At 67.8% G+C, this 56073-nt stretch carries 56 protein-coding genes (2 of these 56 running past the window's edge); 12 read left to right on the plus strand and 44 right to left on the minus strand.

All coding sequences use genetic code 11. The annotated features are described in order from the left end of the window. The 29 genes from G8346_RS12430 to G8346_RS12570 all read right to left on the minus strand — a co-directional run. On the minus strand, positions 1–868 hold the 5' portion of the coding sequence (locus G8346_RS12430) for an adenylate/guanylate cyclase domain-containing protein (RefSeq protein ID WP_166051691.1). The gene continues 1274 nt to the left of window position 1, outside the view; only the first 868 of its 2142 coding nucleotides appear in the window; it begins with the start codon at positions 866–868; its stop codon lies off the left edge, out of view. Between the two features lie 129 nt (positions 869–997). Further along, positions 998–1714 carry a DUF4386 domain-containing protein gene (locus G8346_RS12435; RefSeq protein WP_206202719.1) on the minus strand — a complete coding sequence of 239 codons (717 nt, stop codon included), beginning with the start codon at positions 1712–1714 and terminating at the stop codon, positions 998–1000. Continuing rightward, positions 1711–2391, minus strand: a complete 681-nt coding sequence (locus G8346_RS12440) for a hypothetical protein (protein WP_166051693.1) — start codon at positions 2389–2391, stop codon at positions 1711–1713. Before G8346_RS12440 ends, G8346_RS12435 begins: the two co-directional genes overlap by 4 nt. A gap of 3 nt (positions 2392–2394) precedes the next feature. Then, a complete protein-coding gene (locus G8346_RS12445) occupies positions 2395–2967 on the minus strand; it encodes a GNAT family N-acetyltransferase (RefSeq protein ID WP_240901444.1) in 573 nt (190 codons plus the stop codon). A 13-nt stretch (positions 2968–2980) separates the two neighbouring features. Next, a complete protein-coding gene (locus G8346_RS12450; RefSeq protein ID WP_166051697.1) occupies positions 2981–4444 on the minus strand; it encodes a S41 family peptidase in 1464 nt (487 codons plus the stop codon). Positions 4445–4529: 85 nt separating this feature from the next. After that, entirely contained in the window at positions 4530–5522 is a 993-nt protein-coding gene (gene rsgA, locus G8346_RS12455) for a ribosome small subunit-dependent GTPase A (RefSeq protein WP_166051699.1), read from the minus strand. Positions 5523–5525: 3 nt separating this feature from the next. Further along, complete coding sequence (locus G8346_RS12460) at positions 5526–6278, minus strand: class I SAM-dependent methyltransferase (RefSeq protein WP_166051701.1); 753 nt, start codon at positions 6276–6278, stop codon at positions 5526–5528. 8 nt (positions 6279–6286) lie between these two features. Beyond that, positions 6287–7069 (minus strand): bifunctional 2-polyprenyl-6-hydroxyphenol methylase/3-demethylubiquinol 3-O-methyltransferase UbiG, encoded by a 783-nt coding sequence (locus tag G8346_RS12465; protein WP_166051703.1) that lies wholly within the window; start codon positions 7067–7069, stop codon positions 6287–6289. Between the two features lie 16 nt (positions 7070–7085). Continuing rightward, entirely contained in the window at positions 7086–7913 is an 828-nt protein-coding gene (locus tag G8346_RS12470) for an SDR family oxidoreductase (RefSeq protein ID WP_166051705.1), read from the minus strand. Positions 7914–7925: 12 nt separating this feature from the next. Next, positions 7926–9281, minus strand: a complete 1356-nt coding sequence (locus G8346_RS12475) for a DUF2254 domain-containing protein (protein WP_166051707.1) — start codon at positions 9279–9281, stop codon at positions 7926–7928. 42 nt (positions 9282–9323) lie between these two features. Further along, positions 9324–10040, minus strand: a complete 717-nt coding sequence (locus G8346_RS12480) for a triacylglycerol lipase (RefSeq protein WP_166051709.1) — start codon at positions 10038–10040, stop codon at positions 9324–9326. A 147-nt stretch (positions 10041–10187) separates the two neighbouring features. Further along, the gene (locus tag G8346_RS12485) at positions 10188–10613 is read right to left on the minus strand and encodes a F0F1 ATP synthase subunit epsilon (RefSeq protein ID WP_166051711.1); all 426 of its coding nucleotides are present in this window, start codon (positions 10611–10613) and stop codon (positions 10188–10190) included. A 28-nt stretch (positions 10614–10641) separates the two neighbouring features. After that, entirely contained in the window at positions 10642–12021 is a 1380-nt protein-coding gene (gene atpD / locus G8346_RS12490) for a F0F1 ATP synthase subunit beta (protein ID WP_166051713.1), read from the minus strand. A gap of 38 nt (positions 12022–12059) precedes the next feature. Then, on the minus strand, positions 12060–12920 hold the full coding sequence (atpG, locus tag G8346_RS12495; protein ID WP_166051716.1) for a F0F1 ATP synthase subunit gamma: 861 nt from the start codon (positions 12918–12920) through the stop codon (positions 12060–12062). A gap of 15 nt (positions 12921–12935) precedes the next feature. Next, entirely contained in the window at positions 12936–14477 is a 1542-nt protein-coding gene (gene atpA, locus G8346_RS12500) for a F0F1 ATP synthase subunit alpha (RefSeq protein WP_166051718.1), read from the minus strand. A 13-nt stretch (positions 14478–14490) separates the two neighbouring features. Further along, on the minus strand, positions 14491–15027 hold the full coding sequence (locus G8346_RS12505; protein ID WP_166051719.1) for a F0F1 ATP synthase subunit delta: 537 nt from the start codon (positions 15025–15027) through the stop codon (positions 14491–14493). A 24-nt stretch (positions 15028–15051) separates the two neighbouring features. Further along, positions 15052–15522, minus strand: a complete 471-nt coding sequence (locus tag G8346_RS12510) for a F0F1 ATP synthase subunit B (protein WP_166051721.1) — start codon at positions 15520–15522, stop codon at positions 15052–15054. A 53-nt stretch (positions 15523–15575) separates the two neighbouring features. Then, positions 15576–15833, minus strand: coding sequence for a F0F1 ATP synthase subunit C (gene atpE, locus G8346_RS12515; RefSeq protein WP_370520649.1), 258 nt, complete (start codon positions 15831–15833; stop codon positions 15576–15578). A 48-nt stretch (positions 15834–15881) separates the two neighbouring features. Further along, the gene (gene atpB / locus G8346_RS12520; protein ID WP_166051727.1) at positions 15882–16646 is read right to left on the minus strand and encodes a F0F1 ATP synthase subunit A; all 765 of its coding nucleotides are present in this window, start codon (positions 16644–16646) and stop codon (positions 15882–15884) included. Between the two features lie 5 nt (positions 16647–16651). Next, positions 16652–17041 carry an ATP synthase subunit I gene (locus tag G8346_RS12525; protein ID WP_166051729.1) on the minus strand — a complete coding sequence of 130 codons (390 nt, stop codon included), beginning with the start codon at positions 17039–17041 and terminating at the stop codon, positions 16652–16654. Positions 17042–17150: 109 nt separating this feature from the next. After that, positions 17151–18029, minus strand: coding sequence for a ParB/RepB/Spo0J family partition protein (locus tag G8346_RS12530; RefSeq protein WP_166051731.1), 879 nt, complete (start codon positions 18027–18029; stop codon positions 17151–17153). A 61-nt stretch (positions 18030–18090) separates the two neighbouring features. Beyond that, complete coding sequence (locus G8346_RS12535) at positions 18091–18873, minus strand: ParA family protein (RefSeq protein ID WP_166051733.1); 783 nt, start codon at positions 18871–18873, stop codon at positions 18091–18093. After that, positions 18870–19514 carry a 16S rRNA (guanine(527)-N(7))-methyltransferase RsmG gene (gene rsmG / locus G8346_RS12540; RefSeq protein ID WP_166051735.1) on the minus strand — a complete coding sequence of 215 codons (645 nt, stop codon included), beginning with the start codon at positions 19512–19514 and terminating at the stop codon, positions 18870–18872. The genes G8346_RS12535 and rsmG overlap by 4 nt, the downstream gene beginning before the upstream one ends. 98 nt (positions 19515–19612) lie before the next feature. After that, complete coding sequence (locus G8346_RS12545) at positions 19613–19957, minus strand: hypothetical protein (RefSeq protein ID WP_166051737.1); 345 nt, start codon at positions 19955–19957, stop codon at positions 19613–19615. A 107-nt stretch (positions 19958–20064) separates the two neighbouring features. Further along, on the minus strand, positions 20065–21516 hold the full coding sequence (locus G8346_RS12550) for a bifunctional 2-methylcitrate dehydratase/aconitate hydratase (protein ID WP_166051739.1): 1452 nt from the start codon (positions 21514–21516) through the stop codon (positions 20065–20067). Positions 21517–21545: 29 nt separating this feature from the next. Beyond that, positions 21546–22670: a 2-methylcitrate synthase gene (gene prpC, locus G8346_RS12555; RefSeq protein WP_166051741.1), complete on the minus strand. Its 1125-nt coding sequence runs from the start codon at positions 22668–22670 to the stop codon at positions 21546–21548. A gap of 2 nt (positions 22671–22672) precedes the next feature. Further along, positions 22673–23581: a methylisocitrate lyase gene (gene prpB / locus G8346_RS12560; RefSeq protein WP_166051743.1), complete on the minus strand. Its 909-nt coding sequence runs from the start codon at positions 23579–23581 to the stop codon at positions 22673–22675. 74 nt (positions 23582–23655) lie between these two features. Then, entirely contained in the window at positions 23656–24648 is a 993-nt protein-coding gene (locus tag G8346_RS12565) for an oxidoreductase (protein WP_166051745.1), read from the minus strand. Beyond that, positions 24645–25598 carry an MBL fold metallo-hydrolase gene (locus G8346_RS12570; protein WP_370520632.1) on the minus strand — a complete coding sequence of 318 codons (954 nt, stop codon included), beginning with the start codon at positions 25596–25598 and terminating at the stop codon, positions 24645–24647. Before G8346_RS12570 ends, G8346_RS12565 begins: the two co-directional genes overlap by 4 nt. Before the next feature lie 88 nt (positions 25599–25686). On the opposite strand from G8346_RS12570, the gene G8346_RS12575 reads away from it, so the two are divergent. Then, the gene (locus G8346_RS12575) at positions 25687–27219 is read left to right on the plus strand and encodes a cryptochrome/photolyase family protein (protein ID WP_166051750.1); all 1533 of its coding nucleotides are present in this window, start codon (positions 25687–25689) and stop codon (positions 27217–27219) included. A 38-nt stretch (positions 27220–27257) separates the two neighbouring features. Here the strand turns inward: G8346_RS12575 and G8346_RS12580 are convergent, their stop codons facing one another. Further along, on the minus strand, positions 27258–27593 hold the full coding sequence (locus G8346_RS12580) for a cytochrome c (RefSeq protein ID WP_206202720.1): 336 nt from the start codon (positions 27591–27593) through the stop codon (positions 27258–27260). Then, the gene (locus G8346_RS12585) at positions 27590–27901 is read right to left on the minus strand and encodes a c-type cytochrome (RefSeq protein ID WP_166051752.1); all 312 of its coding nucleotides are present in this window, start codon (positions 27899–27901) and stop codon (positions 27590–27592) included. Before G8346_RS12585 ends, G8346_RS12580 begins: the two co-directional genes overlap by 4 nt. 102 nt (positions 27902–28003) lie before the next feature. On the opposite strand from G8346_RS12585, the gene G8346_RS12590 reads away from it, so the two are divergent. Next, positions 28004–28723 carry an SIMPL domain-containing protein gene (locus G8346_RS12590; protein ID WP_166051754.1) on the plus strand — a complete coding sequence of 240 codons (720 nt, stop codon included), beginning with the start codon at positions 28004–28006 and terminating at the stop codon, positions 28721–28723. Positions 28724–28735: 12 nt separating this feature from the next. On the opposite strand, the gene G8346_RS12595 is transcribed toward G8346_RS12590, so the two are convergent. From G8346_RS12595 to mnmG, 3 genes are read right to left on the minus strand one after another with little or no spacing between them, the layout of a single operon-like run. Continuing rightward, the gene (locus G8346_RS12595) at positions 28736–30316 is read right to left on the minus strand and encodes a peptide ABC transporter substrate-binding protein (protein ID WP_166051756.1); all 1581 of its coding nucleotides are present in this window, start codon (positions 30314–30316) and stop codon (positions 28736–28738) included. A gap of 1 nt (position 30317) precedes the next feature. Beyond that, positions 30318–31967, minus strand: a complete 1650-nt coding sequence (locus G8346_RS12600; protein WP_166051758.1) for a peptide ABC transporter substrate-binding protein — start codon at positions 31965–31967, stop codon at positions 30318–30320. Beyond that, entirely contained in the window at positions 31964–33856 is a 1893-nt protein-coding gene (gene mnmG, locus G8346_RS12605; protein WP_240901447.1) for a tRNA uridine-5-carboxymethylaminomethyl(34) synthesis enzyme MnmG, read from the minus strand. The genes G8346_RS12600 and mnmG overlap by 4 nt, the downstream gene beginning before the upstream one ends. Positions 33857–34048: 192 nt before the next feature. Here mnmG and G8346_RS12610 point away from each other — a divergent pair, with 192 nt between their 5' ends. Beyond that, positions 34049–35233 (plus strand): diguanylate cyclase, encoded by a 1185-nt coding sequence (locus G8346_RS12610; RefSeq protein ID WP_166051762.1) that lies wholly within the window; start codon positions 34049–34051, stop codon positions 35231–35233. 30 nt (positions 35234–35263) lie between these two features. Here G8346_RS12610 and mnmE read toward each other — a convergent pair whose 3' ends face one another. The 5 genes from mnmE to rpmH are packed head-to-tail and all read right to left on the minus strand — an operon-like array spanning position 35264 to position 39105. Continuing rightward, positions 35264–36613: a tRNA uridine-5-carboxymethylaminomethyl(34) synthesis GTPase MnmE gene (gene mnmE, locus G8346_RS12615; RefSeq protein WP_370520635.1), complete on the minus strand. Its 1350-nt coding sequence runs from the start codon at positions 36611–36613 to the stop codon at positions 35264–35266. A 31-nt stretch (positions 36614–36644) separates the two neighbouring features. After that, positions 36645–38339: a membrane protein insertase YidC gene (yidC, locus tag G8346_RS12620; RefSeq protein ID WP_166051764.1), complete on the minus strand. Its 1695-nt coding sequence runs from the start codon at positions 38337–38339 to the stop codon at positions 36645–36647. 16 nt (positions 38340–38355) lie between these two features. Next, a complete protein-coding gene (gene yidD, locus G8346_RS12625) occupies positions 38356–38583 on the minus strand; it encodes a membrane protein insertion efficiency factor YidD (protein WP_206202721.1) in 228 nt (75 codons plus the stop codon). After that, positions 38559–38978 (minus strand): ribonuclease P protein component, encoded by a 420-nt coding sequence (gene rnpA / locus G8346_RS12630; RefSeq protein WP_370520650.1) that lies wholly within the window; start codon positions 38976–38978, stop codon positions 38559–38561. The genes yidD and rnpA overlap by 25 nt, the downstream gene beginning before the upstream one ends. After that, positions 38971–39105: a 50S ribosomal protein L34 gene (gene rpmH, locus G8346_RS12635; protein WP_166051768.1), complete on the minus strand. Its 135-nt coding sequence runs from the start codon at positions 39103–39105 to the stop codon at positions 38971–38973. Before rpmH ends, rnpA begins: the two co-directional genes overlap by 8 nt. Before the next feature lie 205 nt (positions 39106–39310). Between rpmH and dnaA the strand changes: the two genes are divergently transcribed. From dnaA to gyrB, 4 genes are all read left to right on the plus strand, one after another. Continuing rightward, on the plus strand, positions 39311–40657 hold the full coding sequence (gene dnaA, locus G8346_RS12640; RefSeq protein ID WP_166051770.1) for a chromosomal replication initiator protein DnaA: 1347 nt from the start codon (positions 39311–39313) through the stop codon (positions 40655–40657). 218 nt (positions 40658–40875) lie between these two features. Then, positions 40876–41976, plus strand: coding sequence for a DNA polymerase III subunit beta (dnaN, locus tag G8346_RS12645; protein WP_166051772.1), 1101 nt, complete (start codon positions 40876–40878; stop codon positions 41974–41976). Between the two features lie 7 nt (positions 41977–41983). Beyond that, a complete protein-coding gene (gene recF / locus G8346_RS12650) occupies positions 41984–43042 on the plus strand; it encodes a DNA replication/repair protein RecF (protein WP_166051774.1) in 1059 nt (352 codons plus the stop codon). A 30-nt stretch (positions 43043–43072) separates the two neighbouring features. After that, the gene (gene gyrB, locus G8346_RS12655) at positions 43073–45487 is read left to right on the plus strand and encodes a DNA topoisomerase (ATP-hydrolyzing) subunit B (RefSeq protein ID WP_166051777.1); all 2415 of its coding nucleotides are present in this window, start codon (positions 43073–43075) and stop codon (positions 45485–45487) included. Positions 45488–45653: 166 nt separating this feature from the next. Here the strand turns inward: gyrB and G8346_RS12660 are convergent, their stop codons facing one another. From G8346_RS12660 to glyQ, 3 genes are read right to left on the minus strand one after another with little or no spacing between them, the layout of a single operon-like run. Further along, positions 45654–46406, minus strand: coding sequence for a 1-acyl-sn-glycerol-3-phosphate acyltransferase (locus G8346_RS12660; protein ID WP_166051779.1), 753 nt, complete (start codon positions 46404–46406; stop codon positions 45654–45656). Positions 46407–46420: 14 nt separating this feature from the next. Continuing rightward, positions 46421–48511, minus strand: a complete 2091-nt coding sequence (gene glyS, locus G8346_RS12665; RefSeq protein WP_166051781.1) for a glycine--tRNA ligase subunit beta — start codon at positions 48509–48511, stop codon at positions 46421–46423. Next, entirely contained in the window at positions 48504–49436 is a 933-nt protein-coding gene (gene glyQ / locus G8346_RS12670; RefSeq protein ID WP_166051783.1) for a glycine--tRNA ligase subunit alpha, read from the minus strand. Before glyQ ends, glyS begins: the two co-directional genes overlap by 8 nt. A gap of 294 nt (positions 49437–49730) precedes the next feature. Here glyQ and glnA point away from each other — a divergent pair, with 294 nt between their 5' ends. The 4 genes from glnA (at position 49731) to ntrC (ending at position 54296) form a co-directional block, all read left to right on the plus strand. Next, positions 49731–51140, plus strand: coding sequence for a glutamate--ammonia ligase (gene glnA / locus G8346_RS12675; RefSeq protein WP_166051785.1), 1410 nt, complete (start codon positions 49731–49733; stop codon positions 51138–51140). A gap of 114 nt (positions 51141–51254) precedes the next feature. Continuing rightward, on the plus strand, positions 51255–51791 hold the full coding sequence (locus G8346_RS12680) for a DUF4124 domain-containing protein (RefSeq protein WP_240901507.1): 537 nt from the start codon (positions 51255–51257) through the stop codon (positions 51789–51791). Positions 51792–51801: 10 nt separating this feature from the next. Further along, entirely contained in the window at positions 51802–52902 is a 1101-nt protein-coding gene (gene glnL, locus G8346_RS12685; protein ID WP_166051790.1) for a nitrogen regulation protein NR(II), read from the plus strand. Then, complete coding sequence (gene ntrC, locus G8346_RS12690; protein WP_166051791.1) at positions 52899–54296, plus strand: nitrogen regulation protein NR(I); 1398 nt, start codon at positions 52899–52901, stop codon at positions 54294–54296. Before glnL ends, ntrC begins: the two co-directional genes overlap by 4 nt. Positions 54297–54302: 6 nt before the next feature. Here ntrC and G8346_RS12695 read toward each other — a convergent pair whose 3' ends face one another. Continuing rightward, positions 54303–55277, minus strand: a complete 975-nt coding sequence (locus tag G8346_RS12695) for a dihydroorotate dehydrogenase (RefSeq protein WP_166051793.1) — start codon at positions 55275–55277, stop codon at positions 54303–54305. A 20-nt stretch (positions 55278–55297) separates the two neighbouring features. Here G8346_RS12695 and G8346_RS12700 point away from each other — a divergent pair, with 20 nt between their 5' ends. Beyond that, the gene (locus tag G8346_RS12700; RefSeq protein WP_166051795.1) at positions 55298–55765 is read left to right on the plus strand and encodes a tRNA (cytidine(34)-2'-O)-methyltransferase; all 468 of its coding nucleotides are present in this window, start codon (positions 55298–55300) and stop codon (positions 55763–55765) included. Positions 55766–55808: 43 nt separating this feature from the next. Here the strand turns inward: G8346_RS12700 and G8346_RS12705 are convergent, their stop codons facing one another. Beyond that, positions 55809–56073 carry the end of an NAD(P)H-dependent glycerol-3-phosphate dehydrogenase gene (locus G8346_RS12705; RefSeq protein ID WP_166051798.1) on the minus strand. The gene runs 761 nt beyond the window's last position, so only the last 265 of its 1026 coding nucleotides appear in the window; its start codon lies off the right edge, out of view; it ends in the stop codon at positions 55809–55811.

The raw sequence follows: 56073 nt of genomic DNA on the forward strand, positions 1-56073 counted from the left end.
TGGAGCCATCGAGCACATGCGTGCAGCGCAGCACGCCGGCAGCCTCGGCCTTGCGCTCACCGCGGAACTGGAAACTCGTGGCGGGTGCGATCACCTTGAGCCGGGCTCCGCGCGTGAGCCGCTGGATGATGTCTTCGCTGACGCCGTCGGAGAAGAAGCCCATCTCCGGATCAGCGGAGAGGTTCTCGAAGGCCAGCACCGCCAGCAGGGGCTCGGTGCAGGCTGCGTCCGACGCCGCCGTCTCCTGCTCGCGTCGTGCTTTCTTGGAACTCTCCGGCCGCGTGAGCGCGGTGTCGCCGGGGGCGGCAACCTCGCACACGTCCATTGGCTCCTCGATGCCGGCGAGGCGATAGGGTCCGTGCTCGGCCCAGCGCAACCCGGCGCACTCTTCGATACCCACGGCGGCTCGGCGGGCAAGATCGTAGGCGGAGCGCGTGAGCAGGATGCGACCGTCCCCCGCCAGCGACATGACGCGTGCTGCGGCGGCCTTGGCGAGCCCCTCCACCTCGAGCGGCTTGGCGCCCCGCGCGACGTCCTCCGGCGCGTTCTGGCGCAACACCACCTCGCCGACGTGAATGCCGACGCGGGCGACGACATGAGCGCCGTAGCCCGCCCCCAGTTCACGGAGCTTGTCCTGGTACGCAATGGCGAAGCGCACCGCTTCGATGGGCCGCTCGAACAGCAGCAGGAAGCCGTCGCTCTTGTCGATCTCGCGGCCATCGAATCCGGCCAGCAGGTCGCGGGCGGCGCGGTCGTGGCGGGACAAGAGTTCCGCCGCCCTGGCATCACCGAGGCGTTCTACGAGCTGCGTGCTGGCAACGAGGTCACACAGCAGCAGCGTGCGGATCACCGGGGTGGAGGCGGCCAAGCGAAGGCTCCTGCAAGCTGGACAGGCATACTCTGCACGACACACTGTACACCAGCGGCATCAGGCTTCATGTCGCCTCATCTGCCGCAGCAAAGCTTCATTCTGTTGCGCACGCCGGCCGGGTCGCCCTCATGCCCGCCTTTGCCACTCTGCCACGTCCACCCCCCTGAACAGCAGCCACAGGCACATGGCGCTCTCCGCCACGATGGCGACCAGGTAGATCGGCATCACGGCCTCGACGTGCGCCGGAAACAGGAAGCGCGTGTAGCTGCCGACGAGGTAAACGATTCCCGCCGCCCCGAGGAAGACGCCGAGCAGGCGCGGCAGGAATCCGGAACGATAGACCAGGTAACCAAGCAGGAGGCAGCTGAGGCCGAAGGGCAGCAGGCCGAGATCGTAGCCGTGGCTGTGAAGGTCGAGGAACAGGGCGGCGACGGCGCTGAGCTGCTCAGCACCAAAGAGCGCAGCGTACTCGGGACTGCCGAGCGCGATGATGGCCGCATGGTAGTGCAGCAGGTTGCCGCCGATGATCGCCGCCTGCACCAGCCGGAAGCACATGGCCATGAGTGCGAGCGTCTTGCTGACCGGGCGCAACAGGACGTACAGCAGCACCGCCAGCGCGATGTCGCACAACAACATCAGCGAATCTGCGAGAAAACCCAGCCTGAACAGGCTGGCGGACGCCTGGATGTTGGCCGCCGTGGCCGCCGCGTCACCACTCGCGATGATCCCGGCACGGACAACCAGCTCGCCCGTCAGCCCGAGCACGATGATCACCAGGTAGAGCAGGCCGGCCGTCCTTGCCAGGCGTTGCGGCGACATCCCCGCCTGCATATTCGGGATCATTGCGCGCTCCTTTGGGCCCGCGCCACCAGCGCTGTCGCGACGGGGAACAACACCACGTAGCCGATGATGCCGATATTGCGGACGCTCATGTTCTCCAACGGGACGCCGGCGAGCCCGATAAGGGCGAGGATAGCCGCGGCAAACAGGAACCGGCGGGCGATTTCATGGCCTGTCTCATTCCTCAGCGCCAGCGCAGCAAACAACGCTGCCAGCGCGAAGAAGAAATCCCACGCCAGGATGTCCAGGGCGTATGCGAGCGACGGCCAGGTGAAACTGAACACCAGTGGGGCCCACTCGGCCGCAGCAATTTCCGGCTGCCGGCTGAGAACCAGGATGGAAAAGTGCACGCTGCACGTGACGACGGCGCACAGGCTCATGAAGATGACGCAAAGTAATGCGGCGTGCCTGTTCTCTGCAGCCACGCAACCGTGCAGGGCCACCCCGAACAAGACCATGGCCGGTGCAATGGCCAGGATGAGCAGCTCCATGAGCGTGAACCAAGGATCGTGGATGGGATGCGCGGGCGTCGGCAGGGTGGCGAGCCCCACGACAAGGACGAGTGCATAGGCCAGTGACAGCAGCGGCACCAGCGCACCTGCGACCGCCATGAGCCAGCTCGACGAAGTTTCCGCGTCAGCGTGCGGGGCGGCAGCGGGATGCGAAGCGCGCGGCGTCATGCGCTAACCCTCTTCCCCGTCAGGCCCGCGCACACGGTCGTCGGCAAGCAGGCCATAAACATTCACGCCGTAAGTCTCGCCTTTTGCGACCCAACGCTCGCGCAGGAACCCTTCATGCGTAAACCCGAGCTTTCGCAACAAGGCGTTCGAGGCCGCGTTCTCCGGATTCACCTCAGCCTCGACCCGGCGTATCCCCATGGCGCCGAACAGGTAATCCAGCAGTGCGCCCAGCGCCTCGGCGGCATAGCCCCGGCGCCAGTGCCTGCGGCCGATGACATACCCGAGTTCCACGCGATTGCTGCCCTCGTCGTACTTGAACAAAAGGACCGTGCCGATGACCTTGTCGTCTTCGTTCCTGGCGATCACCAACTGCCTGGCGTTGCCGCTCATGCCGAGCGCCTGCATCCGCTCGAGCCACGCGGTCGCGTCTGAATCAGACGCCCAGGTCGCGTAGGGCAGGTACCGTGTGACCTCGGGGTCGCCGTTGATTTCGAGCAGGTCCGGCAGGTCCGCGCCGCTCACCTCGCGGAGGGTCGTTCGGGGCGTGGAGACCTGGGAAAATCGGGGTAGCGGCATCGCGACTCTCGGCTCAATCCTGCCCGCCACGCTGCGACACGATGAACTCCAGCGCTTCACGCAGCACCTTGTCCCCTTCCACAGGGACGGTCGGGAACCGCAGCGCGTGGTCCGGCCGGACCCCCTGCAACGCCTCGTCCCCATTCGGCCGCACGAAGTACGCCTTCGGGTAGGTTACGACGATTCCGGTCGACGGCAGGGTGAATTGTGCGGACGAGGCATGACTCGTGGGTACGTCGGCGGTTTCCTCGCCGAGGATTGTGCCGAAGCCGTAGTCCTGGATGATGGCCGCGACGGTGGTTGCATTCGAGTAGCTGCGGCGGTTGACCAGCGCCCAGACCCGGCCGGAAAAGCCGGGGTCCCGGCGCTCCGCCTTGGGAATCTCGAAAGAGAACCTCGCGCCGTCCTCGTGCTGCGTCATCGCCCTGAGCATCTGCGCCGAGATGCCGCCGGGATATTCCTCCGCCAGCCCCTCCAGGACCTCCCGGGTCCGCGCGCTGGCTTTCACAATAAATTCCGACGCGAAGCTGAACGGCTCGTCCGCGAACCAGGCAATCATCGGATCACTGAAGCTGTTGTCGCCGCCCGGATTGTTGCGCAGGTCGATCACCAGGTCCGTGGCGCCGGCGGCGTCGAATCGCTGGAAAGCCTCGTCGACAAAGGCCTTGAACGTCTCGAGCGACTCGCTCTCCCCGGTGGCATAGAAAGGACCGGGACGCAGGTAGGCGATGCCGTCCGGGAGCATGTGCGCTTTGCGGCTGTGCTGCTGCCTCTCGCGCGCGCCCTTGTGCTCTTCGAGCTCCATCGCCGGCACTGCGTCCACCATGAACGTCGCCTCGTCCCCGGCGCGGGAGCGCACGACGATCTCGAAAGCATCGACCTCGCCCATGTCGAGCCAGGCGAGGCGCGGAAACATGCTCTCCAGCTGGGCATGCGCCATGTACGGACGCTCCGCAGACACCAGCCGGCCGATGCGCTCGAGCCAGTCGGTCGCAGGGCGCCCGTTGAGCGCGAGCAGTTCCGTCCCGGGAGCGAGCGCGGCCACGCCGGAGTAATTGTGGGCGACCAGGACGCGTCCGTCCTCGACGCGAATATCGAGCGGCAGGAGCGTGCCGCCGGACAGGACGTACGCAATGTAGTCCTGCACGGGAAAATCGATTCTCGCATGCCCGACTTTGCCGAAAGTCACGAATGGCGTGAACAGGCGTACCGCTTCGAGACGGCTCATCGGTCCATCGATGGCGGCCGACAACTCCTCGTAGTAGCGATCGTAGGCGTCACGCGACTGGTAGGCGTAGAGATCGTAGTGAGCTGCGGCGAGCGTCTCGTAGAGGTACTTGAAGTCGGCACGGACTGCGTCCTGCGGGTAAACCTTGCCTGCTGGCGCCTGGGCCGGTTGGGCCAGGGCCCGCGGCATCGCCGTGGCGAGACAGAAGATGAAGAAAGCGGCCAGAAACCGTTTGTGCGTTGCAGTCATATCGAAGAGGCCTGCCTGGTCGGAAACAAAGCGGAGCAAACTAAGTTGCCGGGCGCGTCTTGTCCACGGGGATGTCGGCTATTCGTCACCGCTTGTGGTGTTTCATGACCGACTTCACGAGGCGACCGAAGTCCTTGTCCTTCTTGCGTCTCTCGACATACGACGCGTCATGGTACTCGGTCTCTTTCCTGAGCTTCAGGTAGGCCTGGTAGCGCGACTCGCTGAGGCTGCCGTCGTCGATCGCTGCGCGTACGGCGCAGCCGGGTTCCTGCCCGTGGATGCAGTCTGCAAAGCGGCAGGCGCGGGACAGCTCGTGAATGTCCGCAAAGCTCGCGTCGAGGCCCTCGCTCGTGCCGAGCAGCCCGAGTTCGCGCATGCCCGGCGTGTCGATGAGCAGCACGCCATCCTCCAGCACAAGCAGCTGGCGCCGCGAGGTGGTGTGTGTGCCTTCGCCGGTGCCGCTGACCGACCGGGTATCGAGTACGTCGCGCCCGAGTAGCCGGTTGATCAACGTGCTCTTGCCCACGCCCGACGAGCCGACGAAGCAGTACGTCTTGCCCGGCTCCAGGAGTGCACGAAACGCCTCCAGCCCGTCGCCGGTGGCCGTGCTGAGTGCAATGACCCGGGCGTCGATCCCAGCGCCGCTGATCGCCGCAACCAGGCCTTCGGTCTCGAGCGGGCTGACCAGGTCGGTCTTGCTCAAGAGGATCACCGGCTCGATGCCGCCTTCGCGGCATACCACGAGGTAGCGCTCCAGCCGGCGCACGTTGAAGTCGTACTGGCATGACTGGACGATGAAGGCCACGTCGATGTTGGCGGCGATCATCTGGAAATCCACGGTCTTGCCCGGGGCCTTGCGGCGGAGGTACGACTTGCGGGGCAACACCGCCTGGATGATCGCCAATGCCGGGTCTGCGAGCTCGATGCTGACCCAGTCGCCGACGCAGGGCAGCTCCGGGCCGGACTCGACGGTGAAGCGGAACCGCCCGGAAAGCACGGCAGGCGTCTCGACGCCGTCGCTCCGGACCCGGTAGGCATCACGGTCCACGGCGACGACCCTGGCCACAGGCTGGTTCATTTGCTATCCGGGCTTCCTGGCGATGTACACGCCATAGCTGACGTGCGCTTTGCAGGTCTCGTAGAGGCTGATCTCGCGTTGCTCCGCGGCCACGATGGCGCGGGCCTCGGTGCTGTGCCCATGGCGCTCGAGGAAGTCATCGAACCTGGCCTGCATGGGCCGGTAGTACTCGTCCAGCCAGCAGCGCTCCGGCAACACGAAATACCCGACCGGCGCATAGCCGTGCTTTTCCAGCACCCGGATCTTGGCCGAAGCCAGGTCGATCTCCGGATACTCCCTCTCCCAGTATTCCTGGAGTTCTGCCGGTCGCGTGTCAGTGAGCCAGGTGATCTCGGAAGCCACCAGCAGGCCGCCCGGCTTCAGGAATCGCTTCCACTCCGCCACGCCCTTTTCGAAACCGATGTTGTAGATCGCGCCCTCGGACCAGATGACGTCCAGTGCCTCGTCCGCGAAAGGCAGCGCGTCCATGGAGCATGCCAGCGTCGAGACACGGTCCGCCACGCCCAGCTTCTCGGCCTGTTGCTCCAGCACGTCGAGGAAATCCTGGAGGAAGTCGACTGCCGTGATGCGGGCATTCAGTAGCCGGGCGAGCAGCAGGGTGGACGCCCCCGTCCCGCAGCCGATGTCGGCAATCTTCAGTGGCGCAGAGCGGTCGATCCCGGCGAGATCGAGCGCCCGTTCGGTCTCGGCATCGCCGCCCGGTCCCTGCCGTCGGCCCGGCTTGTGCAGGTCGGCCAGGAGCTGGTAATCATCCATGGTTGTTGTCAGCCAATTTTTCGCCCCCGCAGGCTGTATACCAACGGTACGTCATTCCCCTTGTGGGCCAGGTAGAACCTGCCCGGCTCACGCTCCACCATGCCGGCGAAACAGTTGTACGGGCTGAAGGGGAATTCGTTCACTCGCTCGATTTGTATGCCGACGTCGAGCAGGGCGTTGATGACACTCGAGAGCGGGTGTGCCCATGTCGCCAGCCTGGTGATGACCTCGGCACCGTTCTCCGTGTAGGTCCCTTCCTCCTCGACGTCAGGATCGGGTCGGGTGAAATACGAATAGCCCTCCAGGAGGTCGTAAACCGGGTGAAACTCGACCATGTAGAAGGTGCCGCCCTCGGCCAGGTTCGCGGCGACGACGCCTGCCCACCGGGCCAGGTCCGGCAGCCAGCAGATCGCGCCGTACGAGGTGTAAACGATCTCGAACGGGCCACCCCCGTCACGCTCGTAGCCATACACGTCCGCACACACGAACTCCGCGGCCAGCCCGGCTTGCACCGCGAGCTCACGGGCCTGGGCGATCGCCACCGGTGAGATGTCCACGCCGGTGCACGTCGCGCCCCGGCGAGCCCAGGACAAGGTATCCAGCCCGAAATGGCACTGGAGATGCAGCAGGCTTTTTCCAGCGACGCAGTCGAGCTCAGCGAGCTCGATTTCCCGCAGAGACGTTCCGCCCGCCAGGAAGCCTTCCACGTCGTAGAACCGGGACGCAAAGTGAACCTTGGTGCGCCGGTCCCAGCCGGCCCGGTTCATGGCGAAGTACTCGGCGTCGGCCATCTCCGCTCCAAGCCGATTAAACGAAATCGAGGTCCCCGTGAAAATAAGCCGCCGTGGCGCCGCCGTCCACCAGGATGTCGCTGCCGGTGATGAAGGCCCCGTCCGGCCCCATCAACAGGGCTGCCACCGTGGCCACCTCGTCCGCGGTACCGGCGCGGCCCGCGGGACAACGCTCGATCATGCGGCGGTACCCGTCGCCATGGGGCCCCGACAATTCAGCGCGGGACAGGGGCGTCATCACGATGCCCGGGCTGACGGCATTGACGCGTGCCTTGCGGCGGCCCCAACGGACGGCTTCTGCCTGTACCCGCAGGGTCTTGCCGCGGTTCGCAAGCTCATAGGCATGCAGTGTGTCGCGGAGTCGCGCGGGCTGGAGCATGGGAAGGGCCAGGACTTCCTCGACCGGCGTCGTGGCCAGGGCCTTGCCTTCTTCCGCGGTGAGCGCCGGCAGCCGGTGACCGGCCTGGGACGCAATGACCACGCCGGCGCCCCCCGGGGCCATCACTGCGCCGAATGCCTCCAGGACGACAGCAGTGCCGTAGAGGTCCACCCGGACGATCATCTCCGGCCGGGACATCGAGGGAGAGGCGCCGGCCGCATGGACGAGCCCGGTCACCGCACCCATCCCTGCAGCCTTCTCGGCCAGGGCCTGGACGGAATGCGGGTCGGTAATGTCTACCGTCGCCGCGCTGACGTCGAAGCCCGCGCCCAGCAGCGTCTCCTCGGCGGAGCGGGCGTTCTCCTCGCGGAGATCGGCGACCAGGATGTGCTTGCCGGCGCCGACACGCCGGGCCACCGCGGTGCCCATTGAGCCGGGTCCGATGATGACGAGAACTTCTTCCACGCAGGGGGCTTCCTATTCAGGGATGCGCAGGCGCGCGGGCGAGGACGTCAACAATCGCTGCGCTGATTGAAAGCGTTTCTCCACCTCCTGGCGATCCTTCTCTTCCGGCAAACCGTCAACTGCGCCGCGCGCAATCATCGTGGCGTGCCGCAGCAGTGCAAGGCGATCCTCCTGCCGGTGTACAGATCCCGCGATCTCGGTAATCGTTTCCAGCAGACGGATGGTCACCGCGGTGCTGGAACGGCCATATTGCCGGATCTGGTTGAACGCCGCGTCGGTGACGTCCGCGAACGTGAAGACATGCGTAATGAGCCGCAGCTGGTCCTCCGTGTCGTATCGATAGGGCGACGGCATATCTCGTTCCGCCAGGCGGCACAGTGCCGAGCCCAGGCGGTCCACGCACGTCATCGCCGTGAAGGGGTCGTTCACCCCGGGTGAGAGCGCGCGGATCGCAATTTCGACGAGCTCGTTGACGCCGAACTCGATGTCCTGCCCGGACGTCCGCTGGTTGCCCAGGGCGAACGCGGAATGAACACGCTCTATCAGCTGGTCGTTAACCCGGTTGCCTGGCCATACGTGCACCAGCGGACGCGTCGCAACGACATAGTGGCCGGGGCGTGGCTCTACGCGAATAACGACATCCTCTTGCATGGCCAGCGCCATCAGGTCATCGCCATCAACGAACTGCAGGTAGCCGTCCGCGGCAGAGCCAATCGGACACGCCTCGGCGCCGAACCTGTCGAGGAAGTCGGCGTCGGGCGGCGCCTTTGGCGTCCGGGGGGCACCCCGTCCGATCTTCTCGGGAAACAGCCGCTCTATGCCTTCAATCAACTCCTTTCCGACCCGCGCCACGATCTCGTTGGCCTGGATAGAAACAGATACGTGATGAATGAAGTAGATCAACACCCCCACGCTCACCACCGCGAGCAGCACACCGAGACTCACAGAAAGGTGCGGGACGAATAAGGTCTCCTCGGCGCGGCGAATGGTGCGGAGGACCAGCAAGCAGTAAAGGAAGGTGGCGACAAAGGTGCCGAGCACCACCTGGGTCATGGTGTCGCGCATGAAATTGCGCAGCAGCCGGGGGCCGAGCTGTGACGAGGCGAGCGACAGGGCGACCAGCGTCATCGAAAAGACCACCCCGGCGATGGTGATCATTGATCCGGCGATGGTCCCCAGCAAGGCAGCCCCGCCTTCGGCCCCACCGGTGAAAGTCAAACCCCAGTTGAGCGCCAGCCAGTCCGTCGCCGCTGTATCCAGTGCCACGGTTGCGAAGGCCAACACCATCGCGCCGGTGGCCATGGCTGCGGGGAGAAACCAGAAACTGGAGCGAATGCGGTTGAATATTGTGAAAACCCGGACTCTCATGGCGAGGTACCGAGGAGGTCGAGCCTCAGGCGCAAGAAAGCGTCAGGGCGCATCATGGGCAAACGACCCCTTGGCGAGAAAGGCCAGGGTGTGCCGGATGGCATCGTCATTGCGCATGATGAACGTATGCGTGGCACTGACCGCCACGAAGTCGGCCATACCTTCGACTTTCGTTCTCGCCACCGAAACCTTGCCGTCATCCGGGCTCGGCAGCAACCGCGATAGCATGGGATTGACCGACTCTGTCCCGGCAATGACGCCGACGGGAAAGTCCACGGGACCGAGACTGGCCGGCACGTCGTTTTCGCCCGTGCCGAGTTCGAGACCGGCCGGGCCGTTCCACATGGCGAACCCCGGCGTGTCCCTGAGATTGTCCACCACTTCGCTGCCCTGGTTCGGCGGCGCCAGCATGACCACGCGACCCAGGTTTTCGATGCGATGGTTGCGGAAGTGGTAACGAACCAGGATGCCGCCCATGGAGTGCGTGACGAAGTGCACGGACTTCGCCTCGACTGCAGCGCACTGCGACAAGCCTTCCCCCACTGCGCGGGGCGCCAGTTCGGCGACCGGGTGGTGGCGGGAGGGATAATCGATATTGGCGACGTGATAGCCCGCAGCCTGCAGGGCTTCTTCCATCACCGACATGGAGCTGGCGGTACGCGCCAGGCCGTGCAGGAGGATCACGCACTCCGTCGCACGAGCGTATGGCGACGCCAGCAGGACAATGAGCAGCGCCGCAACTTTGACTCGGGGGTGCATGCTCCGGTTCGCCCTCAAGAAGACGCTTAAAGACGTCATTTTCCCACTTCCGTGGCCGGGCGCGAAAGCATCAGCGTGCTGGTTCGCGAAAAAGGGGGCTGCCAACCGGCAGCCCCCTTGCGGAGACGACGAAGATCGAACCGCCGGCTACTTCTGCCCGGCGCTCTTCTTGATCTTCTCGAGCAGCGCCAGCTGCGCGGCTGCCTGGGCCAGCTCAGCCTGGGCGATGGCGATGTCCTTGGCGGACTCGCGGTTCTCCAGCAGGTCCTGGGCGCGCTGCCGCGCCTGCTGCACGGCCGCCTCGTCGAGGTCGTGGGCGCGCGCCGCGGCGTCGGCCAGCACGGTGACGGCCCTGGGCTGGATCTCGATCATGCCGCCGGAGACGTAGAAGAACAGCTCCTGGCCCTCCGGCGTCTGCACGCGCACGCCGCCCGGCCGCAGGCCGGTGAGCAGCGGGGCGTGGTTCGGCGCGATGCCGATGTCGCCGAGCTGCGCCGGGGCGTAGACCATGGCTGCGGCGCCGCTGAAGATTTCGCCTTCGGCGCTGACGATGTCGACGTGAATCGTGCTCATCCCTTACTCCGGGCCGCGTGGCGCCGTGTTACTGCAGCTTCTTGGCCTTCTCGACGGCTTCCTCGATGGTGCCGACCATGTAGAAGGCCTGCTCCGGAATCGCGTCGTACTCGCCGTCGACGATGCCGCGGAAGCCCTTGATGGTGTCCTTCAGCGACACGTACTTGCCCGGCGAGCCGGTGAAGGCCTCGGCTACGAAGAACGGCTGCGACAGGAAGCGCTGCACCTTGCGGGCCCGGGTCACCACCAGCTTGTCGTCCTCGGACAGCTCGTCCATGCCGAGAATCGCGATGATGTCCTGCAGCTCCTTGTAGCGCTGCAGCGTGGCCTGCACCGCGCGGGCGCAGTCGTAGTGCTCCTGGCCGATGACGTTCGGGTCGAGCAGGCGCGAGGTCGAGTCCAGCGGATCCACGGCGGGGTAGATGCCCAGCTCCGCGATCTGGCGCGACAGCACCAGCGTGGCGTCCAGGTGGGCGAAGGTCGTGGCCGGGGACGGGTCGGTCAAGTCGTCGGCCGGGACGTACACGGCCTGGAAGGAGGTGATCGAGCCGGTCTTGGTGGAGGTGATGCGCTCCTGCAGCTGGCCCATTTCGGCCGCCAGCGTGGGCTGGTAACCCACGGCGGAGGGCATGCGGCCCAGCAGCGCCGACACCTCGGTGCCCGCCAGGGTGTAGCGGTAGATGTTGTCGATGAACATCAGCACGTCGCGGCCCTCGTCGCGGAAGTTCTCCGCGATGGTCAGGCCGGTCAGCGCCACGCGCAGGCGGTTGCCCGGCGGCTCGTTCATCTGGCCGTACACCAGCGCCACCTTGTCGAGGACGTTGGAGTCCTTCATCTCATGGTAGAAGTCGTTGCCCTCGCGGGTGCGCTCGCCGACGCCGGCGAACACGGAGTAACCGGAGTGCTCGATGGCGATGTTGCGGATCAGCTCCATCAGCGTCACGGTCTTGCCCACGCCGGCGCCGCCGAACAGGCCGATCTTGCCGCCCTTGGCGATCGGCATGATCAGGTCGATGACCTTGATGCCGGTCTCGAGGATCTCGACCGAGGCCGCCTGGTCCTCGTAGGACGGCGGGTCGCGGTGGATCGGCATGTAGGCGTCGGCGTCGACCGGGCCGGCCTCGTCGATCGGCGTGCCCAGCACGTCCATGATGCGGCCCAGGGTGGCCTTGCCGACCGGCACCTTGATCGGCTCGCCGGTGCCCTTCACCGCGAGACCGCGCTTCAGGCCCTCGGAAGCGCCCATGGCGATGCAGCGCACGATGCCGTCGCCGAGCTGCTGCTGCACCTCGAGCGTGATGTCGTTCTCTTCGATCTTCAGGGCGTCGTAGATCTTGGGCAGGTGCTCACGCGGGAACTCCACGTCCACCACGGCGCCGATGACCTGAACGATGTTGCCAGTGCTCATGGATCAGTTTCCTCTGTCTCGTATCCGCTGGGGCGCCGTCAGACGGCCGCCGCGCCGCCGACGATCTCGGCGAGTTCCTGGGTGATCGCGGCCTGGCGCGCCTTGTTGTAGGCGAGCTGTAGCCCGTCGATCAGTTTGCCGGCATTGTCGGTGGCGCTCTTCATGGCCACCATGCGCGCCGCCATTTCGCAGGCGACGTTCTCCACCGCGCCGCGATAGACCTGCGACTCGATGTAGCGGGTCAGCACCTGCTCGACCAGCTCCGTGGAGCTGGGCTCGTAGATGTAGTCCCAGTGGGTCTGCAATTCCTCGGCGTCCTGCGTCTGGGCCGGGAGCAGCGTCAGGGTGACGGGCTTCTGGCTCATGGTGTTGACGAACTCGTTGTGCACCAGGAACAGCCGGTCCAGCGAGCCCTCGCTGTACTCGTTCAGCATCACCTGGATGGCGCCGATGAGGTCCTGCACGCGCGGCACGTCGCCGAGGTCCTGCAGGCTGGCGACGATGTTCACGTCCAGCCGGCGGAAGAACTGCGCCGCCTTGCGTCCGACCAGGCACAGCTCCACCTCGACGCCCTTGTCGCGCCACTCGCGCAGCTCGCGCAGCGTGCGGCGGAACAGGTTGGCGTTGAGGCCGCCGCACAGGCCGCGGTCCGACGACACGATGATGTAGCCGACCCGCTTGGCCTCACGCTCCACCATGAAGGGGTGGCGGTAATCCGGGCGCGCCTGCATCAGGTGCCCGATCACCGTGCGGATGCGCTCGGCATAGGGGCGGGATGCTTCCATCCGCTCCTGCGCCTTGCGCATCTTCGCCGCAGCGACCATCTCCATGGCCTTGGTGATCTTGGCCGTGTTGCGGATGCTCTTGATCTGCGTGCGGATTTCTTTGGCGTTGGCCATGCGGCTCTCCGCTTTTTACCAGGTGCCGGTGGCGACGAAGTCGGCCACGCCCTTCTTCATCTCGCCCGCGATCTCGTCGTTCCAGTCGCCGGTCTCGTTCAGCTTCTTCATCAGCTCCGGGTGCGCCGAGTCCATGTGGCCGTGCAGCGCGTGCTCGAAGTCGCCGATCTTGTCCAGCGGGACCTTGTCGATGAAGCCTTCGTTGACGGCGAACAGCGACACCGCCATCTGCGCCACGGAGAGCGGCGAGTACTGCTTCTGCTTCATCAGCTCGGTGACGCGCTGGCCCCGGTCGAGCTGCTTGCGGGTGGTCTCGTCCAGGTCGGAGGCGAACTGCGCGAAAGCGGCCAGCTCGCGGTACTGGGCCAGCGCCAGGCGGATGCCGCCGCCGAGCTTCTTGATGGCCTTGGTCTGGGCGGCGCCGCCGACGCGCGACACGGACAGGCCGGCGTTGATGGCGGGCCGAATGCCGGCGTTGAACAGGTCCGACTCGAGGTAGATCTGGCCGTCGGTGATGGAGATCACGTTGGTCGGCACGAAGGCGGACACGTCGCCGGCCTGGGTCTCGATGATCGGCAGCGCGGTGAGCGAGCCGGTCTTGCCCTTCACCTTGCCGTCGGTCGCCTTCTCCACGAACTCGGCGTTGACGCGCGCGGCGCGCTCCAGCAGGCGCGAATGCAGGTAGAACACGTCGCCGGGGTAGGCTTCACGGCCCGGCGGGCGGCGCAGCAGCAGCGACACCTGGCGGTAAGCCCAGGCCTGCTTGGTCAGGTCGTCGTAGATGATCAGCGCGTCTTCGCCCTTGTCGCGGAAGTACTCGCCCATGGCGCAACCGGCGTAGGGCGCGATGTACTGCAGCGCAGCCGAGTCGGCGGCGGGCGCGGCGACGATGATGGTGTGGTCCATCGCGCCGAACTCTTCCAGCTTTCGCACCACGCCGGCGATGGACGACTGCTTCTGGCCGATCGCCACGTAGATGCACTTAACGCCGGTGCCCTTCTGGTTGATGATGGCGTCGATCGCCACGGCGGTCTTGCCGGTCTGGCGGTCGCCGATGATCAGCTCGCGCTGGCCGCGGCCGACCGGGACCATGGCATCGACCGACTTCAGGCCGGTCTGCACCGGCTGGCTCACCGACTGGCGCCAGATCACGCCCGGCGCCACCTTCTCGATGGGCGAGCTGTGCTCGGTCTTGATCGGGCCCTTGCCGTCGATCGGCTGGCCGAGCGAGTTCACCACGCGACCCAGCAGGGCCTCGCCCACGGGCACCTCGAGGATGCGACCGGTGGTCTTGACCTCGTCGCCCTCGGAGATGTGCAGGTAGTCGCCGAGCACCACCGCGCCGACCGAGTCCTGTTCCAGGTTCAGCGCCAGGCCGAAGGTGTTGCCCGGGAATTCCAGCATTTCGCCGTAGGCCGCGTTGGCCAGGCCGTGGATGCGCACGATGCCGTCCGTCACCGAGACCACGGTGCCGACGTTGCTGGCGACGGTGGCCGACTGGAAGTTGAGGATCTTCTCTTTGATCAGATCGCTGATTTCAGATGCCTTGATGGACATTTCCTGTAATCCTTTAGTGCGTGACGGCGCCGGCGAGCCTTTCCAGGCGGCCGGACAATGAGCCATCGATGACCAGGTCGCCAGCGCGGATGATCGCGCCGCCGAGCAATTTCGCGTCAGTGTCGCAGTGCAGCCGGACGTCGCGGCCGAGGCGCTTCTTCAAGGCCGTCGCGAAGCTCTCGCGCTGGGACGCGTCGAGCTCCACCGCGGACGTCAGCTGCACGTCCACGACGTTCTCGGCCTCCGCGCGCAGCACCTCGAACTCGGTCGCGATCTCCGGCAGCCAGGCCACGCGGTCGTTCTCGGCCAGCAGCTTGATGAAGCTGGCGCCGTGGGCGCCCGCGCCGTCACCGCAGAGCTCGATGAACAGCCCGGCGAGCGCCTCGCGCGTCACCGCCGGGTTGCCGATCAGTGCCTGCACGCGCTCGTCGGCCGCCGCGATGGCGCCGCGCCCGAGAAAATCGGACCAGCCCGCGAAGGCGTCGGCCTCTTTCGCGATCTCGAACACGGCCTTGGCGTAGGGCCGCGCGACGGTCATCTTCTCTGCCATGGCTGCGACTCTCCCCGGACCGCGCTACAGCTGACCGGCGAGGCGGTCGAGCAGGTCGCGATGGGCCGTGGCGTCGATCTCTTTCTCGAGCAGCTGCTTCGCCCCGCTCAGGGCGATCGCAGCGACTTCCCCGCGCAGCGTTTCGCGCGCGCGGTTGGTCTCCTGCTCGATCTCGGCACGGGCCTGGGCCAGCATGCGCTCGCCGGTGGCCTGGGCGGTCTCCTTGGCCTCCTCGACCAGCTCGGCGCCGCGGCGCTCGGCCTGCTCGATGATCAGCGTCGCCTGCTGGCGAGCTTCGCGCAGCCGCTCCGCCACCTGGGCGTCGGCCGCCTCGAGCGCCTTCTGGCCGCGGTCCGCCGCCGCCAGGCCCTCGGCGATACGCGCCCGCCGTTCCTCCAGCGCCTGCATGACCGGCGGCCAGACGAACTTCTTGGTGAACCAGACGAAGACCAGGAAGGTCAGCATCTGGCCGAAGAGTGTCAGGTTAATGCCCACGATTCCGACTCCCGATCAGCGTGCGTTTGCTGGCAGAGACGCCATCCGGCGCTTCAGCCCTGGAGAGCGGCGAGCAGCGGATTGGCGAACAGCAGCAGCGCGGCGAATGCGACACCGATGATGGCCAGGGCGTCGAGCAGGCCGGCGACGATGAACATGCGGATCTGCAGCATGTTGGCCATTTCCGGCTGGCGCGCGGCGCCTTCGAGGAACTTGCCGCCGAGCAGGCCGAAACCGATGCCGGTGCCGAGCGCCGCGAAGGCGAAAATGAGGCCCACGGCAAGAGCGGTAAAGGCCTGGACTGATGCAATAGCTTCCATGGTCAATCTCCGTAGGAGGCGGTTTCTACAGGGGTGAAATCAATGCTTCTCGTAAGCCAGCGCAATGTAAACGATGGTCAGCGTCATGAAGATGAACGCCTGCAGCGGGATCACGAGAATGTGGAAGATCGCCCAGGCGCTGCCGGGAAGCCACTGGATCCAGAAGGGCAGCATGGCGATCAGGATGAAAATGAGCTCGGCGGCATACAGGTTGCCGAACAGTCGCAGCGCGAGAGAGACCGGCTTGGCGATCATCTCCACGGTGTTGAGAATGAGGTTGAAAGGCACCAGCAGCGGGTTCTTGCCGAAGGGGTGGAACAGGAACTCCTTGCCGAAGCCCGCGGCGCCCTTGCCCTTGATGCCGTAGTAAATGATCAGCGCCAGCACCGACAGCGACAGGCTGAAGGTCGCGCTCATGTCGGCCGACGGCACGACCCGCATGTACTCGATGCCGACCATGGCGGCCAGCACGGGGAACAGGTCGACCGGGATGAGGTCCATGAGGTTCCACAGGAACACCCACACGAAAATGGTCAGCGCCAGCGGCGCGAGCAGGTCCTTGGGGCCGTGGAAGGCGTCGCCCACCGACTTGTCGACGAACTCCAGTATGGTCTCGACGAAATTCTGCATCTTCCCGGGCACGCCGGCGGTCACCGCGCGGGCAGCGCCGTAGAACACGCCGAGGAAAATCAGGCCGGTGACCCAGGACCAGAACAGGGTGTCGATGTGGATGGTCCAGAAGCCCTCTCCGACGGAGAGATGCTTGAGGTGATGCGTGACGTATTCTGTCGGAGAACTTGCCATGGCCGTCATCCACCAAAGCCCTGTCGATCACGTCGCGTAAACACCAGCGCCAGCCAGTTGACCACCAGGGTGGCGACGAACGTGACCACGAGCGGAACAAACACGTGGCTCAAAAAAATGGCTGCCGCCGAAAACATGGCTACAGCCATCACCAATTTCAGGACCTCCGCCTTCACGAAGGCCGCAAACATGGCCCGCGGGCCCGCTTGAGCCGGCACCGCGAACACCCGTAATGCCATCCAGAGGCTCAGCACGACGCTGATTCCCCCTCCTGCGAGGGCTCCGAGCGCGGCATCCCCGCCCATCGTGAGCCCGTAGAGGGCCGCGGCGACCAGGGTCACACCCGCTTGTCCGGCGATGATCTTTCCGGGTACTGAACCGACCCGTTGTTGCATGCCGAGAAACCCGGCCCTCAAAGCCCGAGGATTATAGCCAGATTCCGCAGGCGCAGCAAAGCCCGGAAAGCCTTGCGGCGGCATTTTTTGCCGCGCCGCGCGCCCGCCTTTACTTAATGTGGCCGAGGATGCCCTCGAGCTCATCGAGGCTGTTGTAGCTGACCACCAGCTTGCCGCGCCCGCTGGCGGTGTGTTGCAAGGCCACCCGGGCGCCGAGCTTGTCGGCCAGCTCGCCCTCGAGGCGACGGATGTCCGGGTCGCGGGAGGTCGTCGGGCCGGCCTGCTTTGGCGGCGGCGCCTGCAGGCGCTTCACCAGCCGTTCGGTCTCGCGCACCGACAGGCCCTTCTTCACCACTTCGCGCGCGGCGGCGGCCTGGGCCTTCGGGTCGGCCAGGCCCAGCAGCGCACGGGCATGGCCCATTTCCAGCTGCCGGCGCTCCACCAGCGCCTTCACTTCCTCGCCCAGCTCGAGCAGGCGCAGCAGGTTGCTCACCGCGGCGCGCGAGCGGCCCACGGCCTCGGCGGCCTGCTGGTGGGTCAATTCGAATTCGCGGGTCAGGCGGTCCAGGGCGCGGGACTCCTCCAGCGGGTTGAGGTCCTCGCGCTGGATGTTCTCGATCAGCGCCATCGCCACCGCGGCCTCGTCCGGCACGTCGCGCACGATCACCGGGACCTTCTGCAAGCCGGCCAGCTGGGCGGCGCGCCAGCGGCGCTCGCCGGCGATGATCTCGAAGCGCACGCCCGCGGCCGTTTCGCGGATCGGGCGCACCACGATGGGCTGGACCACGCCCTGGGCCTTGATGGAGTCGGCCAGGTCCTCGAGCGACTCCTGGCGGATGTCGAGGCGCGGCTGGTAGCGGCCGCGCTGCATCAGCTCGACGGCCAGCTCGCGGTACTGGCCCGTGTCGCGGCTCTCCGTGCTCTCCGCCCGCGCCGTCGTCGACAGCAGGGCGTCCAGGCCGCGACCGAGGCGTTTCTTGACGGCCATGGGGCTCGAATCTCCGTTTAAGTCCAATCTTCCGCTACGCGCCGGCAGTGTACCGCAAGGCTCAGCCGTTACGCTGCGCCGCCTCGCCGCGACGGATCATCTCGCCGGCAAGCGCCAGGTAGGCCAGCGCGCCGCGGCTGGTCTTGTCGTGAAACAGCGCCGGCATGCCGAAGCTCGGCGCTTCCGCCAGGCGCACGTTGCGCGGGATCACGGTGCGGAACACGCGCTCGCCGAAGTGCAGGATGAGCTGCGACGAGACCTCATTGGCGAGGTTGTTGCGCGGGTCGAACATGGTGCGCAGGATGCCCTCGATGCGCAGCCCCGGGTTCACGGCGTCGCGGATCTGCTCCACGGTGCCGACCAGCGCCGACAGGCCCTCCAGCGCGTAGTACTCGCACTGCATCGGGATCAGCACGCCCGTGGCGGCGGTGAGCGCATTCACGGTCAGCATGTTGATCGACGGCGGGCAGTCGATCAGCACGTAGTCGTAGTCTCCGGCGATGTCCTTGAGCGCCGTGCGCAGGCGGGTCTCGCGGCCGAACTCGTTGATCAGCCGCACCTCGGCCGTGGTCAGGTCGTCGTTGCCGGGGATCAGGTCGAAGCCGCCGGGGTCGGTGCGGACCACGGCCTCGCGCGCCGGCGCCTCGCCCAGCAGCACGTCGCAGGAGGAGACCTCGAGCGCGCGCTTGTCGATGCCCGAACCCATGGTGGCGTTGCCCTGGGGATCGAGGTCCACCAGCAGCACGCGGCGCCTGGTCGCCGTGAGCGACGCGGCGAGGTTCACTGCAGTCGTGGTCTTGCCCACGCCCCCTTTCTGGTTGGCGACCGCCAGTATCCGGGTCACTTGGGCGCTTCCTCGCGACAGAATTCGAGCAGGTGGCGCTCGGCGCGCAGGCCCGGCACGACGAGCCGATGCACGCTGTCCAGGCGCCAGCCCGCGGGCAACGCCGCCAGCTCGTTCTCGGGCAGCGTGCCCTTCATGGCGAGCAGGCGGCCGCCCGGCTTGATCTGGTCGCCGGCGGCGCGGATGAAATCACCCACCGAGGCGAATGCGCGGCTCACCACGCGACAGAAGCCGTCGGCTTCCTCGTAGTCCTCGACGCGGGCGCGCACCACCCGCACGTTCTTCAGCCCGAGGCGGTCGACCGCGTGCTCGATGAAGCGGGTTTTCTTGCCGGAGGCATCCAGCAGCACGAACTGCTGCTGCGGTCGCGCCAGCGCCAGCACCAGCCCCGGCAGCCCGGCCCCGGTACCGACGTCGAGCACGGGTCCGTCGTCAAGGAACGGCAACACCACCAGGCTGTCCAGCACGTGGCGCGTCACCATCTCTTCCGGGGCGCGCACGGCGGTGAGGTTGTAGGCGCCGTTCCACTTCTCCAGCAGCGCCACGTACTGCGCCAGCGCGGCGGCAAGCCCGGGCGGCTCCGCCAGGCGCAGGGCGGCCAGGCCGTGCTCGATCAGTTGCTGGATGCGGGATGTGTCCACAGGGACCCCTCGACGTGGGCCCGCAAGTATACCGAATCAAAAGGCTCCGCCGCGCCGGCCGGCGCGGTCGGAGCCGGACCGCGGCGCCGCGGCCGGGGCTAGATCTCGAGCGGCTGGGGTCGATCGGCCCGCAGCGGGGCGGCCGGCAGCACGCCAGGGGACCGGTCGCGGCTCATGCCGTGCGCGCCGCGGCCGGAGTAGGGGCAGTAATTCATGTTGCGATGCGCCTCGCGCTGAGCCGGGGTCATGGACTCCCACATGCGGCGCATCTCGGCCACGTGCGCCTCCTTTTCGGCCGCGCTCATGCCGTGCGCGGCGTGCACGCCCGCGAGCCGCTGCATCGAGCCGGCACGCACTTCGGCGCTGTAGTTATCCCACGCGGTGGAACCCAGCCAGGCCAGTGACACCACGGCGGCCCCGGCGATGAAACCCTTCAGCTGCATGGCACTCTCCTCGTTATAAGAATGTCTCGCAGGGATGTCTTCGCCGCCCGCCCGCGATCGGGTTCACGCGCGCCCGCGTCCGCAGGCCGTGCGCGGCAGCGAGGTGTTCAGCCGTCGACCAGCAGCGCCATGAACGCGTCGACCGGCGTCGCCTCGAGCCGCTGCTGGTCCGCGCACACCGACTTCAGCGCCTTGAACTGGCGCTCGGACAGCCGGGCCTTGAGGCTGTGCTCGAACTTGCGCACCAGCGCCGGGATCCCCTCGGCGCGGCGCTTGCGGTGGCCGATGGGGTACTCGACCTCGACGCGGTCGGTGGAACTGCCGTCCTTGAAGATCACCTGTATCGCATTGCCGATGTAGCGCTTCGCCGGGTCGTAGTAGTCGCGGGTGAAGCGCTCGTTCTCGCGCACCGTCATCCTGGCGCGCAGCGCGTCGATGCGCGGGTCGCGCGCCACCTCGTCCTCGTAGTCGGCCGCGACCAGGCGACCGAAGATCAGCGGGATGGCGGTCATGTACTGGATGCAGTGGTCGCGATCGGCCGGGTTGTCCAGCGGCCCGGTCTTGTCGATGATGCGGGCGCCCGGCTCCTGGGTCTCGATGACCACTTCCTTGATGTCGTCCAGGCGATCGCGCACCTCGGGGTGCAGCGCCAGCGCCACCTCGACCGCCGTCTGGGCGTGGAACTCGGCCGGGAAGGAAATCTTGAACAGCACGTTCTCCATCACATAGGTGCCGTAGTCCTGCCCCAGGACCAGGTCCTTGCCGCCGAACAGCACGTCCTGGAAGCCCCACTGCGGCGCCGTGAGCGCCGAGGGATAGCCCATCTCCCCGGTGAGCGCCATGAGCGCATGCCGTACGCCGCGGCTGGAGGCGTCGCCCGCGGCCCAGCTCTTGCGCGAGCCGGTGTTGGGCGCGTGGCGGTAGGTGCGCAGGGCGCCGCCGTCGATCCAGGCGTTCGACACGGCATTGATGACCTGCTCGCGCGTGCCGCCCAGCATGTGAGTCGCGACCGCGGTGGAAGCGATGCGCACCAGCAGCACGTGGTCGAGGCCGACGCGGTTGAAGCTGTTCTCCAGCGCCAGCACGCCCTGGATCTCGTGCGCCTTGATCATGGCCTCGAGCACGGCGCGCATGGTGAGCGGCTCATCGCCCTCGGCGCTGCGCTGGCGCGACAGGTAATCGGCCACGGCGAGGATGGCGCCGAGGTTGTCGGAGGGATGCCCCCACTCGGCCGCCAGCCAGGTGTCGTTGAAGTCCAGCCAGCGCACCAGGGCGCCGATGTTGAACGCGGCCTGCACCGGGTCGAGCTCCCAGTGCGTACCGGGCACGCGCGCGCCGCCGGGGAGCGTAGCGCCCGGCACGAGGGGCCCGAGCAGGCGGGTGCAGGCCGGGTAGTCCAGGGCCTGGAAGCAGCAGGCCAGCGAGTCCTTCAGGCAATAGCGCGCCGTCTCCAGGGCCGCGGCGCTCTTTATCTCGTAGCCGACGACGTAGTCAGCGATGTCGACCAGCACCCGGTCCGGATCGGGGCGCCGGGCCGACCGCCTGTCTGCGCTGGGCATGCAGACTTCTCCCGCTGCCGGCGGCGCGCTCAGCCGCGCTCGGCGATGGGCGTCCAGGCCTGCAGGCCGGGGCCGGTGTAGTCTGCGCCGGGACGGATGAGGCGATTGTTGGCGCGCTGCTCCATGACGTGCGCCGACCAGCCGGTGGTGCGCGAGCACACGAAGATGGGCGTGAACAGCGGCGTCGGGATGCCCATGAAGTGGTAGGCGCTGGCCGAGTAGAAATCGGCGTTGGGGAACAGCTTCTTCTCGTCCCACATCACCTTCTCGATGGCCTCCGAGACCGGGAAGATCACGGTGTCGCCGCGCTCGTCGGCCAGCTTCTTGGCGAAGGTCTTGATGACCTTGTTGCGCGGGTCGGAGGTGGTGTAGACGCGGTGGCCGAAGCCCATGATCTTGTCCTTCGCCGCCAGCATGGCGTGCACGCCCTTGTCCGCCGCTGCCGCACTGTCGAAGCGCTGGATCAGCTCCATCGCGGCCTCGTTGGCGCCGCCGTGCAGCGGGCCGCGCAAGGCGCCGATGGCGCCGGTGATGGCGGAGTGGAAGTCGGACAGCGTGGCGGCGATGACGCGCGCGGTGAAGGTCGAGGCGTTGAACTCGTGCTCCGCGTACAGGATCAGCGACACGTCCAGCACGCGGCGGTGGAAGTCCGACGGCGCCTTGCCGTGCAGCAGGTGCAGGAAATGGCCGGCGACGCTGTCGTCGTCGGTCACGGTGTCGATGCGCACGCCGTCCTGGTGGAAGCGCCACCAGTACAGGAGCATGGAGGGGAAAGCCGCGAGCAGGCGGTCGGCCACCAGCACCTGCGGCTGGTCGTCGTTCTCCGGCTCGAAGTTGCCGAGCAACGAGCAGCCGCTGCGCAAGACGTCCATGGGATGAGCGTCGCCGGGGATGGCCTCCAGCGCCTGCTTGAGCGCATTCGGCAGGTCCCGCAGGCCCTGGAGCCGGGTGACGTAGGCGTCCAGCTCGGCCTGCGTCGGCAGCTTGCCATAGTGCAGCAGGTAAGCGACCTCCTCGAAGCGCGCGTTCTCGGCCAGGTCATAGATGTCGTAACCGCGGTAGGTCAGGCCGGCGCCCTCCTTGCCCACGGTGCAGATCGCGGTTTCGCCCGCGGTGACGCCCGCCAGGCCGCCTGCTTTCTTGTCCTTGCTCATCGTTATTCTCCCTGGGTCGGTTGCTTGGCGCCGTCCGCCGCAAACAGCGCATCGAGCTTCTGCTCGTAGTCGTGGTAGCCGAGCACGTCGTACAGCTCGGCGCGGGTCTGCATGGCGTCCAGTGACGCCCGCTGCGTCCCCTCGCGGCGCAGGTCCTCGTACACCGCCAGCGCCGCCTTGCTCATGGCGCGGAAGGCAGACAGCGGGTAGAGCACCAGCCGCACGCCGGTTTCGCCCAGCTCTGCGGTGGTGAACAACGGCGTCTTTCCGAACTCGGTGATGTTGGCCAGCACCGGCACGCTCACCGCCGCAGTGAACTGGCGGTATTCGTCCAGCGTCGTCAGCGCCTCGGCAAAGATCATGTCGGCGCCGGCCTCGACATAAGCCTGGGCGCGCTCGATGGCCTGGGCCTGGCCTTCCACGGCATGGGCGTCGGTGCGCGCCATGATGCCGAAGGCGGCATCCGTGCGGCCGTCCACCGCGGCGCGAATGCGGTCGCACATCTCGGCGGCCGGCACCAGCGCCTTGCCGGGGCGGTGGCCGCAGCGCTTGGCCGAGACCTGGTCCTCGAGGTGCAACGCGGCTGCGCCGGCGCGGATCATTTCCTTCACCGTGCGCGCGATGTTGAAGGCGGCGCCCCAGCCGGTGTCGGCGTCCACCAGCAGCGGCAGGTCCGTGGCCCCGGTGATACGCCGGATGTCCTCGCAGACGTCGTTGAGGCTGGTCATGCCGAGATCCGGGAGGCCGAAGGAGGCGTTCGCCACCCCGGCCCCCGACAGGTATAGAGCGCGGAAGCCGGCGCGTTCGGCCAGCAGCGCGGAGTAGGCATTCACGGTCCCGACCACCTGCAGGGGGCGTTCGGCCTCGAGGGCGGCGCGAAAGCGTGCGCCGGCGGACTGGATCTCAGGCATGTCTCACTCCCATGGGGCAGCGCACCATTCTAGCGCATGCGGGGCCCGCTGCCGCGGCCCGGCCGCACTGGGCCTCAGGCGCGCAGGTCGACGAGGGTACGGCCGCGCACTGCGCCGTCGATATAAGCGTCGAACGCGGTGGCAATTTCGCTCAAAGAGACGACATTGTCCGCGATCTGGTGCAAATGTCGCGGTTTCAGGTCGCTTGCCAGCCGCGCCCAGACCTGCAGCCGCAGGTCGCGGGGCGTGGCCACCGAGTTGACGCCGAGGATATTGGCGCCACGCAGGATGAACGGCATCACCGTGGTGTGCAGCTCGTGGCTCTGCGCCAGGCCGATGCTGGCGATCGAGCCCCACCAGTCCATGGTGCGCGTCAGCCAGGCCAGCGTCTCGCCGCCGAGGTTGTCCACGGCGCCGGCCCAGGTCGCTTTCTCCAGCGGCCGCGTGCCCATCTCGAACTCGCCCCGCACCAGCACCTCGGCGGCGCCGAGCTCGCGCAGGTAGTCGGCCGACGCGGCCTTGCCGGTCAGGGCCGTGACCGCATAGCCCCGCCCCGCCAGCATGTCCAGCGCCAGGCTGCCCACCCCGCCGGTAGCGCCGGTGACGATCACCGGGCCCTTGTCCGGCGCCAGGCCGTTGTGCTCGAGGCGATGGATCGCCAGGCCGGCGGTGAAGCCCGCGGTGCCGAGCTGCATGGCGGCGCGGGTGTCGAGGCCGTCCGGCACCGGGATCACCCAGTCGCCGCGCACCCGGGAATACTCAGCGTAGCCGCCGTCATGCTCTTCGCTCAGCCCGCAACCCGTGACCAGCACGGCGTCACCCGGCCGATAGCGCGGGTCTTCCGAGCTGACCACCTCGCCCGCCACGTCGATGCCGCCGACCAGGGGGAAGCGGCGCAGGATCCGGCCCTTGCCGGTGGCGGCCAGGGCGTCCTTGTAGTTGATGCTCGACCAGTGGCCGCGTATGACCACGTCGCCGGGCCCGAGATCGTCCAGCGACAGGTCTTCGAGGCGCGCCTCGACACCCTTGCCGGCCTGGTGGATGCGGAAAGCCTTGAAGGTGCTCATGCCTGGTCTCCGTGTTGCAGCCAGTGAGCGAGGCCCTGGGCGTTCAGCGCCAGGTCCATGCGCAGCACTTCCTCGCGGAACTCGGGGTCGGAATCGACGCCGTGCTCGTCCAGGCGCCGGAAGGTCCAGTCGCGCAGGGCGTCGCGGATGGACGCCTCGGGATCGTCGTCGTCGCGCCGGGCCCGCGCGATCTCGACATAGGCCTCGAGGTCGCGGTGCAGCTGCGGCGCCAGCGCGGCGGGGGCCTGCACGCAGCTGAAGTGCGTCAGGAACACCCGCTCCGGCTTGTAGGAGAGGATGCGATGAATGGTGGCGTGAGCCGCCTCCGGGTCGAACTGCACCGGGGTGGTGGTGGGGAAAATGAAGGGCCCGGCGTCGCTGTCGAGCTCGCGATAGGAAATGCCGAAGCAGTCGCCCGTGAACACGCCGCTGGAAGCCGGGTCGACGATGCAGTAATGGTGTCGCGCATGGCCCTCGGTGTGAATGAACTCGACTTCCCGGTCGCCCAGCCTGAGCCGCTCGCCGTCCTCGACGGTACGAATCCGCTCGGGCGGTATGGGCCGAATTTCGCCATACAGCTGCCGGAAAGCGTCCTCGCCATAGACCGCGATCGAGCCCGCAACCAGCTTCGCCGGGTCGGCAAGGTGGCGCGCGCCGCGCGGATGCAATACCGCGGTGGCGTTCGGCAGCGCCGCCATCAGTTCGCCCGCCCCGCCGGCATGATCGAGGTGCACGTGCGTCACCCACACCCAGTCGACCTGCTCGGGCGCAAGGCCTTTCTCCTCCAGCGCGGCGAGCAACAGCGGCACCGAATGCGTGGTGCCCGTATCCACGAATGCGGCGCGATCGCCCTGCACGACGAGATGGCTGGCATCCAGGCCCGGGCGCACGTATTCCGTGTCGATGGCCGTGATCCCGGCGTCGAAATCAATCAGGATGGGTTTCTGCACTTCCTCACTCCCCTGCGGCTGGGCTGCCGGCTGGACCGCCGTTTGACCCCCGATTGTGTCGCTTCCGGCCGCCGCGAGCAAAAAGCGCATGGCGGCTGAGCTCGTCCTGGTGCTCGGCGACCAGCTGGATCCGCGCAGCGCGGCGCTCGTCGCCGCAGCGCGCGACGACGCCGTGGTGGTGATGATCGAGTCCTCGGGCGAGGCCACCCACGCGTGGAGCCACAAGCAGCGCATCGCCCTGTTTCTCGCCGCCATGCGCCATCACGCAGCAGAGCTGCGCAGGGCGGGCTGGACGGTCGATTACCAGGCGCTCGAGGCCGGGCACGACTCGCTTGGCGCCGGCCTTGCCGAAGCGATCCGGCGCCATCGCCCCGCGCGGGTGCGCATGGTCGAGGCTGGCGAGTGGCGTGTGCAGGCCATGGTTGAATCCGCCTGCGCCGACGCCGGCGTCGCCCTGCAGGTGCATGACGACACGCATTTCTATTGCGGCCGAGAAGATTTCGCGCGCTGGGCCCGGGGCAGGAAGCAGCTCGTGATGGAGTTTTTCTATCGCGACATGCGTAAGCGATTTGATGTGCTGATGGAGGAAGGCAAGCCCGCCGGCGGCGAGTGGAACTTCGACCGCGCCAATCGCGGCAGCTTCGGCCGCCAGGGGCCGGGGACGATCCCGGCGCCGCGCCGCTTCGCCCCCGACGCTATCACCCGCGAGGTACTGGCCGAGGTCGCGGCGCGCTTTCCCGCTCACCCGGGCAGCCTGGAGGGCTTCGGCTGGCCGGTCACCCCGGCGGAGGCTGAAGCCGCGCTGGAGGACTTCGTGGCACGGCGGCTGCCACTGTTCGGCCGCTATCAGGACGCCATGTGGCAGGGCGAGCCATGGCTGTACCACGCCCACCTCGCGGCCGCCCTGAACCTCAAGCTGCTCGACCCGCGCCGCGCCGTGGACGCAGCGGTCGCGGCCTGGCGCTCAGGGCAGGCCCCGCTGGAGGCCGCGGAAGGATTCGTGCGCCAGGTGCTGGGCTGGCGCGAGTTCATCCGCGGCGTGTACTGGCGGGAGATGCCCGGCTACGCCGGGCGCAACCACTTCGGCCACGACCGGCCGCTGCCGGGATTCTTCTGGGACGCCGGCACGGAGCTGAACTGCCTCAAGCAATGCTTCGACGACACGCTGGCGAACGGTTACGCCCACCACATCCAGCGCCTCATGGTGATCGGCAACTTCGCCTTGCTCGCCGGCCTCGACCCGCGCGCCGTGTGCGACTGGTTCCTCGGCATCTACGTCGACGCGGTGGAGTGGGTCGAGCTGCCCAACACGCTCGGCATGGCGCTGCATGCCGACGGCGGCATCGTCGGCACCAAGCCCTATGTCGCCAGCGGCGCTTACATCAAGCGCATGAGCAACTACTGCGCCGGCTGCCGCTACGACCCGGGCCAGCGCAGCGGCGCGGACGCCTGCCCCTTCACGCTGCTGTACTGGGATTTCCTCGCGCGCCACCGCGAGCAACTGGCCGCCAACCCGCGCATGGGGCTGGCGGTGAAGAACCTGGAGCGGATCGGGGAGGACGAGCTGGCCCGGGTCAGGGCCGCAGCGACGGCTTTCCTGGCGACGCTCGAAGCGTGTTGACCTGCCGGGACCCGCCGGCACGGGTCCGGCAGTCCCGGTTACTTCTTCGGCGTCGTCAGCCCGCGCATCGCCGCGTAATAGGCGGCGAGGTCGGCAATGTCGTCGTCCGACAGGCCGGCCGCCATCGGCGCCATGAGCGCGTTGTTGCGCTCGCCGCTGCGGTACTGCCTCAGCGCGTGCTCCAGGTAGTCCGCGTACTGTCCCGCCAGCACCGGGAAGTTCGGTGCCGTGCCACGACCGTCATCGCCGTGGCAGGCCACGCAGGTGGCCGACTTGGCCTTGCCCAGCTCGGGGTTGCCGGCCTCTGCACTGCTGGCAACCAGCGCACCCGCCGCCAGCAGGGCGACCGGGAAAACCTTGTGCCACATGCTCATTCCCCCTGCTCCTCGAACCACTTGGCGATGGCCTGCATCTCTTCCTCGCTCAGCGTCACCGCGTTGGCGTGCATGGTGGAATGGGGCCGCTCGCCGTTGGCGTAGGCGCGCAGCGCGTCCACGATGTACTGCGCGTGCTGCCCGCCCAGCTTCGGCACGTGGTAGGTCGGGTAGGCGTTCTTGTAGCCCTTGATGGCATGACAGCCGAGGCAGGTCTCGACCGCTGCCGGTCGCTCCCCGGCAAGCGTCGTGCCCGAGGCCAGCAGGCCGGCCAGGGCCAGTCCGATCGTTACGGCGCGCGGTCGCATCGGCAAGCATCCTCCAGGTGAACGCGGTGGCGTCGAATCGCGGCGGTATGGTAATCAGGGAAAACCGAAAAAGCCAATCAACCGACGGCCAAGGAGAACGCCATGCTGCGCCTCAAACCCGCCTTCCTCATCGCCGCACTCGCCGGGCTGCTCGTCGTCGCTCCCGCCACCACCGCCGCCACACCCGACAGTCCGACGGTCAGCGCGACCGGCACCGGATACGCTGAAGTAGCCCCCGACATCGCCGTGCTGCGTTTTGGCGTGACGTCGCGGCAGCCGAACGTGGCCGCCGCACGCGACGAGGTGGCCGCCGGCGTCGGCCGGCTGCTCGAGCTCGCACGCAGCTTCGGCATCGCGGACGAGCACATCTCCACCGCGGCCCTCAACGTGCGGCCGGACACGTCCTGGAACCCGGAGACGCGCACCCAGGAACACCGCGGCTTCATCGTCAGCCGCCAGCTCAGCTTCAAGCTGACGGACATCTCCCGGCTGGGCGAGCTGACGGAGCGCGCGCTCGGCCTCGGGGTGACGGAAGCCTCGCCTGCGGCGTTCGATACTTCGCGGCGCGAGGCGCTGGAGGCCGAAGCGCTGGCAGCCGCCGCGCGGGACGCGCGCGCCCGCGCCACCACGATCGCGACCGCGCTCGATGCCAAGGTCGGCAAGCCGCTGAGCCTCAGCGCGGTGGGCGGTTTTGCACCGCCCCAGCCCATGCTGCGCGCCACGATGGCGGAAGCCGACGGCATGGGCGGTGCGGAGACCTACGAGCCCGGGCTGATCCGCGTCGAAGCCGGGGTCAACGCCACCTTCGAGCTGGAGGACTAGGGCAGCGGGCTGTCAGGGGCGCTGGAGGGTGACGAAGCGGCTCGGGTGCACGTTGAGGGGGTTGTCCTCGATGCCCTGCACCCAGGGCTTGACCAGTTTCTTGCTGACGTAGAAGTACAGCGGCATCAGCGGCGCCGCCTCGATGAGGCGCGCCTCCGCCGCAGCCAGCAGGCGCATGCGCGTCGCGGCATCGCCCGCGGCAGCGGCCTCGCGCAGCAGGCGGTCGTATTCCGGGTCCGACCAGCCGGTGCCGTTGACCTGGCTGTCCGCGGCAAGGATGCCGAGGAAACTGTCGGGCTGGGCGAAATCGGCGATCCAGCTGCCGCGATAGACCTGGGTCACGTCGCCGGCACGGACGTTGCCCAGCAGGACGCGAAACTCCTCGCGCACCAGGTCGGTCTCGATCCCGAGTCCCTCGCGCCAGAAGGCGCCCACCGCAACCGCCACGCGGTCGTGCAACTCGCCGCTGTTGTAACGGATCTCGAGGCGCAGCGGGGTTTCCGCGTCATAACCCGCTTCTGCCAGCAACGCCCGGGCGCGCTCCAGGCGCACGCTGCGCCGCTGCTCGCACAGCGCATCACGCGGCGGCGCGTAGCCCGGCAGGCCCGGCGGCACGAGGTTGCACGCCGGCAGCTCGCCGGCGCCGACCACGCGCCCGGCGATGAGCTCGCGATCCACCGCCAGCGACAGGGCCCGGCGCACGCGGGCGTCGTCCAGCGGCGGCCGTCGCGTGTTGAAGCCGTAGAAATAGACCGCGAGGTACGGGCTGATGCGCAGCTCCTCCGGGACATGCTCCTGCAGCCATGGCACGCGGGATACCGGCACGGTGTAGGTCATGTCGAGCTCGTCGGCGCGGTAGCGCGACAGCTCGCTGGCCTGGTCCGGCAGCGACAGGTAGCGCACCTGGTCCAGCGACACGTTGTCCGCGTCGCGGTAGGCGGGATTTCGCAACAGCACCAGGTGTGAGCCGGGCACGCGCTCGCCGAGGCGGAAGGCGCCGCTGGAGACCTTGCCGCCAGGCGCCAGGTCGTCGCGCCGCGGACTGGCTGCAGGATGGGCGAGCAGTTCGTCCAGCCACGGCGTGGGCCGTTCCAGGACGATGCGCAGGGTGTGCTCGTCCTCCGCCCGCACCGCCGGCCCGTCCGCGCCGCCGCTCATGCCGGCGATGGCGCTGAACAGCTCTCGATGCGGCGAGGCGACGGCGGCCGTCGCCATCTGCCGAAAGGCGAGCACGAAATCCCCGGCCCGCACCGGGCGGCCGTCCGACCAGCGCGCCGCCGGGTCGAGCTCGAACACCCATTCCAGTCCGTCTGCGGAAACTTGCCAGCTGCGCGCGGCACCTGGGATGACCCGGCCGGCGGCGTCCAGCGCCGTCAGGCCTTCGTGCAGGTCGCGCAGTACGTTGAGCGCCGGCTCGCTGCGTGCCTGCAAGGGATCGAGTGACTCCGGATCGGCGCTGTTGCCCCGCACGAACTCGACCACGTCGACGGCATCTCCCCCGGTCTCGGGCTCGGGCGCGCACGCCGCCACCAGGGCCAGGGCGAGAAGCAGTACCGGGATGCCGCGACGACGCCCGGATCGGGCCGGCTTCATTTCAGTATCCTCGCTGCGCCACATCGATGGAGATGTTGCGCGTATAGGTGCGATTCAGCACGTTGGACTCGTAGCCGCGCACCCAGGGCTTCACCAGGTGCCGGCTGACCGGGTGGTACAGCGGCAGGATGGGAACGAACTCGAGCATGCGCCGCTCTGCCGCCTCGAGCATGACGCGCCGCGCGGCGGGGTCCTGTTCCAGTGCGGCCTGCTGCAGCAGGCGCTCGTACTCGGGATCGTCGTAGCCGGTGTCACTCACGGCGCCAGTGGTCTTCAGGATCTCGAGGAAGTTGGAGGCGTCGTTGTAGTCGCCGCGCCAGGACAGGCGCAGCACCTGCCACTGGTCCGGGTCCTTGCGGCGCGACAACATGACGCGGAACTCCTCGTTGTGCAGCGTGCTTTCGACGCCGAGATGCTCGCGCCACATCGAAGTCACGGCGACGGCGATGCGGCGCAGGTTCTCGTCGGTGTTGTAGTGCACCGTGAGGCGCAGCGGGTTGTCGGGGCCGTAACCGGCCTCCTGCAGCAAGGCGCGCGCGGCGGCGATGCGCTCATCCATCGGCAGCGCGCGCCAGGCGAAAGACTGGGCGTTGTAATCCAGCACGCCCGGCGGCACCAGGCCATAAGCCGGCCGGTCGCCGTAGCCCACCACGGACGCGGCGACGCGCTCGCGGTCGACGGCCATGGCGAGCGCGCGGCGCACGCGCAGGTCGTCGGTGGGCGGCCGCAGGGTATTGAACAGCCAGTACTGCGTGCTCAGCGCCGGCGCCACCTTGAGCTCGTCGCCGAGGTTCTCGCGCAGCCACGCGTAGCGCGCGATGGGAATCTGCACCGTGTAGTCGAGCGCGTCGGTGCGATAGTGATTCAGCTCCGCCTCGGGCAGGTCGAAGGCATAGAACCGCACCACGTCCACCTGCGGCCGCTCGCGGAAGAACTCGTTGCGTACCAGTTGCACATAGCTCTGCGGCTCCCACAGGTCGAGCCGGTAGGCGCCGTTCGAGACCATGCGGCCGGGCCGCGCGAAGCCATTGCCGTGCGCCGCGAGACTCGGGCGATGCACCGGGAAGGTGACGGGATGCGTCAGCAGGCCGAGCAGGTAGGGCGTGGGTCGGGTGAGGCGCAAGGCCAGGCGGTAATCGTCCAGCGCGGTGATGCCGAGAGCATCCGGTTGCGCCTCGCCCGCCGTGATCTCGCTGGCGTTCTCGATCATCCGCAACAGCCCGGCCTCGGTGCTCGCCGTGGCCGGGTCCACGGCGCGCCGGAAGCCGGCGACGAAGTCCGCCGCGGTGACCGGGTCGCCGTTGGACCAGCGTCCGTCGGGCCGGAGCGTGAAGCGCCATTCCAGCCCGTCGCTGCTCACCTCCCAGGAAGACGCCGCGCCGGGGACCAGTTCGCCCGCACTGGTCTCCGCCACCAGGCCTTCGTAAAGATCGCGGATGACGTCCCTGCTGTTCTCGTCCTGGGCGCGTTGCGGGTCCAGCGTCGCCGGCTCCGGGCCATTGCCGCGACGGAACACCACGGGCGCCACCGCGTCGGCGTCCCGGGCTGCGGGCGCGGGCGCCCGGTCGCAGCCCGCCAGCGACAGCCCCAGCAGCCCGGCCAGCCCCAACACCTTTAGCACTGCCAGCCCCAGTGCCGGCGCGCGTCTCACGCGACCTCCCCGTCGGGCGCCTGGCACCTTTTCAAGTGGACCATGAGCAGCGATACGGCCGCCGGCGTCACCCCGGCAAGGCGCGCCGCCTGGCCCAACGTCGCCGGGCGGGCCTCGGCCAGCTTCTGCCGCACCTCGTGAGACAGCCCGCGCACCGCGCCGTAATCGAGATCCTCGGGCAGCGGCGCCGTCTCGTGCCGGCGCTGGCGCTCGATTTCCTGCTGCTGGCGCCGGATGTAGCCATCGTAGTGGGTGCGGACCTCGATCTGCTGCGCCACCTCAGGCGCCACGCCCGGGCCGGCGATACAGCCCAGCGCGAGCAGGTCGCGATACGCGACCTCCGGCCGGCGCAGCAGCTCCAGCGCGGTGCTCTCCCGCGTCGGCGCGCCGCCGGGGAAGGCCGCGGCGCGCTCCGGGTCGAGCGCTTCCGGCCTCACCCGGGTCCGGGTGAGGCGTTCGGTCTCCGCCGCCACCGCGGCCTGCTTCTGCTCGAACGCGGTCCAGCGCGTGTCGTCCACCAGTCCCAGCTCGCGCCCCTGCGGCGTCAGGCGCTCGTCGGCATTGTCCTCCCGCAGCAGGAGGCGGTACTCGGCGCGGCTGGTGAACATGCGGTAGGGCTCGGTGGTGCCGCGCGTCACCAGGTCGTCGACGAGTACGCCGATGTAGGCCTCGTGGCGGCCCGGCACCCATGGCCCCTGGTCGCGCAGGGCACGCACCGCATTGATGCCGGCGAGCAAGCCCTGGGCCGCGGCTTCCTCGTAACCGGTCGTGCCGTTGATCTGCCCGGCGAAGAACAGGCCGCGGAAATGCCGTGTCTCGAGGCTGGGGCGCAGGTCGCGCGGGTCGAAGTAGTCGTACTCGATGGCGTAACCGGGCCGCGTCATGTGCGCGCGCTCGAAGCCGGGGATGCTGCGCACGAGGTCGTACTGCACGTCGAAAGGCAGGCTGGTGGAAATCCCGTTCGGATAGACCTCGCGACTGTCCAGGCCTTCCGGCTCGACGAACACCTGGTGCGATGGCTTGTCGGCAAAGCGCGTGATCTTGTCCTCGACGGAGGGGCAGTAACGCGGGCCGATCCCCTCGATGGTGCCGCTGTACATGGGCGAGCGATGCAGCGCCGCGCGGATGATGTCGTGCGTGCGCTCGGTCGTGTGGGTGATCCAGCACGGCAGCTGGCGCGGATGGTCCTCGCGCCGGCCGAGGAAGCTGAACACGGGCCGCGGCTCGTCGCCCGGTTGCGCGCGCATGGCGTCGTAGTCCAGGCTGCGGGCGTCCAGCCGCGGCGGCGTGCCGGTCTTCAGCCGACCCACCCGCAGGGGCAGCTCCCGCAGGCGCGCAGCGAGCCGGTTGGACGGCGCATCCCCGGCACGCCCGCCGGCATGCTGCGCCTCGCCGACGTGGATGCGGCCGCCGAGAAAGGTGCCCACGGTCAGCACCACGGCGCGCGCGCGGAACGCCAGTCCCATCTCGGTCACCACGCCGGCCACGCGCTCGCCCTCGATCACCAGGTCCGCCGCGCCCTGCTGGAACAGCAGCAGGTTCGGCTGCGCCTCCACCATGCGGCGGATCGCGGCGCGGTACAGCGCGCGGTCGGCTTGCGCCCGCGTAGCACGCACCGCCGGACCCTTGCGCGCATTGAGGGTGCGGAAATGAATGCCGGCCAAATCCGCGCCGCGCGCCATCGCCCCGCCGAGCGCGTCGATCTCGCGCGCCAGGTGTCCCTTGCCGATCCCGCCGATGGCCGGGTTGCAGCTCATCTGGCCGATGGTCTCGATGTTGTGCGTCAACAGCAGGGTGCGCGCGCCCATGCGGGCGGACGCGAGCGCCGCCTCGGTGCCGGCATGGCCGCCGCCGATGACGATGACGTCGAAATCCTCCGGGTGCTGCAATGCGGTGTTCCTGGCGTGGCCTGCGCGGTTTCCGGGCGCCAATGATACCCGCGTGCCGCACGCACAGCAGCGCCGCCAGAAAAGTATGGCCGCGTATCTGAGAATGCGGTCACAGACGGCGCGGGCGCCGGAAGTCATTCTGCAGGACCCCGGGCCGCCTGACTGGCCCGGCAGAACCCAGGGAGACGACGCTTGGGCCGAACGGCTGGAGTGGAGCACGCCGCGCAGGGCCGCGCGCACATGGACGCGCGCATGGCCGTGCGGCTGCGTCGCTTCTACATGGCGCTGGCCTCTTACGCCTTGTGGACGGTCATCGCGCTGATCGGCTGGGCCGGCGGCCTGATCGCCATGCCCGTCTGGCTGATGCTCGCCATGCTCTCCGGCGTGATGCTTTCCAACGCCTGGTTCTGGTACATGCTGCGCTCGGGCCGCAGCCTGAGCTATGCCGATCCCTCCATGACCAAGGCCCAGGTGACGCTGGGACTGTTCTGGATCCTGGTGGTCATCGGGGCCTCGCACGTCGACCGCAGCCTGATGATGGTCGTCTACATCGTCATCATGCTGTTCGGGATATTCCGCCTGGACCGGGACGACTTCCTCAAGCTGACTGCACTGGCCCTCGCGGGTTACGTCGTGGTGGTGGCCGCCGACGTGGTGATCCGCGACGTGCCCATCGACCTTTTCACCGAGGGCGTGCGCTTCCTGGTGCTGGCGTCCTGCCTGCTGTGGTGCACTTTCTTCGGCTCGCACGTCGCGCAGCTGCGCGCCGCCCTGCGCCGGCAGAACGAAGCGCTGCAGGAGCACGTCAAGGACGCCCAGCGCATCGCCGACCGCGACCACCTCACCTCGGCCTACAACCGCCGCTATATCATGAAGGCGCTGGAGGCGGAGCGCGCGCGCTCGGAACGCCGCCACGCGCCCTTCTCGATCATCATCTTCGACCTCGATCACTTCAAGAGCATCAACGACCAGCACGGTCACGTCACCGGCGATCGCGTGCTCACACGCTTCGCGCAGGTGGCGCGGCGCGAGTTGCGCGCGGTCGACGTCATCTCGCCCGGGCGACGGCGCCATGCCTTCGGTCGCTTCGGCGGCGAGGAATTCATCGCCCTGCTGCCGGAAACCGGGCTGGAGGGGGCACGCCACTGTGCCGAGCGCATGCAGGAAGTGATGGCGCAGGAACGCTTCGAGAACGGCATCACGGTGACCTTCTCGGCCGGCATCGCCGTGTACCGCTATGGCGAGACCATCGAGCAGACGCTCAGTCGCGCCGACGACGCCTTGTACCGGGCCAAGCATGCCGGGCGCAACCGCGTCTTCGAGGAGAAGCCCACCTCCAAGCCGGGCAAGGTCGTCCGCCTCGTCCAGCGCGATTGAGACTCGCCAGCCGGGCGAAGCGCGAACGGCTCACTTGCCGATACAGAACTCGCTGAAGATCCGCCCCAGCAGGTCTTCGGTCGTTACGCGGCCGGTGATCTCTCCGAGCGCATCCTGCGCCTGGCGCAGCTCCTCCGCTGCCAGCTCCGGTGCGTGTGCCGCGCGCGACAATGCGACTGCCCGCGTTGTCGCCGCTGTCGCCCGGTCCAGCGCTGCGAGATGCCGCCGTCGCGCCGCGAAACTGCCGCCCTCGCCGGCGCCGTGACCGGCGAACACCCGGAGACGTTCCCGCAGCAGGTCGATGCCCTCCCCGGTCAGTGCCGAGAGCCGCAGGCATTCCGCGCCGTCGGCCGCTGTCTCGGGCCCGGCCGGCAGGCCCAGCAGGTCGGTCTTGTTGCGCACCCTGAGCACCGGGATGCCTGCAGGCAATCCGCCAGGGCTGCTATCGGCTGCAGCCGCGCCGCCGTCTTCCACCAGTAGCACCAGGTCGGCCCGCGCCATGGCTTCGCGCGCCCGGCGGATGCCTTCCTGCTCGACACGGTCTGCCGCTTCGCGCAGGCCCGCCGTGTCGACGACCCGCACCGGCATGCCGTCGATGAGAATGTCCTCCCGCACCAGGTCGCGTGTCGTGCCCGGCAGCTCGGTCACGATCGCGGCCTCGTAGCCCGCCAGGCGATTCAGCAGGCTCGACTTGCCGGCATTGGGCGGGCCGGCGATCACCAGCGTCAGGCCGTCACGCAGCACGCGTCCGCGGTCGGCCGCCTGGCGGACTGCGGCCAGGTCGCGCAGCAGGCTGTCCAGCAGCCCGGCCAGTTCGGGGTCGTCCACGTCGTCCACGCCTTCTTCCGGGAAATCCAGCCCGGCCTCGAGTCGGACGCGCAGCTGCGTCAACTGCTCGACCAGCGCTGTCACGCGGCCGGAGAATTCTCCTTCCAGCGAGCGCAACGCTGCGCGCGCGGCCTCGGCCGAGGCGCTGGCGATGAGATCCGCGATCGCCTCGGCCTGCGCCAGGTCGAGCCGGCCGTTGAGGAAGGCGCGTCGCGTGAACTCGCCCGGGCCGGCTTCGCGGGCGCCCAGCGCCACGAGGCCGCGCACCAGCAAGGTGGCAACGACCGGGCTGCCGTGCAGCTGAAACTCCACCGTGTCTTCACCGGTGAAGGAGCGCGGACCGGGAAACACCAGCACCAGGGCGCGGTCGAGCGGCTCGCCCTCGATCCTCAACTCGCGCAGCGCGGCGCGGCGCGCCGGCGGCAGGTCAGCGGTGACCTGTGCTGCGAGTGCCAGCGCCCGGTCCCCGGAGAGCCGCACGATGCACACGCCGCCGCGCCCGGGCGGCGTGACAGCCGCCACGATGGTGTCGCCTGCGGCCAGGACGCTCACGCCACCGGCCTTCGGGCCGGGGGCGACGACGCTATGCGCCGCCCGCCTCGACGACCTTGTTGATGCGCCACTGCTGCAGGATGGCAAGCAGGTTGTTGACGAACCAGTACAGCACCAGTCCCGCCGGGAAGAAGGCGAAGAACACCGTGAAGATCACCGGCAGCAGCTGCATGATCTTCGCCTGCACCGGATCCGGCGGCGCCGGGTTCAGCTTCTGCTGGAACCACATGGTGACGCCCATCAACAACGGCAGGATGAAGTAGGGATCGCGCGAGGACAGGTCCTGGATCCACAGCGCGAACGGCGCCTGGCGCATCTCCACGCTCTCCAGCAGCACCCAGTACAGCGCCAGGAACACCGGCATCTGCACCAGGATCGGCAGGCAGCCTGCAGCCGGGTTGACCTTCTCCTTCTTGTACAGCTCCATCATTGCCTGCGACAGCTTCTGGCGGTCGTCGGCGTAGCGTTCCTGCAGGGCTTTCATGCGCGGCTGCAACTTGCGCATCTTGGCCATCGAGCGGCCGCTGGTCTCCGACAGCTTGTAGAACACCGCCTTGATCAGCACCGTCATGATGATGATGGCCCAGCCCCAGTTGCCGACCAGGGCGTAAATCTTCGACAGCAGCCAGAACAGCGGCTGCGAAATGACGGTCAGCCAGCCGTAATCCACGGTCAGGCGCAGCTTCGGCGCCGTCGCCTCGAGCTGGTCCTGCAGCTTGGGGCCGACGAAATACTGGTCGGTGAACACCGTCGCCTGCCCGGGAGCCACGGCCTGCGGCATCCCCACCGCCGTGACGGTGTAGAGGCCCTCCGGGGTCGAATTGGCGCTGAATTGCGCGCGCCCGCCCGGCACGGCCGCGGTAAGGAAGTGATGCTGGATGGAGGCCACCCAGCCGCCCTCGGTGGTGTACTCGATGCCGCTCTTGGCGAGATCGCCGACGTCCAGCTTTTCGTACTTCTCGCCGTTGAAAGTGACGGGCCCGCGAAAGGAATAGCTCTCGACATCGGTCAGGCTGCGCCCCGGCGGATCATGCAGGCGCCGGATCTGCAGGTAGCTGGCCCCGTTCCAGTCGGTCTCGCCCTCGTTCTGCAGGCGCTGCTCCAGGCCGACAGCGTAGCTGCCACGCTCAAAGCGCCAGGTCTTGGTGACTACGACACCGTCTTCGAGGGTCGCGGTGAGCGGGACTTCGAGCACGTCCTGGCCCGGCTCCAGGCGGAACTCCATGCGCGGTGCGCTGAACAGGGTGTCGGACCGAGTCGACGCGCCGGGGGGGCGTGCGGTCAAGCCGGAGCGGAACACGTAGAGACCGTCGGCGGTCGGGTCGAGCAACTGCACGGGCACGTCGGGCGCGTTCTTGTGCACCGGGTACTCGGGCAGCACGGCCTTCACGAGGTCGCCGCCGCGCGGACTGATCTCCAGGTCCAGCACGTCAGTGATGACGCGGATGCGTTGCTCCGATGCCGGGGCGGTCTGGGTCGCGCCGGGCACTTCACGCGCCTCGGCGCCGCCCGGGGCAGCGGGCGGCGGCGGCACATCGCCGGCGCCGGCACCTTCGGGCAGGGCCGGGGCGGCGGCGCCCTCATCGAAACCCGGCGCCTGCAGGGCCTCGGCGCTATTCGTGGCGGCCGGCGGCGGTGGCGGACGCTGGTCCTGCAGGAAGGCGGTGTAGTTCAACCACACCATCATCGCCAGGGCGATCCAGAGAAATACTCGCTGGTTATCCATGAGCTTGCGGGGTTCCTCAGGCGGTGGGCTGACGCGGCGGCACGGGATCGTGGCCGGCGTCGCCCCAGGGATGGCAGCGGCCGATGCGGCGCAGCGCCAGCCAAGATCCACGCGCGAGCCCGTGGGTGCGTAGCGCCTCGATGGCGTACTCGGAGCAGGTGGGATGGAAACGGCAGTTGTTACCCAGCAAGGGGCTCAACAACCACTGGTAACCGCGGATCAGGAAGATCGCGATGCTGCGCATGTACGTGCCGTCCGTTCCAACAAGGCTTCGATGCTCGCCGTGAGCTCTCGATTGTCGCATGCCGCGGCGCCCGGCCGTGCCATCACGACGATGTCCACCACCGGCAGGTCCGGCCGACGGCGGAAGCATTCTCTCACGACACGCTTGATACGGTTGCGCTGCACGGCGCGACGCGAGACCTTGCGCGAAATTGCCAGGCCGAGCCGGGCCGCAGGGCCGGGGCCGGGCGCGAAAACGAGAGAAAAATAGCGGTCCCCATGGCGGCGTCCGGTCCTGAACACCCTGCCGAATTCGGGCGGGGACAGCAGGCGCTGCGAGCGCGCGAACCGGTGCGGGTGTTGCCCGGCCGCGTGTTCGCCGCCTGCAGACGGGCCGTCGGCCCGCAGCTCAGACAGCGAGTCGGGCGCGGCCCTTGGCGCGCCGGCGCGAGAGTACCTGCCGACCGTTCTTGGTGGCCATGCGGGCACGGAACCCGTGCGTGCGCTTCCGGCGCAGGTTGCTCGGTTGATAAGTGCGTTTCATCGTACTGATTCCGTCCGAGAAGTAGCGGTGACCGGCCCGGTTGGGACCTGCCAAAAAGACGCGGAAGCGTACTTGCAGGGCGTTGCGCTGTCAACTGAGCGCCACCGCGCCGCCGCCCGTTCGCAGCCTGTGGATAACCCGGGCGCGGCAAGATAGACTGCGGCTCTCTCCGGCAACCCCGTTAACGCGAAGCACAGGACGCAAAGTGGCGGCCGCCTGGCACCAATGTCTCAACAGGCTCAGGAACGAACTGTCCCCGGACCAGTTCAACACCTATGTCGCACCTTTGCAGGCGATCAGCGAGGGGAATTCCCTGCGCCTCCTGGCGCCCAACCCTTACGTGGTGACCTGGCTGCGGCAGCACTGCCTGCAACGCATCCGGGAACTCGCGCACGAACCCGGTGACGATGGCCGGTCGCTGGACGTGACCATCGACGTGGGCACGCGCATGGCGGCCGCGAACGTCGAGATCGTGTCCGGAGGCGCCACTGCGCCCGTGCCGGCCGCCCCACCGCGCAGCGAGTTTCTCAGCGGCGCGCGCCTGAATCCCGACTTCACTTTCGACAGCTTCGTCGAGGGCAAAAGCAACCAACTGGCGCGGGCGGGCGCCTTCCAGGTGGCCGAGAACCCCGGCGGCTCGTACAACCCCTTGTTCCTGTACGGCGGGGTCGGTCTCGGCAAGACGCATCTCATGCACGCCATCGGCAACCGCATCCTGGACCGCAACCCGCACGCACGGGTGGCCTATGTCCATTCGGAGCGCTTCGTCAGCGACATGGTGCGCGCGCTGCAGAACAATCGCATCGACGAGTTCAAGCGCAGCTACCGCTCGCTGAATGCCCTGCTCATCGACGACATCCAGTTTTTCGCCGGGAAGGATCGATCGCAGGAAGAATTCTTCCACACTTTCAATGCCTTGTTCGAGGAACGCCAGCAGATCGTGCTGTCCTGCGACCGTTATCCGAAAGAAGTGGACGGTCTCGAGGACCGCCTCAAGACGCGCTTCGGCTGGGGGCTGACGGTGGCCATAGAGGCGCCGGAACTCGAGACCAGCGTGGCCATCCTGATGAAGAAAGCCAGCCAGGAAGGCGTGACACTGCCCTCGGAAGTGGCCTTCCTCATCGCCAAGCGCATCCGTTCCAATGTCCGGGAGCTCGAGGGCGCACTGCGCCGGGTGATTGCAACCTCCCGTTTTCTCGATCGCGAAATCACCATGGATTTCGCCAAGAAAGCGCTCGGCGACCTGCTGTCGCTGCAGGACCGCCTGGTCACGATCGAGAACATACAGAAGACCGTGGCGCAGTATTACAAGATCCGCGTCGCGGACCTGATGTCGAAACGGCGCAACCGTGCCGTGGCCAGGCCGCGGCAGATCGCGATGTCACTGGCGAAAGAGCTGACGGAAAGAAGTTACCCGGAAATCGGCGATGCTTTCGGTGGCAAGGACCACACCACGGTGCTGCACGCCTGCAAGCGGATCAAGGAACTGCGGGAGAGCGACACGCGGGTGCGGGAAGATTACGCAAACCTGTTGAGAACCCTCACGGCTTGATGTGCACAAGCTGTGGATAACTTGAAGGGGAAAAAGCATCCACAGGCCGTCCACAGGCTGTCATCCCGACCACAGCCGTTTGCCCACAAGGTTTGAAGTGTTTTAAGTAATTGTTTTTATTATATTTTTTGGCGTACTCCCGGAATCCGTCCGGACTAATAACAGTAATAACAGTCTTTATCTAAATACCTTAATACTATTAGTGAACAGGTGAACCGATGAAGTTCAGCGCACCCAGAGAGACCCTGCTCGAACCCCTCCAGGCCGTCATTGGTGTTGTCGAGCGCCGCCAGACGATGCCGGTGCTGGCGAACGTCCTCTTGACCGCCAGTGAAGGGGAAGGGTTGTCGGTCACAGCGACTGACCTCGAGGTAGAGCTGGTCGCCCGGGTGGACGTCGCAGTGGACAAGGGTGGCGAGATCACGGTGCCCGGACGCAAGTTGCTGGATATCTGTCGCGCGCTGCCGGAAGGCGCCGCGGTCAGTTTCAGCCTGTCAGGGGAAAAAGTGACGGTCCGATCCGGCCGCAGTCGCTTCACGCTGTCGACCCTGCCCGCCGGGGATTTTCCCGTGGTGGAGGACATCAAGGCCCAGCAGAAGCTGGCCCTGCCGCAGGAACTGTTGCACCGGCTGATCGAGAAGACCCAGTTTTCCATGGCCAACCAGGACGTCCGTTACTACCTGAACGGCATGCTGCTGGAAGTCGCCGGTGCGATCGTGCGCAGTGTGGCGACGGACGGGCACCGCCTGGCATTGTGTGAGCTGACGGTGGAGGGACTGGACTCGACGCCGCAGCAGGTGATCTTGCCGCGCAAGGGCGTGCTGGAGTTGCAAAGACTCATGGGTGGCGAGGGGGCCTGTAGCCTGGAGATCGGGAGCAATCACCTGCGTGTCGCGCTGCCCGGCATCCAGCTCACGTCGAAACTCATCGACGGCCGTTTCCCGGACTACGAGCGTGTCATTCCGAAAGAGAGCGATGCACCCATGCTCGCGGACCGGGTGCAGCTGGCTGAGTGCCTGGGCCGGATCCGGATCCTGGCGAACGAAAAATACAAGGGCGTCAGGGTGGAATTGAAGCCGGGCAGCGTGACCGTGCAGGCACACAACCCGGAGCAGGAAGAAGCCGAGGAAGAGATCGAGGTGCAATACGACGGCGCCGAGATGGAAATCGGTTTCAACGTGGAATACCTGATCGCGGCCTTGCGTGCACTGGACGACGACCAGGTGCGGCTGGAGTTCCGCGATTCTGCGAGCAGTTGCCTGATCCAGGATCCGGAGCGCCGCGACTGCAAGTACGTCGTGATGCCGATGCGGCTATAGGCTTCGCATGGGGCTGAAAAGCCTGAAGATCGGCCAATTCCGGTGTTTTGAAGACGCAGAACTGGAGCCGGTTCCCGGCATCAACCTGGTGACGGGCATGAACGCCTCGGGCAAGACCAGCTTGCTCGAGGCGATTTTCTTGCTGGGGCGAGGCCGGTCGTTTCGCAGCGCCCGGCGCGAGGCGCTGATCAGGGAAGGCGCGAATGCCCTGCAGGCGGTAGGCAGGCTGGCGGACGGCCGGGTGCTGGGCATGGAGGTCAGCCGCGATAATTGGCAGGCACGGGCGGGCGGGGAGCCGGTTTTGCAGCTTTCCCAGCTTTCCGACTGGCTTGCGGTCCAGGTGATGGATCCGGAAGTGCACCGGCTGGTCCAGGAGGGCCCCGGGGAGCGGCGCAGATACCTGGACTGGGCGACGTTTCACGTGAAACCAGGGTTCCTCGAGGCCTGGCGCAATTACCAGCGCGCGCTACGGCAACGCAACTCGGCGCTGAAAGCGGGCCAGCCGGACGCCTCGGTAGAGCTCTGGGAGCGCACCCTGGTCGCTGAAGGTGAGCGGCTCGATCAGTACCGGAGAGAGACCGTTCAGGCGCTCGAGGAACCGGTGCGGCGCGTGGCGGAGACGCTCTTGGGTGTGGAGGTCGGGGTCGAGTATCGGCCGGGTCATCCGCAAGGGCAGGGCCTGGCGGAAGCCCTGGCCTCGCACCGGGCCCGTGACCGCAAGGCTGGCATGACACAGGTCGGACCGCATCGGGCCGACCTTTACCTCAAGCTGGACGACCACAAGGCGCGGGGCTGGGTATCACGCGGGCAACAGAAACTGCTGGCGGCCTCCCTGGTCCTCGGGCAGGCGAGCCTGCTGGCGCCGTTGTGGGGGGATCGCGGGGTGCTGCTTATCGATGATCCGGCGGCAGAACTCGACCGCTCGCGGTGTGAGGCCCTGCTGGGATTGATCGCGCAGAGCCCTTTCCAGGTGTTCGTGACGGCACTGGACGATGCAGCGTTGCCTGGCCTGCGAGCCGACGCAAGGTTTCACGTGGAACAAGGTCGGGTGCGGCGGGTGGTATAATTGCCCGATTTCCCCGGACCAGCGAACACCATGACTGACACCCGTACCTACGACTCCAGAAATATCAAGGTGCTCAAGGGCTTGGACGCTGTGCGCAAGCGTCCGGGCATGTACATCGGTGATACCGATGACGGCACCGGGCTGCACCACATGGTGTTCGAGGTGGTCGATAACTCCATCGACGAGGCCTTGGCGGGTTACTGTTCTACGGTGAAGGTCACCATTCACGCCGACGAGTCAGTGACGGTGTCCGATGACGGCCGCGGGATTCCCGTGGACCTGCATCCCGAAGAAGGACGGTCCGCAGCCGAGGTCATCATGACCGTCCTGCATGCGGGCGGGAAATTCGACGACAACTCCTACAAGGTCTCCGGCGGGCTGCACGGTGTCGGCGTCTCCGTGGTGAACGCCCTGTCCGAGCATCTCGACCTCACGATCTATCGGGACGGCCAGGTCTATCGGCAGGAATACCAGATGGGCCGGCCTCTCTACGACCTCAAGGTCGTGGGCGAGACCGACCAGACCGGCACCATCATCCGCTTCAGGCCGAGCGCGGAAGTGTTCTCGAATATCGACTTTCACTACGACATCCTTGCCAAGCGCCTGCGGGAGTTGTCTTTCCTCAATTCCGGCGTGCGTATCGACCTGCGTGACGAGCGCAATGACGAGCATGACGTGTTCGAGTACGAGGGCGGTATTCGCGCCTTCGTCGAGCACCTCAATCGCAACAAGACGCCCATCCATCCGAACGCCTTTTATTTCCAGAGCGAGCGGGACGGCATCGTGGTCGAAGTCGCGATGCAGTGGAACGACTCCTACCAGGAGAGCATGTTCTGTTTCACCAACAATATTCCCCAGCGCGACGGCGGCACCCACCTGGCCGGTTTCCGCAGCGCCCTGACGCGCACCCTGAACGGCTATATCGAGCGGGAGAACATGGCCCGCAAGGAAAAAGTCAGCACCACGGGCGATGACGCGCGCGAAGGACTGACGGCCGTGTTGTCGGTGAAGGTCCCCGACCCGAAGTTTTCTTCCCAGACCAAGGACAAACTCGTCTCGTCCGAGGTGAAGGGCGTGGTGGAGTCCTTGATGGCGGAAAAGCTGGAGGAGTTCCTGCTGGAGCAGCCGGCCGACGCCAAGGCCATCGTCGGGAAGATCATCGACGCTGCGCGCGCCCGCGAGGCCGCGCGCAAGGCACGCGAGATGACCCGCCGCAAGGGCGCGCTCGACGTGGCCGGGCTGCCGGGGAAGCTGGCCGACTGCCAGGAGAAAGACCCCGCGTTGTCCGAGTTGTTCCTTGTCGAGGGTGACTCGGCAGGCGGCTCCGCCAAGCAGGGACGCGACCGGCGCACCCAGGCCATCCTGCCGCTGAAGGGCAAGATCCTGAACGTGGAAAAGGCACGCTTCGACAAGATGCTGTCGTCCGCTGAGGTCGGCACCCTGATCACCGCCCTGGGCTGCGGTATCGGCCGGGAAGAGTTCAACCCCGACAAGCTGCGTTACCACCGCATCATCATCATGACGGACGCCGACGTCGACGGCTCGCACATCCGCACCCTGCTGCTGACCTTCTTTTACCGGCAGATGCCGGAGCTGATCGAGCGCGGCCACATCTATATCGCCCAGCCGCCGCTGTACAAGATCAAGAAGGGCAAGCAGGAGCATTATGTCAAAGACGATGCAGAGCTGAATGCCTACCTGACCAGCCTGGCGCTGGACGGCGCCGCGCTGTACGTGGCTGCAGAAGCTCCGCCGCTGCAAGGCCCGGGTCTCGAGGCCCTGATGAAGAAATATACCGAGGTGATGGCGATCATCTCCCGGCTGGGCCGGCGCTACGACGAGCAGGTGCTGGAGCAGCTGCTGTATTGCCCGGCGCTCACCGGATTTGACCTGGACGACCTGGAAGTCGTCGATGCCTGGATGGCGCGCCTGGCGCAACGCCTCGTCGGGCCAGCCGAAGCGCCGCGCTACGAGCTGGCGCTGGTGCACGAGGCCGACAAGCCCGGCTGGGAAATCAGGATCGCGCGGCGCCACCACGGCGTGGACACGGTGCGTACCCTGCAGCGCGAGTTCTTCGAGTCGCCGGAGTACCGGCGCATCGCGGCGCTGCGCATGGAGCTGGCCGACCTGGTCGGCGAAGGCGCCTACGTGGTCCGCGGCGACAAGCGTCAGCCCGTGAAGAGTTTCCGCGCCGCTGTCGAGTGGCTGATGGCCGAGGCGCGCAAGGGCCAGTCCATCCAGCGCTACAAGGGCCTCGGGGAAATGAACCCGGACCAGCTCTGGGACACGACTGTCAATCCGGTGACGCGCCGCCTGATGCAGGTGCGGATCGAGGACGCGGTGGCTGCGGACGACATCTTCACCACCCTGATGGGCGATCATGTCGAGCCGCGCCGGGAGTTCATCGAGCGCAACGCCCTGACGGTCGCCAATCTCGACGTTTAGCGAGAGTTAGCCGTTTTTTGCCATTTTTAGAGGCGGTTCGCTGCCCTTGGCGCCTGTCGCTACTCCCGCCCGACGGTCTGTATATACATAATTTTGTATACATACACTCTTGGGCGGCGAGATTGACGGGTCCTGCGACTATCTCGTCACCTGGTCCCGGACGCCCTCAGGCCCGTGCCACGCGCCGGGCGAATGGCTGCGGTGCCGGGCGGCCCGGGCTGATCCGCACCGTGGTGGCGTGGATCCATTCCCGGCCCCGGGTGGTGATTTCTTCCGGCGTCAGGCCGTCCGGGTCGATGGCCGGCCCGACGACGACGCGGATGGTGCCGGCCCGTTTGAGCAGGCTGCGCCGCGGCCAGAAGTCCCCGGCGTTGTGCGCCACCGGCAGGATGGGACACCCGGCGGCCTTGGCTAACGCGGCACCGCTGACGCCGAAGCGTCGCTCCTGGCCAGGCAGCACGCGCGTGCCTTCCGGGTAGATCACCACGCAGAGCCCTTGTGCCAGGCGCTCCTGGCCCTGGGAGATGACCTGCTTGACCGCCGTGCGCCCGGCGGCACGGTTGATGGCGATCGGCTTGAGCAGCGCCAGGCCCCAGCCGAAGAACGGCAACCACATGAGCTCTCGCTTCACCACCCAGGTCTGGGGCGGCAGCACCAGCGCACCGGCCATCGTTTCCCACACCGACTCGTGCTTCCAGTACAGCACGCAGGGTCGCGCCGGCACGTTCTCGAGGCCTTCGACGACGAAATCCAGGCCACAGAGCTTGCGCAACATCCACAAGTTGACCTGGGCCCAGTTCACCGCAACCCGGTAGTACACGCGGTGGCCGAACGGGCTGAGCAGCAGGACGCCTGTCGCGTGCACCGGCACGGACAGGAACAGGAAGGCCGTATACAGGAAGGAACGCAGCCAGGTCATCGGCCGCTTCCCCGTCAGCCGGCCGGCGCGCCGAGCCGTGAGACGTCGGCGATGTCGGCGAACAGGGCTCTCAGCCGGGCAAGCAGGGCCAGCCGGTTGTCGCGCACCGCAGGATCCGGGTCCATGACGAGCACCTCGTCGAAGAACCGGTCCACGACTTCGCGCAAGCCGGCCAGTTTCTCCAGCGCTTCGCGGTAGCGTCGCGCCGCCACCAGCGGGGCAACCTCCCCGGCCAGCGCTTCCACCCGTTCGTGCAGCGCCTTCTCTGCGCCTGCCTGCAAGAGGGCGTCGTCAACCGCTCCCGCAACGGCGCCGTCCGCCTGGCGCAGGATGTTGGCGATGCGCTTGTTGGCCGCCGCGAGGGCGCCCGCAGCTTCCAGCCGCTGGAATTCGAGGACGGCTGCGAGGCGCTCATGGAAGTCCACCAGCGACGGTGGCCGCCGCGCCAGCACCGCGGCAAAGGCGTCGTGCGACGCCACCAGGCTGCCGCCGCCCTCGAGGTAATAGCCGCGCAGCCGTTCGAGCAGGAAGTCCCAGATGTCCCCGGCCAGCGTGTCGTCCGTAGCCACCGGCTGTCCCGCCACCGCGCTCTCGATCAGCGCCGGCAGGTCGAGGTCCAGCCGGCATTCGACACAGATCCGCAGCACGCCGAGCGCGGCGCGCCGGATCCCGAAAGGATCCTTGTTGCCCGTGGGGCGCTGGCCGATGGCGAAGATCCCGGCCATGGTGTCCAGCTTGTCCGCCAGCGCCAGCGCTTGACCGGTGCGGGACTCCGGCAGGCGGTCGCCGGCGAAGCGCGGCAGGTACTGCTCCTCGAGCGCCGCGGCGAGCTCGGGCTCGAGCCCGTCGGCGAGGGCGTAATAACGCCCCATCACGCCCTGCAGCTCCGGGAACTCACCGACCATGGACGTGACCAGGTCGCACTTGGCCAGCCGCGCCGCCTCCTCGGCCAGCGCCGTGTCGGCGTTCAGCAGGTCCGCGATACGGCCCGCCAGCGCCGCCGTGCGGCCGCTCTTGGCGCCGATGCTGCCGAGCCTGGCCTGGAACACCACGCTGTCGAGCATAGCCGTGCGGGCCGCCAGCGGCGCCCGCCGGTCCTGCGCCCAGAAAAAGGCGGCATCGGCCAGGCGCGGGCGCACCACCCGCTCGTTGCCGGCGCGCACCGCCGCGGGCTGCGGGCTGTCGAGGTTGCTGATGGTGATGAACCGCGGCGCCAGGCGGCCGTCCGGGTCGCGTACCGGGAAGTAACGCTGGTGGTCCTGCAGCGTCGCGATGAGGACTTCCTCGGGCAGCTCGAGGAAGCGCTCCTCGAACATCCCGGTCACTGCCACCGGCCATTCCACCAGCGCGGTGACTTCGTCCAGCAGGGCCGGGTCGAGCACCAGGTGGCCGCCCGTGGCCTGCGCCGCGGTTTCGGCCTCGACGCGAATGCGCTCGCGTCGCCGGCCGAAACTCGCCACTACGAAGCCTTCTTCCTCCAGGCGTGCGGGGTATTCGCCGGGGTCGGCCAACGCCAGGGCGTCCTGCGACATGAAACGATGGCCGCGCGTCTCGCGCCCGGCGGTGACGCCGTACATGGCGCAGGGCACGACCTCTGCACCCAGCAGCATCACCAGCCAGTGCACCGGCCGTACGAACTCGGCCTCGGCCGCGCCCCAACGCATGCGCCGCGGCACGGGCAGCGCGCCCAGCGCGCTTTCAACGAGGCGCGGCAACAGCGCCGCCGCGGCCTCGCCCCGCTCCTGCTTGCGGGCATAAACGTAGGCGCCCTTCTCTTCCTCGCGCTCGACCAGCGCCTCGAGTTCGACGCCGGCGCCGGCGGCAAATTTCTCCGCCGCCTTGGTCCAGGCGCCGTCCACCCGCGCCACGCGCAGCGGCGGCCCGCGCAGCACGACTTCCTGGTCGGCCTGGCGCGTCTCCAGCCGCTGCACCTTGACCGCGAGCCGGCGCGGCGAGGCGAAGGACTCGACCTGGCCGTGGGCCAGCCGCGCCTCGGCCAGCCGCGCCACCAGGCCGTCCCGGAAGGCCTGTTCCAGGGCCGGCAGCGCCTTGGGCGGCAGCTCCTCGGTGCCCAGTTCGACGAGAAAATCAGCGTGTTCAGTCATGCGCCGCCTCCCGCGCCTGCGCCAGCATCGGGAAGCCCAGGGTCTCGCGACTGGCGTAGTAGGCCTCCGCGACGTTGCGCGCCATGGTGCGCACACGCAGGATGAAGCGCTGCCGCTCGGTCACCGAGATCGCCTTGCGTGCATCCAGCAGGTTGAACACGTGCGAGGCCTTCAGCACCTGCTCGTAGGCCGGCAGTGCCAGCGCCCGGGCCAGCAATGCCGAGCACGCAGCCTCGTGCTCGTCGAACAGCCGGAACAGGACTTTCACGTCCGCCTGTTCGAAGTTGTAGGTCGACATCTCGACCTCGTTCTGGTGGTAGACGTCGCCGTAACTCACCCGGCCCAGCGGGCCGTCCGCCCAGCACAGGTCGAACACGCTGTCGACGCCCTGCAGGTACATGGCGATGCGTTCCAGGCCGTAGGTGATCTCACCGGTCACCGGGCGGCAGTCCAGCCCGCCGACCTGCTGGAAGTAGGTGAACTGGGTGATCTCCATGCCGTTCAGCCAGACCTCCCAGCCCAGGCCCCAGGCGCCCAGCGTCGGGGATTCCCAGTTGTCCTCGACGAAACGGATGTCGTGCACGCGCGGGTCGATGCCGAGGGTGCGCAGCGAGTCGAGGTAGAGCTCCTGGATCTCCAGCGGCGACGGCTTGATCACCACCTGGAACTGGTAGTAGTGCTGCAGGCGGAAAGGATTGTCGCCGTAACGGCCGTCGGTCGGGCGGCGACAGGGCTGGACGTAGGCCGCGCTCCAGGGCTCGGGGCCGATGGCGCGGAGGAAGGTCGCCGGATGGAAGGTGCCGGCGCCCACCTCGAGGTCCAGCGGCTGCATCAGCACGCAGCCGGCATCGGCCCAGTAGCGTTGCAGCCTGAGCAGCAGGTCCTGGAATGTGGCCGGAGCCACGCCGATGTCCGCCGATGCCATGCCTGTCCCCATGCCGGAAGGGCGCGAAAGTATAACCCACGGGCGAAAGCCGCCGTCGCGGTCTATTCTGGTGCAAGGCCGAGGCCATTTGCACCGCCGTGGTGCGGCCTGGCGGCCTTTGCAGTGCCGGCCGGCCCCGCGGGTGCTTGTTTGACAAGGCCCGTGGCGGGCAGGGCGCGCTGGCACGGTTCCTGCATTGCAACATTACGATATTTTTTTCCATCGCCTGTCGAACCCCGGCATCCAGTCCGGGGAGGCGGGCTCCTTAGCATCCAGACTCGGAGGAATGACCCGATGAAAGCCAAAGACGTGCTCGAGCTCATGCGTGAAAAGGAGGCCGCCTTCGTCGATCTCCGCTTCACCGACACCAAGGGCAAGGAGCAGCATGTGACCCTGCCGGCGAGCAAGGTCGACGAAGACCTGTTCGAGGAAGGCAAGATGTTCGACGGCTCGTCCATCTCCGGATGGAAGAGCATCAACGAGTCGGACATGATCCTCATGCCTGACCCGGCCACCGCCGTGATCGATCCCTTCTCGGAAGACACCACCATCAACATCACCTGCGACGTGGTCGAGCCTTCGACCATGCAGGGCTACGAGCGCGATCCCCGCTCCCTGGCGCACCGCGCCGAGGCCTATCTCAAGTCCACCGGCGTCGCTGACGTGGCCTACTTCGGGCCGGAGAACGAGTTCTTCGTATTCGACGACGTGCGCTGGAGCTCGGAGATGAAGGGCGTCTCCTACCAGATCGACTCCTCGGAAGCCGGCTGGAACTCGGAGAAGATCTACCCCGACGGCAACTTCGGCCATCGCCCCACGGTCAAGGGCGGCTATTTCCCCGTGCCGCCGGTCGACTCGCTGCATGACATCCGCTCGGCCATGTGCATGGTGCTGGGCGACATGGGGCTCGACCCCGAAGTGCACCACCACGAGGTCGCGACCGCCGGCCAGTGCGAGATCGGCGTGGCTTTCGGCTCGCTGGTGAAGAAGGCCGACGAGGTGCAGAAGCTGAAGTACGTGGTGTGGAACGTGGCCCAGGGCTACGGCAAGACCGCCACCTTCATGCCCAAGCCGCTGGTCGGCGACAACGGCAGCGGCATGCACGTGCACCAGTCGCTGGCGAAGGACGGCAAGAACCTGTTCACGGGCGAGGAGTACGGCGGCCTGTCCGAGACCGCGCTGTACTACATCGGCGGCATCATCAAGCACGCCCGCGCGCTGAACGCGTTCACCAACCCGTCCACCAACAGCTACAAGCGCCTGGTGCCGGGTTTCGAGGCGCCGGTGAAGCTGGCTTACTCGGCCCGCAACCGCTCGGCTTCCATCCGCATCCCCTACATTCCGAACCCGAAGGGGCGCCGCATCGAGGTGCGTTTCCCGGACTCGACCGCGAACCCCTACTTCGCTTTCGCCGCCATGATGATGGCGGGCCTGGACGGCATCATGAACCGGATCCACCCGGGCGACCCGATGGACAAGGATCTCTACGACCTGCCGGCCGAGGAGTCGAAGAGCATCCCCGAGGTGTGCTACTCCCTGGAGTCGGCCCTCGAGGCGCTGGACGCCGACCGCGCCTTCCTCACGGCCGGCGGCGTGTTCACGGACGACCTGATCGACGCCTACATCGGCCTGAAGATGGCAGATGTGCAGCGCCTGCGCATGACCACGCACCCGGTCGAGTTCGACATGTATTACAGCGTCTGACGAGTCTGGAGGACGCGTTTCGGGCGGCGAAGGCAACTTCGCCGCCCGCTTTTTTGCCAGCCCGGCAGTCGCCCGACTATGCTAGGCCAACGACACGGTGCGGGAGATGCCTTGATGCGCTGGATCCTGGTGGCCTTGCTGATGAGCTGCGCGCTTGTTGCCCAAGCGGAAGAGGTATGGCGCTGGGTGGACGAGAACGGGGTGGTGCACTTCTCCGACCGGCCGCGTCCCGGCGCGGAACGGGTGGAGCTCAATCGCCCGCAGACCTACACCCCGCCCCCCTTGCCGGCACGGCAGGAGACCGCATCGCCTGCGCCCTCCGAGCCCGACGCGGCGCCGGCATACACCGGGGTGCGCGTGGTTTCGCCCGCGGCGGGCGAGACATTGTGGAACATCGCCGGTGAGCTCACGGTCCAGGTCGAGGTGCAGCCGGGCCTGGCGCCCGGGCACCAGTTGCGCGTGTCGCTCGATGGCCAGCGCGTGGAAACACCGCCGGGCGCCACCCAGTTCACGGTGAGCCCGGTGTTCCGGGGCGAGCACCGCCTCAGCGTTGCGGTCGTGGACGAGAACGGTCGCGAGCTCGTGTCCAGCGAGCCCGTGACCTTCTATGTCCATCAGGCGTCGCTGCAGAATCCCAACCGGCCGCGCTGAAGTCCCGGCGGTGGCGGCTGAAATTCCTCCGGGCCGCCCGCCGGCGGAGCACCTAGAGAACCTGAGCACGGGCATCATCGTTCTCGACGAGGACCTGGGCGTCCGTTATGCGAATCCCGCCGCGGAGCAGCTGCTCGGCGTCAGCCGCCAGCAGCTCAGTGGGCGGCCCCTGCCGCAGGCGGCCCCGGGGCTCGGCGTCCTGCTGCCGTTGCTCGAGCGCGTGCGCGACACGGGCCGCGCGGTGTCGCGCCGCGAGCTGGTGTTCGCCATGGCGCCCGGCCAGGAGGAGGGAGGCCTGGCGCTGGATTGCGCGCTGAGCGCGGCCGAGGACGGCGCCGGGCGGCGCGTGCTGCTGCTGGAGCTCGCCGATGCCCGCTGGCGCTTGCGCGTCGATCGTGAGAAGGCGCTGCTGGCGCAGCTCGAGGCGAGTCGCAGCATGGTGCGCCAGCTGGCCCACGAGCTGCGGAATCCCCTCGGCGGCATCCGCGGCGCGGCGCAGCTGCTGGAGCGCCAGCTCGACTCGCCGGCGCAGAAAGACTACACGGCGCTGATCATGCGCGAGGCGGACCGGCTTGCCGACTTGACCGCGGCGCTGCTCGGGCCGGCGCGCGCCCCACGCATGGTCGCCTGTAACATCCACGAGCTGCTGGAACACGTGCGCGCACTGGTCGTGGCGGAAGGCGTGGCCGGGGTGGAGATCGAGCGGGATTACGATCCCAGCCTGCCGATGCTGCGCCTGGATGCCGACATGGTGGTGCAGGCGATGCTCAACCTGGCGCGCAACGCGCTCAACGCCGTGGGCGACCACGGCCGTATCGTGTTCCGCACTCGCGTGCTGTCCGCGGACGCCCTGCCCCGCGCCAACGGGCGCCTGGTGGCCTGCATCGAGATCGAGGACGACGGCCCGGGCGTGCCCGAGGCCCTGCGCGAGACGCTGTTCTACCCGCTGGTCACGGGGCGGCCCGGCGGCAGCGGGCTCGGCCTCGCCGTCGCCCAGGAACTGGTGAGTCGCCACGACGGCCTGATCGAGTATTCCAGCCGCGCCGGGCGCACGGTGTTCAGGATGCTGTTCCCGATCGGGGATGAAGAAAAGGAGGAGGACGCCAGGTGAACCAGGAGCCGGTCGAGGTATGGATCGTCGATGACGACGCGGGCATCCGCTGGGTCCTGGAACGCGCCATGGAACAGGCCGGGATGGCCTGCCGCGGCTTCGACAGCGCGCCCCCCGCGCTGGAGGCGCTCGAAAACGGCCGCCCGCGGGTGCTGGTGACCGACATCCGCATGCCCGGACCGGACGGACTGGACCTGCTGGCGCGACTGCAGGCGGAATGGCCGGAGCTGCCGGTGATCGTCATCACCGCGCATTCCGACCTCGACAGCGCGGTGGCGGCCTACCAGGGCGGCGCCTTCGAGTACTTGCCCAAGCCTTTCGACATCGACCAGGCGGTGGAACTGGTGCGGCGCGCCGCGGCCGACCGCGGCGGCGCCGGGGAGACGGGCCCGGCGCCGACGTTGCCCAGCCTGATCGGCCAGGCGCCCGCGATGCAGGACGTGTTCCGCGCCATCGGCCGCCTGTCGGGTTCGAGCATGACGGTGTTGATCACCGGTGAGTCCGGCACCGGCAAGGAACTGGTGGCGCGGGCGCTGCACCAGCACAGTCCGCGCGCCGCACGCTCGTTCGTCGCCCTGAACACGGCGGCGATCCCGGCCGAGCTGCTGGAATCGGAGCTGTTCGGCCACGAGAAAGGCGCCTTCACCGGCGCCGAGAGCCGGCGCACGGGACGCTTCGAGCAGGCCGACGGCGGCACCCTGTTCCTGGACGAGATCGGGGACATGTCCGCGGCGCTGCAGACCCGCCTGTTGCGGGTGCTGGCGGAGGGCGAGTTCTACCGCGTCGGCGGCCAGGTGCCGGTGCGCGTGGATGTGCGCGTCATCGCCGCCACCAACCAGGACCTGGCGCGCGGCGTGAAAGAGGGCCGTTTCCGCGAGGACCTGTACCACCGCCTCAACGTGATGCGCATCCGCATCCCGCCGCTGCGGGAGCGCCAGGAGGACGTGCCGCTGTTGCTGGAGCACTACCTGCGCAAGGCGGCTGACGAGCTGGCGGTGACGCCGAAGACGCTGGCGCCCGAGGTGCTGGAACGGCTCGCGGCGTTCGACTGGCCGGGCAACGTGCGCCAGCTGGTCAACATCTGCCGCCGCCTCACCGTGGTTGCGCCGGGCCGGGAGATCCGGCTGTCGGACCTGCCGCCCGAGCTGGGTGCCGCCAGCGCGGGCGAGTCTGCCCTGAGCTGGCAGGAAGCGCTGGCCAGCTGGGCGGCGCAACGGCTGGACGCGGATGGCGGCCCGCTGCTGGCGGCCGCGTTGCCGGAGTTCGAGCGCGCGCTGATCCGCGTGGCCATGGCGCGCTCCGGCGGTCATCGGCAGGAGGCTGCGCGCCTCCTCGGATGGGGACGCAACACGCTGGCGCGCAAGATCCGCGAGCTCGGCCTCGACGACCTCTAGCGCCGCTCAGGCCCGCGCGGCCGCGGGAGCGCGCGCGTCGGGCAGTTCCAGGGTGCCGACCAGGTTGGCGACCGAGGCGAAACCATGCCGCTGCAGGTAGTCGCGGATGCCGTCGTTGATCTTGCGGCACACCAGTGGGTCGTAGAACAGCGCGGTGCCGATGCCCACGGCGGTGGCGCCGGCGATGATGAACTCGAGCGCGTCGCGCGCCGTGACGATGCCGCCCTGGCCGATGATCGGGACGCCGTGACGCCGCGCGACCTGGTGCACCTGGTGCACCTTGAGCAGCGCGATGGGCTTGATGGCCGGGCCGGACAGGCCGCCCTGCACGTTGCCGATCACCGGTGCGCGCTTCTCCGCATCGATGGCCATGCCCATGACCGTGTTGATCACTGCGAAAGCGTCGGTCCCGGCCTCGATGCAGCGACGGGCGTTTTCCTGGATGTCGGTCTGGTTGGGCGAAAGCTTGGTGATGAGGGGCTTCGAGGTGGCGCGCCGGCAAGCCTCGACCACCTTGGCGGACATGTCCGGGTAATTGCCGAAGGCAACGCCGCCCTCCTTCACGTTGGGACAGGAAATGTTGATCTCGATGGCGTCGATGGGCGAGTCGTCGAACAGCCGCGTGACCTCGATGTACTCCTCGACGGTTGAGCCGCTGACGTTGGCGATGAAGCGGGTCTCGGAAAAATCCAGCGTGGGCAGGATGTCGCGCACCACCCGCTGGGCGCCCGGATTCTGCAGGCCGATGGCGTTGAGCATGCCCTGCGGCGTCTCGTAGACGCGGTGCGGCGGGTTGCCCAGCCGCGCCGAACCCGTCGTGCCCTTGAGCACGATGGCCCCGGCGTCGGCGTTGGAGAAGCCCGCGACCCGCGTGTACTCTTCGCCGAACCCGACGCAGCCTGAGAGCAGCACGATGGGCGAAGCGAAATCCAGCCCGCAAAAATCCAGCGCCAGCGAATCCGTCTGCGTCGTTGCCGTCATGCCTGCTCCCGTCAGCTGATATGTTCCACGTGATCCTGTGGCAGCCCGAGATCCCGCCGAACACGGGCAATATCATACGCCTGTGCGCCAACACCGGCGCCACGCTGTCGCTGGTCCGGCCGCTGGGCTTCGAGCTGGACGAGCCGCGGCTGCGCCGCGCCGGGCTGGATTACCACGAGTTTGCCGCGCTGCAGGACTACCCCGACCTCGAGACCTGCCTGGAGGCGCTGGGCCAGCCCCGCACCTGGGCGTTTTCGGCGCGTGCCAGCCGCCGCATCGACGGCGCCGCGTTCCTCCCGGGTGATGCACTGCTGTTCGGGCCTGAGACGCGGGGGCTGTCCGCGGACGTGCTGGAGCGGTTCCCCGCCGAACAGCGGGTAAGACTGCCGATGCAGCCCGGCAACCGCAGCCTGAACCTGTCGAACGCGGTGGCGGTGGCGGTCTACGAGGCGTGGCGGCAGCACGGCTTTGCCGGGGCCGTCCCCTGACCTGCGGCCGGAACCGGGCACGGGACCGGGCACGGGACCCGGCTCAGGCGTCCGGAGCGAATTCCGACTTCAGCTCGCGCTTCATCAGCGCCGCCACGGCGGCCTGGGGTTCCGCCCCCTCGTAAAGAATGCGGTAGATCTGCTCGCAGATCGGCATCTCGACCTCGGCGCGGCGCGACACACGGTGCACTGCCTCGGCAGCCAGCACGCCCTCCACCACCTGCTGGATCTCCGCCTCCGCGTCCTTGATGGACTTGCCGGCCGCGAGGGCGAGGCCCATGCGACGGTTGCGGGACTGGTCGTCGGTG

The sequence above is a fragment of the Thioalkalivibrio sp. XN279 genome (assembly GCF_011089885.1).
GTDB lineage: Bacteria > Pseudomonadota > Gammaproteobacteria > Steroidobacterales > XN24 > XN24.

Excerpts from the sequence above, each read along its gene's own strand:
- G8346_RS12435 (WP_206202719.1), bottom strand. The coding sequence starts at position 1,714 with ATGATCCCGAATATGCAGGCGGGGATGTCGCCGCAACGCCTGGCAAGG.
- G8346_RS12440 (WP_166051693.1), bottom strand. The coding sequence starts at position 2,391 with ATGACGCCGCGCGCTTCGCATCCCGCTGCCGCCCCGCACGCTGACGCG.
- G8346_RS12445 (WP_240901444.1), bottom strand. The coding sequence starts at position 2,967 with ATGCCGCTACCCCGATTTTCCCAGGTCTCCACGCCCCGAACGACCCTC.
- G8346_RS12450 (WP_166051697.1), bottom strand. The coding sequence starts at position 4,444 with ATGACTGCAACGCACAAACGGTTTCTGGCCGCTTTCTTCATCTTCTGT.
- rsgA (WP_166051699.1), bottom strand. The coding sequence starts at position 5,522 with ATGAACCAGCCTGTGGCCAGGGTCGTCGCCGTGGACCGTGATGCCTAC.
- G8346_RS12460 (WP_166051701.1), bottom strand. The coding sequence starts at position 6,278 with ATGGATGATTACCAGCTCCTGGCCGACCTGCACAAGCCGGGCCGACGG.
- G8346_RS12465 (WP_166051703.1), bottom strand. The coding sequence starts at position 7,069 with ATGGCCGACGCCGAGTACTTCGCCATGAACCGGGCCGGCTGGGACCGG.
- G8346_RS12475 (WP_166051707.1), bottom strand. The coding sequence starts at position 9,281 with ATGAGAGTCCGGGTTTTCACAATATTCAACCGCATTCGCTCCAGTTTC.
- G8346_RS12480 (WP_166051709.1), bottom strand. The coding sequence starts at position 10,040 with ATGCACCCCCGAGTCAAAGTTGCGGCGCTGCTCATTGTCCTGCTGGCG.
- G8346_RS12485 (WP_166051711.1), bottom strand. The coding sequence starts at position 10,613 with ATGAGCACGATTCACGTCGACATCGTCAGCGCCGAAGGCGAAATCTTC.
- atpD (WP_166051713.1), bottom strand. The coding sequence starts at position 12,021 with ATGAGCACTGGCAACATCGTTCAGGTCATCGGCGCCGTGGTGGACGTG.
- atpG (WP_166051716.1), bottom strand. The coding sequence starts at position 12,920 with ATGGCCAACGCCAAAGAAATCCGCACGCAGATCAAGAGCATCCGCAAC.
- atpA (WP_166051718.1), bottom strand. The coding sequence starts at position 14,477 with ATGTCCATCAAGGCATCTGAAATCAGCGATCTGATCAAAGAGAAGATC.
- G8346_RS12505 (WP_166051719.1), bottom strand. The coding sequence starts at position 15,027 with ATGGCAGAGAAGATGACCGTCGCGCGGCCCTACGCCAAGGCCGTGTTC.
- atpB (WP_166051727.1), bottom strand. The coding sequence starts at position 16,646 with ATGGCAAGTTCTCCGACAGAATACGTCACGCATCACCTCAAGCATCTC.
- G8346_RS12525 (WP_166051729.1), bottom strand. The coding sequence starts at position 17,041 with ATGCAACAACGGGTCGGTTCAGTACCCGGAAAGATCATCGCCGGACAA.
- G8346_RS12530 (WP_166051731.1), bottom strand. The coding sequence starts at position 18,029 with ATGGCCGTCAAGAAACGCCTCGGTCGCGGCCTGGACGCCCTGCTGTCG.
- G8346_RS12545 (WP_166051737.1), bottom strand. The coding sequence starts at position 19,957 with ATGCAGCTGAAGGGTTTCATCGCCGGGGCCGCCGTGGTGTCACTGGCC.
- G8346_RS12550 (WP_166051739.1), bottom strand. The coding sequence starts at position 21,516 with ATGCCCAGCGCAGACAGGCGGTCGGCCCGGCGCCCCGATCCGGACCGG.
- prpC (WP_166051741.1), bottom strand. The coding sequence starts at position 22,670 with ATGAGCAAGGACAAGAAAGCAGGCGGCCTGGCGGGCGTCACCGCGGGC.
- prpB (WP_166051743.1), bottom strand. The coding sequence starts at position 23,581 with ATGCCTGAGATCCAGTCCGCCGGCGCACGCTTTCGCGCCGCCCTCGAG.
- G8346_RS12565 (WP_166051745.1), bottom strand. The coding sequence starts at position 24,648 with ATGAGCACCTTCAAGGCTTTCCGCATCCACCAGGCCGGCAAGGGTGTC.
- G8346_RS12575 (WP_166051750.1), top strand. The coding sequence starts at position 25,687 with ATGGCGGCTGAGCTCGTCCTGGTGCTCGGCGACCAGCTGGATCCGCGC.
- G8346_RS12580 (WP_206202720.1), bottom strand. The coding sequence starts at position 27,593 with ATGAGCATGTGGCACAAGGTTTTCCCGGTCGCCCTGCTGGCGGCGGGT.
- G8346_RS12585 (WP_166051752.1), bottom strand. The coding sequence starts at position 27,901 with ATGCGACCGCGCGCCGTAACGATCGGACTGGCCCTGGCCGGCCTGCTG.
- G8346_RS12590 (WP_166051754.1), top strand. The coding sequence starts at position 28,004 with ATGCTGCGCCTCAAACCCGCCTTCCTCATCGCCGCACTCGCCGGGCTG.
- G8346_RS12595 (WP_166051756.1), bottom strand. The coding sequence starts at position 30,316 with ATGAAGCCGGCCCGATCCGGGCGTCGTCGCGGCATCCCGGTACTGCTT.
- yidC (WP_166051764.1), bottom strand. The coding sequence starts at position 38,339 with ATGGATAACCAGCGAGTATTTCTCTGGATCGCCCTGGCGATGATGGTG.
- yidD (WP_206202721.1), bottom strand. The coding sequence starts at position 38,583 with ATGCGCAGCATCGCGATCTTCCTGATCCGCGGTTACCAGTGGTTGTTG.
- rpmH (WP_166051768.1), bottom strand. The coding sequence starts at position 39,105 with ATGAAACGCACTTATCAACCGAGCAACCTGCGCCGGAAGCGCACGCAC.
- dnaN (WP_166051772.1), top strand. The coding sequence starts at position 40,876 with ATGAAGTTCAGCGCACCCAGAGAGACCCTGCTCGAACCCCTCCAGGCC.
- recF (WP_166051774.1), top strand. The coding sequence starts at position 41,984 with ATGGGGCTGAAAAGCCTGAAGATCGGCCAATTCCGGTGTTTTGAAGAC.
- gyrB (WP_166051777.1), top strand. The coding sequence starts at position 43,073 with ATGACTGACACCCGTACCTACGACTCCAGAAATATCAAGGTGCTCAAG.
- G8346_RS12660 (WP_166051779.1), bottom strand. The coding sequence starts at position 46,406 with ATGACCTGGCTGCGTTCCTTCCTGTATACGGCCTTCCTGTTCCTGTCC.
- glyS (WP_166051781.1), bottom strand. The coding sequence starts at position 48,511 with ATGACTGAACACGCTGATTTTCTCGTCGAACTGGGCACCGAGGAGCTG.
- glyQ (WP_166051783.1), bottom strand. The coding sequence starts at position 49,436 with ATGGCATCGGCGGACATCGGCGTGGCTCCGGCCACATTCCAGGACCTG.
- glnA (WP_166051785.1), top strand. The coding sequence starts at position 49,731 with ATGAAAGCCAAAGACGTGCTCGAGCTCATGCGTGAAAAGGAGGCCGCC.
- G8346_RS12680 (WP_240901507.1), top strand. The coding sequence starts at position 51,255 with ATGCGCTGGATCCTGGTGGCCTTGCTGATGAGCTGCGCGCTTGTTGCC.
- G8346_RS12695 (WP_166051793.1), bottom strand. The coding sequence starts at position 55,277 with ATGACGGCAACGACGCAGACGGATTCGCTGGCGCTGGATTTTTGCGGG.
- G8346_RS12700 (WP_166051795.1), top strand. The coding sequence starts at position 55,298 with ATGTTCCACGTGATCCTGTGGCAGCCCGAGATCCCGCCGAACACGGGC.